This window comes from Euzebya rosea, from assembly GCF_003073135.1.
Taxonomy (GTDB): domain Bacteria; phylum Actinomycetota; class Nitriliruptoria; order Euzebyales; family Euzebyaceae; genus Euzebya; species Euzebya rosea.
The window spans coordinates 1-44,742 of the sequence record NZ_PGDQ01000027.1; the positions used below are offsets into that span (position 1 = coordinate 1).

Sequence of the window (44,742 nt, forward strand, 5' to 3'; positions counted from 1 at the left end):
ACGAACTCGTCGCCGCCCCAAGGCGCTACATGGCCGCCGTCACCCTCGAACCCCTCCTCGACCGGCCCGACGACCAACTAGCATCCATCCCCGCAGTGACCAACTGAATCACGCGCACGGGCTTCTACACCACCCGATGGGACTCCATCAACGTCCATAGCTGATCTAGCTAGGGACGGAGACAACGCCGTCCAAGGACACGCAACCGCTTGGGCCGTCGTTCCCTTGGCCCACCGGGCCCTCGTTCATGACTCTCAAGTAGGTTCGCCGCCACCCCCGCTGAGGAAACAACGCCCGGCTGGCAGGGACACTGACAGACGGCCCTGCCACCGTGGACGGTTCAAGGGTGTGGCCAAACGGCCACCCACGATAGGGAGGCCTTGTCCGGCGAGGCCTGAACAGCCTGAATCTTGGATTCTGCCGGACTGAACATCCGCGGAGCGGTGGCCGCTGTCACAATCCGGGCCCCTGTCACCTCCGTTGTAGCGCTCTTGTGGTGAACTCGGAGTCCCCACAAGTACTTGCTACCAGTCGTGGCGACGACACCTGGTTTCAGCACTGGATGTCTGGTGTCCTTAGCATCGACTACCACAATGCGTGCACCTGACGCATCGGCGACGCAGACCAGAACATCAGGAACCAGTGTCGCGGTGATTGAGGACAGCTTCAGATCTGGGTCGCCGCACAAACTGCGCGACCGGCGGTTGACTGCGAGCTGGCTCCATACCTCGATCCGCTGTCCTGCGCCTACCCAGCGCGCCACCCAGGTGTCGCCGGTCTTGTCAGCGGTGGAGCCCGATCCACTGGAGTTGAGGACGTTCACCTCGTCGGCCGGACGGCCGACAATGGCGGTGACCTGCTGGATCACGTTACACGTAACCCACGCCTCGTATAGATGCCAAAGGTTTGTCAACGGTGCAGCACCCACACCCCGCATCCCTGCTGTTACGGACGCCAGCGCGGCGGTAGCCGCGAGCAGGAGGGCACGCAGCGGTTGAGGCCAGGTTGACGGCGGCGGGTCCCGCCTCGGGTGCGCCACGCTTGCTCGGGCAGCGACCTCCAGCAATGGTGAGGTGATGAGGTGTGAAGCGGGGCCTACGACTTGTCCTGCCGTGAGCCGCCGTGCAAGCTCGGTTAGCACGACAGCGACTCGCTCGACCTTCCAGTCAGATGTCGCCCCGAAGTCACGCGCGGTCCGAACAGGGACCACGCGGTCGCCGATCTCTGCAATGGGCAGCGTATGGAGATGGGACATCGTCGCACGTAGGGCTTCCCGCCCCCCTGGTATGTCGATGGGGCGCCACGCTCTGGCCACGGCCTCCGATTGCGGCCATCCGCGGAGTAGGTGCGAGCAACCGTCCAGCACGGCCGGGAGTTCGGGCGCGTAGACGGCGGAGGGGTGACTCCGTCGACTTGGGGCTGCCCCCTGCCAAAGTGCCCGCCGCGCCAAGTGGTGGCGCAAGGTGCTCGGCGAGTCGGCTAGGGCTGCCCACATTGAGTCGATGCCGTCGCGCGTGAAAGGGGCGGGCGTCGGCAACCTGACTGGAACGGTGACTATGCGCCCGGTCATGGGATCCACTGACAGCACGGGAACATCGCCGACGGGAACGTCCGGTGGGCCCTCGTCGGTGTCCGACCCGTGGCTGGCGCCGAGGCTCAGGGTCAGCTCGGTAGGGCTGACTGAGGAGATCTGGACCTCTCCGGTGGGCACCGCGTACCAGGCCGACTGCACGCGCGGGGCAGGTGTCGGCGTTATGTCCTGTCCACGCTGGTCCAGTAGGACCACGCGTAGCGTCGAGCCTGTCAGGACAGCCTCTCCCAGAAGTCCAGTGCGTCGCCCCCAGGAAGCGCGGCATCGCCAGAGCCCCCTAATCGCACCACACGATCGCCCAGAACCGGCCCCACACCATCGGCAGCGGTCCCAGCGGTCAATAGAAGTCCGGCCGTGGAGAGCTGGCGGAGAACGCGACCCAGGTCCAATCCGGGAACGTTGGGCAGGACAAAGTGCAGCAGCGCATTCTCAGCCCCCATCCGGTACAGCTCATGGCTGACCGCCGGCGGAGATCCCCGACCGTCTTCAGCCTGGAAGAGCAGGGCGAACCAGGCTACGTAGAGAGTCATCTGCTGCAACTGCCGGCGAGGAACGCGAAGTGATGGCCCCGACGGTCCTTCTGCCGCATCAATGATCGCGGTGATCGCGTCTCCAAGCTGGGTGTGGTCCACCGCATGCTCGGCTAGCGCAGCGCAAGGGTCACCGACCAACGGTGCCCCCGCCGCGACCATGTGGCCCGTCCTAGATGCCGGGACTGCCAAGGACGCGATGGCCCCCCCAACGTCGGCGTCAGGACCAGCCTCCAACAGCATCACGGAGGCCCGAGCGGTGACCTTTGGGGCTGGGGCATGCGCGGTCGAGTCAATGTTGGTAGTGCCTAGCAGCCGTGGGTATGGCCTGAGCACAAGGGCCTTAGGGACCATCGTGGTCGACCCAGCATGAAGCTCCCAGCGGACCTGATCGTTACTGGTCCCGCTTAGGCCATGCACCAGCGGCGCGAGGTAACCCTCGATAGGCGAGAGGTTCATCTCCTCCACAAGGAGCGCGGGGCTACCACCGCCAGGACTGGCAAGCTGGCGCAGCGGCTCCAACGTTCGCGCGGAGAAGAAGGTCCCGGGGACGAGCGGGCTCTCATAGCCTGTGACGTCCTCCGGCCCGATGAGCTGGCGCCGGGCTTCAATGACACGAGTGCTGTCAGGGTGGCAGAAGAACGTCGTGAGCGCCCGGGCGAGCGTCGACTTGCCGGTCCCACTCGGGCCTGCAAAGAGCAGCAACTGGCTCGATAGGTACGCGGCGAGCGCGTCGATCACCGTCGACCGGCTCGCCGCGACCCCCTGATCAAGCAGGTGTTCATCGAAATCGTCCAGAAGCCCCTGCAGACGCACGACGGTTGGCGGCTCGGGGATCACAGGCGTTCGAGGCGACGGGATGGCACCCACAACCCCACCCTGAACAGGAGCCGGTCCGACGACGTCGTCTAGAGGTGCACCAGTCGCAGCCGCCAGCGCCCCGCCGACGTCGTGAAGCGCATCCGCCACCCTTGGGTCCAGTTCCATTAGTCGCCTGCGGGGATCGTCCGCACTACCTCGTCCACGTCGGCGTAGCTGACACGGTCGACGGCGACGATCTCGGTCCCGTCGATCAAGACGACCAACCGCAGCCGAGGCTCGGCCTGGTGATAGACCGGGTAATCACACACATACTCGTCGACCTTCCGGCGCAGGTAAGGCAGACTGACCCCTTTCATCCCGCTGTCGAAGTACACCAGCATCACCGCCGGATTGACCCAGCCGCTCTCGTACAGCATCCGGTTCGGAACGTTTTTCTGGTCGGTGATCCTTGCGATCCTGATCAGGTCTGCCTCGATCTGCAGCAGGTCGCCTACCGCCTCCCGGAGGGAGTCCTTGGTGGCCTTCTTGGTATTCTCCGCAAAGGCGGTGGTGATTAGCTTCGAAAGCTCGGCGATGTTCTCGGTCTGCACGGGCGCCTCCACCCAGATCATGGTTACGGACAGCAGCGTACGTGACGGCGGCTACGCGGCCTCCGCACTCATGAAACGGTGATGGTCTGCCACCGCGTCAAGGAATCCATCCTCGAAGCGCAGGCTGCCCCTCCGACATCGGCGCAAGAAGCCGGCGGAGGCCCGTGCGGACAACGGCGCGAGTGGTTTCTCTAGGAAGTCGAGCAAGGATGGGCGCGGCAACCAGACTGGGTCGGTGCTCACGTCTACCTGTCGGACCAGCCCACCTGGCATACGGAACGCAGCCTTAGGCCAGCTGTCGCCTGCGGGGCCTGCGTCCACATCAATGGGGTCGCCGGGCTCCAAGAGCCGCTGTCCAACCCATTCGGCCATCGGGACCGCAACCGCGTTGCCGACGAGTCGCCACCGGTGACGGGTCGCGACCACGCTCTCTGCTGGTCGAGTCCATCCGGCAGGGAAGCCCTGCAGGCGCTCTGCGTCCTCCAGATGTGGTGTTCCGACGAAGCCATCGGGACGAACGATCGCAGGCGGTGACGGCACGCCGACGCTGCTCCCGCCCTTGATTGGTGGCACGGCATCTACAGCCCATCCCAACGCCCGTGTGCCCTCGGTCCAGTAGAACCCACGGGCGGCACCGTCTCCGGGACGCTCTGGACGCGTGACGTCGTCGGCGAACAGCACGGGGCGTGGGTCATGCGTTGGGCTGGCGACCAGCACCACACGGCGTCGCCGCTGGGGCAGCCCGAACGCTTGTGCGTCCACCACGCGGTACGCCCAGGCGAACCCGAGTTCCTCAAGCGCCTGTGTGACGACGAGCATCGCCTTCCCGCGGTCCAAGTGAAGCAGGAATGGAACGTTCTCGAGCACGACCCATTCAACTGAGGACGTGGCCAGAAGCCGGAAGACGTGACCGACAAGGCTTGAGCGAGCTCCAGTGATCCCTTCCTTGCGACCGACCGAGCTGAGGTCCTGACATGGGAACCCAGCTACGACAACCGAGGTGCTTGAAGGCAGCGCTGTGAGGTCCGCGATGTTACCGACCACATCCGCGTCGAAGCGCTCACGCAACACGGACTGCGCGGCTGGTATGAGCTCGCTGAGAAGGTCGGAGCGCCAGCCTGCGCGGCGCAGGCCCTCCTCGATGCCGCCGATCCCGGCGAACAACCCAGTGACACCGGTCACCTGAGGAGCTCCACAGCTACCGAGTAGGAAAGCCTCGGAGGAACGGCGTTGGCGACGGCCAAGGCGAGGGCGCCCCTTGAGGTGATCTCCGACCAGTCAAATGAATCGGGGAAGTGCTGCAGCCTTGCAGCCTCATGAGCGGTGATCGTCCGCCGCCGAGTTGGGTGGACGTATCGCCCCATGCACATTGAGTAGAAGCCCCGTGTGATGGTCTGCGCGGGGCGGTCAAGGTGCATCCGTCCGTAGACAGACTTGTACGAGTGCGAACCTTGGTGGCACGCAGGGCGCTGCTCGTTTGGAAGGTCGTGAAGGTTGTTCCGAAAGAGGTAGTCGATGCGACGCCGGGTGGCACCAGCCGAACGCGCTTGCTGATCCAAGAGGCTATCGGGGGCCTGCCCGTCAAGATCCCCAATGGCCCAACCGACAGAGCGCGTGGGGCGCCTATGGGCTGCCACGGTCCGTGCAAGGGAGGGTCGCTCCAGCCGTGAGGCGACCACTACGAATCGCCGGCGCCGCTGGGCCACACCCAGGTCGGTGACGTCGACCACACCTTCGTCGATCTCGTAGCCGGCTTGGACAAGAGAGTCGGTGGTCCGGCGAACAACATCGCTTCTATCGCTGGTCGCTCCGGGAACGTTTTCTATGATGACGTGTGTCGGCTGAAGGACCTGGGCCGCGCGTGCCATGACCGTGTAGAGCGCATTCCGTGAATCAGCATGGCGCGTGCGGTTATTGAACGCGGAGTGCCCTTGACAAGGTGGCCCACCAACCAAAAAGTCGATGCTGCCGAGCTCAGCACGGAGTTGTCGCTCGCGGGAGGAGAGCGGCGAATCGAGCTCGCTGTCGAGCAAGGTCCTGACGTCGCCCACGAACGTGCGAGCCTCAGAGCGATTTCGCCGGAACGCGCGGGCCATCTCATCGTTGGAGTCAACGGCCAACGCAACGTGAAGCTGCCGGCCCACGGCGCGGGCTGCCTCGGCCAAGCCCTCGGAGAGACCGCCAACGCCGCAGAAGAGGTCCACTGCGTGCAAGGCAGGCGACGAACGGTCAACGGTCGGCGCCGACCTGCGCTGGAGATAGAGCCTGTCCGCCGTGTCGGGCGTCACGGGCCCATCGGGGAGCGATGCCTGGCCCGCGTGCGGCGATGCGACGAGCGACGACGTGACGGTCCCGTCGGCTCTTAGCAACCTTCGGTACAGGGAGCCTCCGGCAGCGAAGAAGCTCTCAGCTGCCGCGACTGGGGGTCGCGACAGCACCTGTGAGTCATCCTGATCAATCATTTGTGCGAGCCTATAGTCAGTGTATGACACTGGTGGAGTTCCATCCCGGGAAGTAACGCCCCATCTCTAGGCCCGCGGCCCGCCCCAGGGTCTGCGGAACGCTTCAGCTCGCTCCGCGACAAGGCGCTCAATCACCTCCTGTCGCTGGTGGGCCAGCGCCCCGATGAGGTCCATCAGCGCAGAAACGGATAGGCCGTAGGCAGCGCCGAGCTGGCGAAGCGCATCCCGGTGACACGTCTCGATACGTGCCGAGATTCGGACCCGCTGGTTGTTGGCGGCCGCTCGCTCAGCCGCGTGTTGGGTACGAGGAATCCCCGCCGCCGCTCGTCGCGCGATGACGCTCGCTCGCTTGCGATCGACCATCACGGCCTCCTCAGCGTGTCGAGCTCGGCCGCGACCGAGCGGTAGTGCTCGAGCGCGTCCCGCTGGATCGCGCTGCCCTCCGCCCACGCGAAGACCTCTCGGAGCGGGACCTCAGTGTTCAGCACCGCGACTCCTGAGGAGTCCAGGGCCTCGCGGTACGCCGTGCGCGCGATAGTTCCCGCCCGGGTCTGAGTGAGAAGCACCGCGAGGGAGACGTCGAGGTCGTGCTCGGTGGCCAGCTCGACCACCAACTCGCGGGTCGGTGCGACACGGCGCGTGTCCGGGGCTGTTGGTCGACACGGAACCACGATGCAGTCGGCTGCACGGATCGCGGATCGGACGACGCGGTGGTCGGCTGCCGCGGGCGGGCAGTCGATGACCACGACGTTCCAGCCCGCCGCCAGCGTCGGCTTCTCGCTGTGCAGCGTGCCTGAGGCTCGGCCCAAGACCGGCCACGGCAGCGGCGTCCCCGTCTCGGCGCAGTCCGATGCCCACGCGACAGCCGACCCCTGAGGATCGGCGTCGATGACGAGCACGCGCTCGCCCGCGTCGTGCCATGCCGCCGCCAAGTGCATCGGCGTTGTCGTCTTGCCCGAGCCGCCCTTCAGGTTGACGACCGCCACCACCCAGGCCAACGCACGTGCAGGCGAGCCAGTAGGCGCATGGCGTGCGTCATGCGCATCTGGCGCAAGAGGCGCCACATGCGCGTCATGCGCTTCTCGCGCGTCTGGCTCCATCCAGGTCTCCATGAGGGCCGGCGACACGGCCACGGCACCATCACCGGCGGCATGGGCGGCTCGAGCTCGCCGTTCCTCTCGTTCGACGCGGTGGGATGCTGCCACTCGCACGTCTTGCGCATGTCGCGCCACTTGGGTCGTGATGGGGCCCTTTGCTTAGATGGTTGACAACTCGTCTAGACGAGTACACGTTAATATGCCATGAGGTGCCAGCCACCCGTCATCCACAGCCGCCCAACTCAACCCGACGGCAATGAGTCTGCGTGGCGCACCCTGATCTCCAGCGACCAGCTCGCCACATCCGACCTGCACCCGCGACCGCGACGACGAAAGGGAGGGCGCAGATGAACGACATCGACCAAGGGACGGTGCTTGACCGCGAACCGGCCACGCTGCTGGGCGACGAGCTCCCGCTGACCATCACCGTGGAGGAGGCCAGCGCCCTCCTCGGTATCTCCCTCCGCTCGACCTACCGGGCCGTGAACGCCGGGCACATCCCCTCTACCCGGATCGGCCGGCGGTTCCACGTCCTGATCCCGCGGCTCCGCGAGCAGCTGGGCCTGACCGAGCCCGAACTCGTCCATGCACTCACCTGCGTCCGAGAGAATGCCGCGACGTGAGGGGCACCGTCTTCAAGCGGTGCGGCTCGTGCAACCGCCGCGTCACGCAACGCCTCTGCGAGCACTGCGAGGCCTCCACCGTCTCATGGGGCTACCGCCTGAAGGTCGCCAAGAAGCCCGGCGGGACCTGGCAGGAGCAGTGGAAGTTCGGTTTCCCCACCAAGGGCGCCGCCAACGATGCCCTCGCCAAGCAGCAGGCCGCCATCCGCGAGAACCGGCACGTCGTCCCCTCGACCATGACCGTCGAGGACTACCTCACCACCGTCGGGCTCGAGGCCACCAAGCCCCCGCGCGTCCGGCCGCAGACCTGGAACGACCGCGCCGCGAAGATCCGACTCCACGTCGCCCCGCACCTCGGCCACCTCCGCCTGCAGGAGCTCACCCCCGGCGACCTGACCGAGCTCTACAACCACCTCCTGATCGACGGGAACCAGCGCGACGGCGGGGGACTGTCGGTCACGTCGGTCCGCAGCCTGCACCGGATCCTCCGCAAGGCGTTCAACGACGCGATGCGCTGGGGCCACCTGCCCCACAACCCCACGGCCCTCGCTGACCCACCGCCCGCCGCCAACGAGCGCGCGTCCCGCCGCCGGTCGATGAAGATCTGGACGCCCGAGCAGCTGGGCACCTTCCTCGCCGCCACCGAAGGTCAGCCCCACCACGTCCTCTGGAGCCTCGCCGCCTTCACCGGCATGCGCCGCTCCGAGCTGCTCGCCCTCGCGTGGAACGAGGTGCGCCTGGACACCGGCCGCATCCACGTCCGCGCCAGCATGGTCACCGAGCCCGACGGCACCTACGTTCGCAGCCACGAGCTCAAGAGCGCCACTTCGGCCCGCACGATCGAGCTGGACCCCGACACCGTCCAGCTGCTCGTCCAGCACCGCGCCGACACCCGACCCCTCCACAACCCGCTGGACCTGGTGTTCCCCGGCACCGCCGGCGACGGCTGGCTCAGCCCGCCCGCGATCAGCATTGCGTTCCGTCGCGCCGTCCGGTCCGTCGACGTGCCGATCGTGCGGTTTCACGATTTGAGGCACACACACGCGTCGCTGCTCCTGCAATCCCGCGTCAACCCGAAGGTCGTGAGCGAGCGCCTCGGCCACTCCTCGGTCGCCTTCACGCTCGACACCTACGCCCACGTCCTGCCCGGCATGCAGGCCGACGCGGCGACCCAGCTGCGGGCCCTCGTCAGGGACGGCAGGACCACCTCGACAGCCACCCCGATGACGGAAAGGAACGCCTGATGCACGACACGTGCCAGAACAGCTGGGAGCGAACTGGGAGCGAATGGCCCCTCCGCCGCCCGCACCGGGAGGAGCCAAATGCCCTCTCACCTGCGGTTTTGTATGGAGCGGGTGAGGGGAATCGAACCCCCGTATTCAGCTTGGGAAGCTGATGTTCTGCCATTGAACTACACCCGCGAGAGACCGGGATCCTAGCCGAGGCGCGGTGGGGGTTCAATCGGGAAGGCTTGCACAGGATTGGTCTAGCCCACTAGCCTTCTAGTCGTGACTGACCGCCCGCTCCCGTTCTTCGCCGACTGCGCCATCGACGTCGACGGGCCAGTTCCGATCTACTACCAGCTGCAGGAGTGGCTGAGCGAACGCATCGCCGACGGCGACCTCGCGCCCGGCAGCCGCCTGCCCTCCGAACGCGACTTCGCCGAGCAGCTCGGGATCAGCCGCATGACGGTCCGCCAGGCCGTGGACCGCTTGGTCCGGCAGGGCCGGCTGGAGCGGCGACGCGGGAACGGGACGTTCGTCACCCCGCCGAAGGTCACGGGCACCCTCACCGATCTCCGCAGCGCCTCCTCCGAGCTCCGCGCACAGGGACGACACAGCGCCGTCACCGTCCTCGACGTGACCACCGAGAGCCCGCGCACCAGCATCCGCCGCCGCCTGAACCTCGACCCCGGAGCCGACACCGCGATCCGCCTCCGCCGCCTGCGCAAGGCCGACGGCGTCCCCCTCAGCCTCGAGACCTCCTGGCTGCCACGCCACCTCACCCAGCCGCTGCTGACCGCCGACCTCGCCACGCGATCCCTCAACGACGTCCTCCAGCAGGACTGCGGTCTGACCCTCGACCGGGCCACCGAACGCCTGACCGTGATCACCCTCGACGAGTACGAGGCCACCCACCTGCACTCCCAGCCCGGCGACCCCGCCTTCCTGCTGGAGCGCACGACAACCGACGACGCCGGTCGCCCGGTGGAGTACGTCAAGAGCGTCCTGCGCGGCGATTTGTTCGCCTTCGAGACCGTCCGCACCGGCGCCGACGTGACCGCCTCCGCCCTCGCACACCCCACGCCGACCACGAACGGATGACCATGCCACCCGCCCCCACCGACCTCGCCGCCATTCCCGGCACCACCGCCGACCGGGCCCTCGGCGCCCTCTACGGCGTCGCCCTCGGCGACGCGATGGGCATGCCCGGTGAGCTGTGGCCCCGCCGTCGGATCCTCGACCACTTCGGTTGGATCGACCGCTTCCTCCCCGGCCCCGACGGCCACTTCGTCGTCGACGGCTTCGTCGCCGGGCAGGTCACCGACGACACGCAGCAGACGATGATGCTGGCCGGCGCCATCCTGGCCGGCGGCGGACGGGCGCGGGGCGAGGTCGTGGCCGAGCACCTCGTCGCCTGGGCCGACCGCGTCGGTGCCACGGGCGGCAACTTCCTCGGCCCGAGCAGCGAACGGGCCATCGGCCTGCTCCGCTCCGGCGCACCCCTCGAGGAAGCCGGCGTCCGCGGTGACACCAACGGGGCGGCCATGCGCATCGTGCCCGTCGGCGTGCTCGTGCCCTCCGACGACCTCGACGACCTCGTCGACCAGGTCGTGGAGTGCTGCCGCCCGTCGCACTACACCGACATCGCCATCGGCGGCGCGGCCATGATCGCCGCCGCCGTCAGCACCGCGATCGACACCGGCTCGGTGCGCGACGCCGTCAGGGCGGCCGACCGGATCCTCGACCGGGCCGCCAACCACGGCAACCCCGCGCCCGGCGCGTCGCTGCGCCGCCGGCTGTCGATGGCGCTGTCCATCGTCGCCTCGGACTCCGACGACGATGCCGTCCTGCAGGAGCTCTACGACGTCATCGGCGCCGGGGTGGCGACGACCGAGGCCGTCCCCACCGCCGTCGCGATCGCGCTGATGGGCGGCGGCGACCCGGTCCGCACCGCCGTCCTGTGCGCCAACCTCGGCGGGGACACCGACACGATCGGCGCGATGGCGACCGGCATCGCCGGCGCGGCGGGCGGCTTCGACGCCATCCCCGACGAGCTCGTCGCGACCCTCGAGTCCGCCAACGACCTCTCCCCCCTCCGCGACCTCGCCCTGGGCCTGGCATCGCACCGAACCGCCACCTCGACGTCGTGACCCGACGGCCCGTCCACCAACGACGCCATCCCGCGCCACCCGCCATCCCGAGCCGAAAGAAGTCCATGCCATGAACGGCCAGACCACGACCAGCCCGACACGCCCGACCCGCCTCCACGCTGCCCTGCTGCTCGTCCTCGCCTTGGTGCTGGCCGCCTGCGGCGCCAGCGAGCCCACCGACACGACCGACACCGCCGACGCCCCGGACACGCCCGACACCGCCGACACGCAGGACACGGCCGACACTCCCGACACGCCCGACACCGATGACCCGCAGGCCACCGCGGACGACGCCGGCGACATCAGCGTCGCCATCGTGCTGAACGGCGAGCTCGGCGACGAGGCCTTCTTCGACTCCGCCGCCCGCGGTGCCGCGATGGCCGAGGAGGAGCACGGGGTCGAGGTCCGGGTCATCGAGGCGGGCCTGGACGCCGCCGGGTGGGAGCCTGCCCTCCGCTCGGCCGTCGCCTCCGGCGACCACGACCTCGTCATCACCGGCACCCAGCCGATGGCGGAGATCCTCGGCCCCATCGCCGAGGAGTTCCCCGACCAGCAGTTCGTCTTCTACGACGCCGCCCTCGACGCCCCCAACATCCACTCCATCACCTACGCCCAGCACGAGGGGTCGTTCCTCGCGGGTGCACTCGCGGCCCTCACGACCACGTCGGCCGAGATCGAGGGCACCAACCCCGACGCGACCATCGGGTTCATCGGCGGCCTCGACCTGCCGGTCATCAACGACTTCCTCAACGGCTTCACCCAGGGCGCCCAGTACGTCGACAGCTCCGTCGAGGTGCTCAGCGCCTACGCCGGCGACTTCGGTGACCCCGCCCGCGGCCTCGAGCTCGCCTCCACCCAGATCGCCCAGGGCGCCGACGTCATCTACCAGGTGGCCGGCGGCACGGGCGCCGGCGTCTTCCAGGCCGCCACCGACGCCGGCACCTACGCCATCGGCGTGGACACCAACCAGAACGGCATCGCACCGGGCACGATCCTGTCCTCGATGATGAAGAACGTCGACGTCTCCCTGGCCGCCGCGATCGGTGACTTCGCCGCCGGGGACCTGGCGTTCGGCACCACCGAGGTCTACGGCCTGGCCAACGGCGGCGTGGGCCTGGCCACCGACGAGCTCTACGAGGACCACGTCCCCGCCGACATCCGCGAGCGCATCGAGGAGATCACCCAGGAGCTGCTCGCCGGCGAGATCACCGTCGAGTCGATCCTCGGTCAGTGACCCCCACGACCGACTCGACCACACCCCCCGCGCTGCAGGTGCGGGGGGTCAGCAAGACCTATCCCGACGGCACCGTCGCCAACGATCGCGTCGACCTGATCGTCACCGCCGGGCACATCCACGCCGTCATGGGGGAGAACGGCGCAGGCAAGTCGACCCTGATGCGGGTCGTCCACGGCCTGGAGACCCCCGACGCCGGCGACATGGTCCTGCACGGCCGTCCCTTCACCCCCCGGGACGCCCGCCAGGCCATCGCCGCCGGCGTCGGGATGGTCCACCAGCACTTCCGGCTGGTCGACGAGCTGACCGTCGCCGAGAACGTCACCCTCGGCCGCGAACCACGCCGCGGGCCCTTCGTCGACCGTGACGCCGCCCGCCGACGCGTCGCGACGCTGGCCGTCGACCTGGGCACCGACATCGACCCGGACCGGCCGGTCGGCGAGCTGTCGGTCGGGCAGAAGCAACGCGTGGAGATCCTCCGCGTGCTCGACCAGGGCGCACGGCTGATCGTCCTCGACGAACCCTCCGCCGTGCTGACCCCACAGGAGGTCGACGGGCTGTTCACCGCGCTGCGCCGCCTGGCCGACGAGGGCCGCACCGTCGTGTTCATCACCCACAAGCTGCGCGAGGTGCTCGACCACGCCGACGCCGTCACCGTGATGCGCGACGGCCGGACCGTGGGCTCTCGCGCTGTCGCCGACGTCGACGAGGCCGCCCTCGCCCGGCTGATGGTGGGCCGCGACGTCGTGCTGACCGGCACGCGAACCCCTCACACCCCGGGGGAGGAGGTGCTGGCGGTGGAGGGGGTCACGGTCCACCACGACGGCCGGACGCTGCTCGACCACGTGACGCTGTCGGTGCACGCCGGCGAGGTCGTCGGCATCGCCGGCATCGACGGCAACGGCCAGGACGAGCTGGTCGACGTCGTCACCGGTCTCCGCACCCCGACGGCCGGCCGGACCCGCATCGGTGGCATCGACCTGCCGAATGACCCTGCTGCCGTGCGGCGCCTCGGCGTCGGCCACATCGCCGCCGACCGCACCGATCGCGGCACCGCCGCGGCCAGCAGCATCGCCGACAACCTGGTCGTCAGCCGGCTTGGCGACGTCGCCCGCCACGGGGTCCTCGACCGTCGGGCCGTACGCCAGCACGCCGAGGACGCCATCACCATTCACGACATCCGCGGCGGCACCCCCGACACCCCCGTCGCCAGCCTCTCCGGCGGCAACGCCCAGAAGGTCGTCATCGCCCGCGAGCTGCACGGCGACCCCCGGCTGCTCGTCGCCGCACAACCGACCCGCGGGGTCGACATCGGCGCCATCGAGCGCATCCACGACGAGCTCCGCCGCCGCCGTGACGACGGCGCGGCCATCCTGCTGGTCTCCACCGAGCTGTCGGAGCTGCGCAGCCTGGCCGACCGCCTCGTCGTCCTGCAGGGCGGTCGGGTGACCGCCCGCTACGACGACCCCGACACCGTCGACGACGAAACGCTCGGCCGCGCCATGGCCGGCGAGGTCTCCGCATGAGCGCCCAGCCGGGTGCGACGGCGCCACCCCGAACCGCCTCGACCGTCGCGGTCGCCGCCGGTGCGATGGCCCTCGGGGTCGTGCTGATCGTCCTGGTCTCCGACCAGCCCGCCGCCTCGGTCCGCGCCTTCCTCCTGGGCCCCTTCGACGGCACCTTCCAGATCGGCACCATGCTGGCGCGAGCGGTCCCCTACACCTTCACCGGCCTCGCCGTGGCCCTCGGGTTCCGCGCGGGGGTGTTCAACATCGGCGCAGAGGGACAGCTGTACCTGGGCACCCTGGCGGGCACCGCCGTCGCGCTGACCGTGTCGCTGCCCGGTCCCGCGCTGATCGTCGCGGCCCTCCTGGCCGCCGCGGTGGCCGGCGGCCTGTGGGGCTTCGTCCCCGGGATCCTGCGGGCGCGGTGGGCGACCAACGAGATCGTCACGACGCTGATGCTCAACTTCGTCGCCGTGCTGCTCGTGTCGTGGGTGGTCAGCGGCCCGCTGCTGGACCCCGGCGGCCTCGGGTTCCCCCAGACGGCGTTCCTGCCCGACAGCGCCCGGCTGCCCCGGTTCCTCCCGCCGTCAAGCGCCCACCTGGGGCTGGTCATCGGCATCCTCGTGTGCATCGCCGGACACTGGCTGCTGACTCGCACCACCCTCGGCTACGACATGCGCATCGCCGGGGACAACCCCGCCTTCCTGCGCTACGGCGGCCGGTCACCGCAGCGGGCCATCACCGCCTCGATGGCGCTCGGTGGTGCCATGGCCGGCCTCGGCGGCATCGCGGTGGTCATGGGGGAGCAGGGACGACTGATCGACGGGTTCTCCACCGGCTACGGGTTCGTGGGGATCCTGATCGCGTTGCTGGCCGGCAACCGGCCGCTGGTCATCCCGATCGCCGCGCTGTTCTACGCCTACCTGACGTCGGGAGCAGCGGTCATGGAGACCGTCACCGACGTGCCGCGCGAGGTCGTCACCATCGTGCAGGGCACGCTGTTCCTGTTCGTCACCGTCACCGTCCTGGCCCGCACACGGACCCGCCCGGCCCGGGAGGTGGAGGGGTGAGCGTGCTCGACCTCGTCCTCGACGCCGGGTTCGCCTTCGCCGTCCTCCGGGCCGCCTCGCCGATCCTGCTGGCCGCGATGGGTGGGGTCCTCACCGAACGCGCCGGCGTCCCCAACATCGGGGTGGAGGGGATGATGCTGACGGGCGCGTTCGTCGCCGTCGTCACGACGCTGGCGACCGGCAGCCCGTGGGTCGGCCTCGGCGCCGCCGTCCTGGCCGCCGCGGTCGCCGGTGCGCTGCTGGCCTGGGTGGCCGTCGACCTGCACGCCGACATCATCGTCGCCGGCTTCGCGATCAACACCCTCGTCGGCGGCAGCACCCTGTTCGCGATGAGCGAGCTGTACGGGACCCGCGGCTCGATCGTCGACTCGTCCCTCGTGACGTTGCCCCGCATCGACCTGCCCATCGTCGCATCGGTCCCGGTCCTGGGCGAGGCGGTGTCGGGCCACAACGTCCTCGTGTACGTCGGCTGGCTGTCGGTCCTCGCCGTCGCCGTGGTGCTGCGGCGTACCCGCACCGGGGTGCACCTGCGTGCCGTCGGGGCGTCACCGGAGACCGCGGCCGCCGTCGGGATCGACACCCGCCGGGTCCAGTACGGCACCCTCGTCGTCGCCGGGGCCCTCGCCGGGCTGGGCGGCGCCAACCTGTCCATCGGCTACCTCAGCTCGTTCACCCGCGACATGACCGCCGGGCGAGGGTTCATCGCGCTGGCTGCCGTCCTGTTCGCCGGCGCCCGCCCCGGCCTGACCGTCGTCGCGACGCTCGTGTTCGGCATCGCCGACGCCCTCGGCAACGTCCTGCAGCGCACCGACGTCCCGTCACAGGCCCTGTTGATGCTGCCGTACCTTGCGACGTTCCTCGCCATCACCGTGCACAGCATCCGCACCAGCCGGCGGCAGGGCAGCCCGGCCCCGACGACGACCCCGGAGGCAACCTCGTGAGCGTCCTGACCGACCGGCTGTCCGCCGCCACCCCGTGGGCACCGATCCGCCATCGCGACCTGCTGTACCTGCGGACCGACGGGACCGAGGTCCTGGTCATCGCCTGCGACTCCGACGGGGGCATCGGCCCCAAGCCCCACGACGTCGTCCCCATCGGCGGCTACTCGCTGGGTCGGACGGCTGCCCGGGTCCCGCTGCTCGAGCTGCTGGCCGCGGGCGCGGTCCCGGTCGCGGTCAGCGACACGCTGGCGGTGGAGATGGACCCGACCGGGCGCGACATCATCGCTGGCGTCGTGGACGAGATCGCCATGGTCGGGCTCGGGCCGGACGCGCTGACGGGCAGCACCGAGGACAACGTGCCGACTGTCGCAACCGGCGTCGGCGTCACCGTCATCGGCCGGGCGTCGCTGGACATGCTGCGGGTCGGCACCAGCCGGCCGGGCGACCGGCTGGCCCTGGTCGGGCGTCCCAAGTCCGCACCGGCCCACCGCTTCGACCACACCGACGCCGAGATCCTGCACCCCGGGGTCGTCCGTGACGTGCTGGTCGTGCCCGGCGTCGTCGAGGCGCTGCCGATCGGCTCGCGTGGCCCCCGGGCCGAGGCCGACGACCTGGCCGCCGGTGTCGACGCCACCTGTCGGATCCCCGAGTGGCCCGTGCCCCCGCAGGACTCCGGCGGCCCGTCCACCGCGATGATCCTCACCCACCGCACCGACATCGAGGCGATCCGGGCGGCAACCGACCGGCCGGTCTGGCCTCTCGGCGCGCTCACCTGACCGGCACGGCCGGTCTCCTGTCGGGTCGGCCGTCCCCTCGCACCGCTGGGTTACCCTGCCGTTCACCATCCGGTCACCCGAGCCCCCCGGACGAACAGGCAGCGTGTCGTGGCAGTCACCCGCAGGCAGTTCCTCTCCCTTGTCGCGAGCGTGGCCGCAGCCACCGGCCTGCCCCGGGAGGTGGTCGCCGCCGAGCTGCTGCAGGCCGATGGCGAGGCCGCGGTCGCCGCGGCCCGTCTGACGACGCTGGCGCGCACCCTCCGGCAGGGCACCCCCAACGACCTGGGCTACGCACCGGTCGCCCTCGGCGACGGCGAACCCCACCTCGTCCGTGACGAGCTGGCCACCCCCCGGGCCGACCGCGACCAGCGACGACGCAGCCTGCTCTGCTTCGTGCACCTCACCGACCAGCACATCATCGACGTGCAGTCACCCGCCCGGGTGGAGTTCACCGACCGGTTCGTCAACACCGCCTGCCCACCGCCGTTCGAGTCCGCCCACCGCCCCCAGGAGGCCGCATCGGCACGGATCGCCGATGCCATGATCCGACGGGTCCGCGAGATGGCCAGCTCACCCGTCACCGGCGCGCCGATCGCCGCCGCGGTCTGCACCGGCGACAACATCGACAACCAGCAGGCCAACGAGGCCGATGTCTTCCTGGCCGTCATGGACGGCGGCACGGTCACGCCCAACTCCGGTGACCCCGCTGTCTACGAGGGCGTCCAGGCCAGCGGTGACCTGCAGTACTGGCATCCCGACCCCGCCATCCAGGACCGCTACAAGACCACCTACGGCTTTCCCGACGCCCCCGGCTTCCTGACCGACGCCCTGGCCAGCTTCACCGCCCCCGGCATCGGCCTGCCCTGGTACTCCGCCTACGGCAACCACGACGGACTGCTGCAGGGCAACGCCCCGACCAACCCGGTCCTGGAGGGCATCGCCACCGGACCGGCCAAGGTGATGAGTCCCGGTCCGTTCAACCCGTGCCTGCTGGGCGACGGCGAGGTGCCCATCGCACCCGTCGGTGCACCGGTCGCGGCGGTCACCGCCGATCCCGAGCGGCGGATCATCGACCGGGCCGAGTACGCCCGCAAGCACCTCGAGTCACCGGGCCTGCCGGCGGGCCACGGGTTCACCCGGGCCAACGTCGACAACGGCATCGTGTACTACGCCGCCGACGTCGGGCCGCTGCGGTTCATCGTCCTCGACACCGTCAACCCCGGCGGGTTCGCCGAGGGGTCCGTCGGCGACGTGCAGCTGGCCTGGCTGGACGCCGAGCTGCAGGCCTGCGACGACGCCCAGCGGCTGGCCGTCGTGTTCAGCCACCACGGGCTGCGGTCGTTGACCAACCCGATCGTCACGCCGGATCCGGCCGACCCCCAGGGTGGTGACCTTCCGCGCCACCTCGCCGACGACGTCGAGGCGGTCTGCACCGCCCATCCGAGCCTGATCCTGTGGGTGAACGGCCACACCCACTCCAACACCGTCGGGTTCCGGGGCGAGGGGAGCGGCGCGTTCTGGGACGTCGGCACGGCCGCCCACATCGACTGGCCGGCGCAGGCCCGCGTGATCGAGGTCGTCGACAACGCCGACGGAACCCTGTCGATCTTCACCACGATGATCGACCACGACGACAGCGACCCGACGGTGGTCCTGGCCCGCGAGCTGATGGGCAACGACCCGCAGGGTGGTTTCGCGGGGACCGGGCCGGGTGAGTTCAACGACCGCAACAACGAGCTGCTGATCGCCAACCCGTTCAGCGCGACCGGTCCGGCCCCGACGCCCGGGCCGACCCCCACGACCACCCCGACGCCCACGCCGACCCCCACGAGCCAGACCGGGACGGGCGGCTCGACGACCGGCAGCAGCGGTGGCTCGACGGGCGGATCGACCGGTCAGCGGCTGCCCGCGACCGGGCCCACCTCACCCAACCTCACCATCGGCGGTGCTCTGCTGCTCGCTGGCGCGGCAGGCCTGCGGGTGGTGCGCCAACCCCGACGCTGACCCCGCCTCGGGGTGGCCCACAGCCCACCCACGCAGGACCGTGATCAGCCGGTCAGCGCGTCGACCAGCAGCACGACCCCGACCACCAGGAACAGGCCGCCGGACACGAGCCGGACCGTCCGGGGTGACAGGCGGGTCCACAGGGCCCCGCCGATCACGACGCCGATGGCGCCCGCAAGGGCCATGCCGGCGGTCGCGCCGATCCACGTCCCGACCGCCGAGCTCGCCGCCGCCAGGGCGAACGTGGCCACCATCGTCTTGTCGCCGAACTCCGCCAACGACAGCGCCGCCACGATCCCGACGAACCCCGACGAGGACGCGTCCCCCGCCTCCTCCTCCCCTTCCGCTCCTTCTTCCTCGCCGCCCCGCAGGGTCAGCACGCCGAAGGCGACGAACAGGATCGCCGCCGCGGCGGTGATCGCACGGGTCGGCAGCAGCTGGCCGACGAGGTTGCCGACCGTGACCGACACGGCCATGGTGACCGCGCTGGCCGTCAGGACAGCCAGCAGCAGGACCGACCGGCGGTACCGGGCGGACAAGGACAGGGCGAGCAGCTGGGACTTGTCCCCCAGCTCGGCGAGGAAGACGGTCGCGAAGGCGACCCCGATGGCATCGAGCAACTGCGGATCCAGATGGTGGCGGGCGGCGGGACCACCACGTTAGACCGTCGCTCGGCCGACCTCCCTGCCGGCGAAGTCGACAACATGCACCTCGGTGCCGACGAGGAGGTCCTTCACGAGGCGGCCGGGCTCGACGACGCTGCACTGCTCCAGCAGGACGGTCTCGTGAACGAACTGCTCGACCGCCCCGGCCGCGACACGCCCGGCCACACCCTCGGGAAGGCCATCGGCGAGGGCCTGCTCCAGGGCCGCAGCCCCGACCGCGTCGAGCACCTCCGCGGGGACGTCCCCGCGTGCGAGCCACCGCGGTCGGCCGACCTCGACCTGGCGGGCCAGCGGTACCACCAAGCCGGACTTCCACGGGCCGCCCTCGAGGGTCACCAGCGACGGGTCGGGTTCCGGCCACGACATCGGCGGCGGACCGAGCCGCGCCTCGGGGTCGTCGAGGTCCGCCAGGGTCGAGGGGATCTCCCCCGACGCAACACCACGGCGGACCACCACGGCGCTGGGTCGTCGTTCGAGGAGCCGGCCGGCAAGCAGCCGCAGCCGGGGGTCGGAATGGGCCACCGTGTCCTCGATCACCGCCCACACCGCGGGTGAACGCAAGTACCCCAGGGCACTCAGCCCTCCCACCCGTACGTCGCCGTCGTCGTCGGACAGCGCCTCCACGAGGGCGACGGCCGCCGGCTCGGCGAGGGGTGACCCGAGGCCCCCGAGCACATCCGCGGCGTGGCGACGAACGGTCGCGGTCGCCCCGTGGCGCAGCGCCCCGACCACCTCCGGCACCGCGTCCGCGCCGAAGTGTCCCAACGCGACGTACAGGCTGTTGCGGTCCTCGGCGGACCCCCGGCCGAGCTGGGCGACCAGCGCCGGGACGACCTCGGGATCGCCGCACTGTGCGACCGCCCACCACGCCCGCGACGCGACGGAGGCCACCGGGTCGGCGACGAGCGGCAGCAGCCGGGTCCCGTCGGCCGGGTCGCCGAGCTTGCTCAGGGTGTGCGTCGCCTGGAGTCGGGCGATCCACCGCGGGTCGTCGAGGGCGTGGCGAACCATCGGCATCGCCGTGTCCCGCATGCGCAGCACCGCCCAGGTCAGGGTCTCGCGCACCCCGAAGTCGGGCTCGACGCCGAAGCGCGCCACCAGCGGGCCCGCTGCGTCCACGACCCGTGCCTGGCCCAGCTCGAGCGCCATCCGCAGCCGGACATCGGCCTCGGCGTCGCCCAGCAACGCGATGCGTGTGCGGTCGTCGTCCACGTGAACTCCAGTTCTCCAAGCAGCCGGCCACCGTACAGCGACCACGTCGGGTCGTCACGTGAACATCTCCTAGACTCCCCGCGAGACCACAACCCACCCGAGGACCTCCCCGTGATCCTGTCCGACATCAGCATCCGAGCCGCCCTGGAGGAGGGCCGCATCGTCGTCGACCCGATCGGCCCCGACGCGGTACAGCCCTCCAGCGTCGACCTGCGCGTCGACAGCGAGTTCCGGGTGTTCAACAACCACCTGTACCCCTACATCGACGTGCGGGACGAGCAGCCCGACCTGACCGACCCCGTCGAGGCCACCGACGAGCAGCCGTTCATCCTGCACCCGGGCGAGTTCGTGCTCGGGTCGACGCTGGAGAAGGTCACCCTCCCCAAGGACCTGGTCGCCCGTATCGAGGGCAAGAGCTCGCTTGGCCGCCTCGGCCTGCTGGTGCACGCCACCGCCGGGTTCGTCGACGCCGGCTTCTCCGGCTGGCTGACCCTCGAGCTGTCCAACGTCGCCAACCTGCCGATCGCCATCTACCCGGGCATGAAGATCGGCCAGCTGGCGTTCTTCCAGCTCGACCGCGCGGCCGAGCACGCCTACGGCGACGCCGAGCTCGGGTCGAAGTACCAGGGCCAGCGCGGCCCGACAGCCAGCCGGTACTACCGCAACTTCGACGAGTAGGCCGACCTTCGTCCCTACGGGGACGGGCCGGACGCCCTGACCGCGGCCGGGCATCCCAGCGGATGCTGCGGTCGTGGACACCGCGATCCCCTCGACGACGGCCGCGCCTCCGGTGCGGTCGCTGCGACGCGAGTGGACTGGGGCGTTCGTCGTGGCCGAGCTCGTCGGGTTCCTGCCGCCGGTGCTGGCCGGCACGACGCTCGTGGCCCTCGACGCCGCGGAGCCGTTGCTGGTCCTCGGGCTGACCGCAGCGGGGCTGCTGGAGGGGCTGGCCATCGGCAGCGCCAACGCCTGGGTGCTGCATCGGCACGCCCCTGCGGTGGACGGTCGGGGGTGGATCGGCGCAACGGTCCTCGGTGCCGGCCTGGCATGGCTGGCCGGGATGGGCGGCAGCGCGCTCCTCGGTGCGCCGGGGGCACCCGTCGGCCTGCTCCTCGTGCTGATGGTGCCGGTCTGGATCGCGGGGCTGCTGGCCATGGGGTTCCTGCAGTGGCGGGTCCTGCGACGGGTCGTCCCGCGGTCGGGCCGCTGGGTCGGGGTCAGCGCCGGGGCATGGCTGGTCGGTGTGATGATCCCGGTCGTGGCGCTGTCGGTCGTGCCCAACGCCTGGCCGCCCGTGGCCCACGGGATCGTCGGTGTGCTCGCGGCGGGGGCGATGGGGCTGGTCGTCGGCCTGCTCACCGGCCGAGCCCTGGACGGCCTGCTGCGCCGGGACGCCGGTTAGGGTGACCGCCGACGGCCGGGCCCCCGCGCCCGCAGCCGCCCCGCACGACGAACGACGACGAGGGACGACGATGGCGAGCAGCATCCCGGCGATGGAGATCCACCGCGACGAGGGGGAGGGGGACGCGGTCGTGCTGCTGCACGGCTTCCCCGACACCGCGGCCACGTGGGACGGGATCGCCAACGCCCTCGTGGCCGACGGGCACCGGGTGGTCGTGCCGCACCTCCGCGGGTACACCGCCGCGTCGATCCGGCCGGACCGGCCCTACGACGCCCGCACCCTGGCCGAGGACGTGATCGGGCTGCTTGACGACCTCGGGCTGGACAGCGCCACCCTCGTCGGCCACGACTGGGGCGCGTCCATGGCCTACGGCACGGCGTCGCTGTCCCCGGACCGCGTCGACCGGTTGGTCGGCGTGGCCATCCCGCACCCCCGGACCCTCCGGCCGACCCCGGCGCTGCTGTGGAAGGCCCGGCACTTCGCCACGCTGCGGCTTCCGGGGGCGGCGCAGGTGTTCGCGCTCGGGAACCTCCGCGGGGTCGACACCCTCTACCGCCGGTGGGCACCCGGCTGGTCGGGGCCGGATCGCGACGCCTGCGTGGCCAACGTCAAGGCGGCGATGGCCGACCGGGACGTGCTCGACGCCACCCTGGCCTACTACCGGGCGCTGTCCCCGCGGCCGGACCGGGCCCTGTCGCATCGGCTGGGCATGCCGTCATTGGTGGTGGGCGGCACGCGCGACCTCGTGCCCCCGGAGGCGTTCGAGCACAGCCGGTCGGCCTTCACCGGACCGGTCGACGTGCTGATCCTGGACGGCGCCGGCCACTGGCCGCACCGCGAGCGGGAGCCCGAGTTCGTCGACGCCCTGCGCGCGTTCCTGGACCGCACCCGCCTCGACTGACCCGCCCGGGGCGTTCGGGCCGTCGCGCCGAAGCGGATCAGGCGTCGGTGCCCGCGGGGAGGTAGGGCTCGACGATGGCGTGGTCGAACGGCTGGCTCAGCACCAGGGAGGTGTTGGACGGGCCGTACTCCATCACGCCGTCCAGCAGGTGGTGCAGCTCGGTCGGGCCGCTGACCGCGACGACCATGTGGTAGCAGTCCTCGCCGGTCACCCGCCAGCAGCGCAGGACCGACGGTTGGTCGGCCGCCCACGCCTCGAGGCGGTTGCACTCCTCCTTCGTGGTCGGCCCCACGCGGACCGTGGCCATCAGCGGCCGCCCCACCTTCTCCAGGTCGATCACCGCCCGGTACCCGACGATGACGCCTGCTTCCTCCAGCCGCTTGACTCGGTCGGCGACCGCGGGCGGGCTCAGGCCGACGAGGTCGCCCAGCTCGCGATAGCTGGCGCGACCGTCCCGTTGAAGCGCAGCCAGAAGTTGGCGATTGGTTTCGTCAAGAAGGCGTTCGTCCACTCAGACCCACACATTCGATGGCTGTACGAGGTGTGCCTGCTATTCTATGGCGTTGAGGACGACTCACCGTCGTTTCGTCAGCCGATCAGCCAAGGAGGTTGCGATGTTCACCGTTGACTGCCCCACCCACGGCGGCCGGACCCTCATCTGGCCGTCCGGTATCGATGCCGTCCACAACACGCCCGACGGCATCGAGGTGCGCTTCCACTGCACCTGCGGTCACCGCGGGATGTACGTGACGGGCCGCCAGGTGCTGGACCAGTAGCACCAGTCGCCGGCGTCAGCGATCCTGACGCCAGCGGTCCAGGTCGTCGGCGACCGCCGAGCCCGCCCGGGCCCAGGCCGGCGGGCGGCCCAGGGGCGCCGCGACGGTCTCCTCCTCGACGGTGGTGCGGGACACCTCGACCTCCTCGCCGGTCCAGATGTCGACCCAGACCCCGATCGGCAGGGTGACCCGCCGGTCGGTGGCGCCCTCCTCCAGCACGGGCGCGACGAAGAGGTCCTCACCCAAGAAGAAGACCTCCGGCTGGTAGGCGACCTCGGGCTGCTCGGGGACCACCAGCACGGGATGGCGGACGAGGGGCAGCGCGCGGCTGTCGAACCCACGGTCCAGCCGCCCGCGTTCGTCGGCCAGCGCCGCGAAGAGGCCGACCAGTCCGGCGAGGTGGTCGAGGACCCCGTCGTCGGTGATCGAGGCCCCCAGGTCGGGTCGGGTTCCCGGTGCCGACCGCATCATCGAGGTGAACGCCGACAGCTCGGCGGAGCGGACGATCAGCTCCTCGGAGCGCAGCAGGTCGGGCAGGGGGCCCGGCAGCGCCACAGTGGTACTGGCGCCGATGTCGACGTGGGACCGCGTCAGGCCGCTCACGCCTCCCGCCAGCAGGCCGTCGAGTCCGCTGGCGAGCCCGTCGGTGTGGGAGAAGTCCACCAGCTGGTCGCCGGCCCGCAGCAGCCCCGCCTCTCCGGCGGTCCCCGGGCCCACGGCGGTGTGCACGGTGAGGCCGTCCTGGCCCAGCCCGGCCAGCTCCAGCGCCCGCCGGGTCGTCGCCGCCCAGCGGGTGGGGTAGGCCCGGCGCAGGTCCTCCACGGGGCCGGCGGCCGTGACGGCGTCCAGCGGTGGCCCCTCGCCGTCCAGCGCGACCAGCCCGGCAGCGCCTGACCCCAGCGCCTCCTCGGCCAGCACCCGGGCGTACCAGGACTGCGCGTCGGGGTCGAACAGGTCGACCCACCCGACCCGCACCCCGGAGACCTCCACGACGTAGGGTTCGCCCTCCTCGTCGAGCACCAGCCATCCCGCCTCGACGGCCTCCTCCCAGAGGTCGCGGGCACCGTCGTGGGCGGCGTCGGGGGACACCATCGGGCTCGCGGTCGTCAGCACACGGATGTCGTCCTCGGCGAGGTCGTCGACGAGCCCGGCCAGGTCGGGATACCGGGTCTCGTCCACGGTCGCGGCCAGCCCCGGCCCGTCGCCGAACGGGACGGGGCGCAGACCTGCCCAGTCGCTGAGCCACACCGCGGTGACGTCGACGTCGGCCTCGCGCAGCAGGGCGAGGCGTTCCCGAACCTCCGTGGCGCCGTCCGACACGCCGAGGACCAGCCCCGTCCCGACCCACTCGGGCACGCGGCGGGGCACCCCCTCGGCGGCGGCGTGGGCGGCCACGTGCGCCGCCGGGGTGGCCCCGACGGCCATGGAGACCTGCATCTCCTCGCCCCAGACGGTCATGGCCAGGCGATCGTCCTGTCGCAGGTCGGCGACGACCACGTCGGGGCCGTGGACCCACATCGATCGGGGGGCGGAGGTGACCACGTGCGGCAGCGGCGCGCCGGTGGTGTCGGCGGCCCCCGCGGCTCCGAGGACGAGGTCGACCAGCAGCGACAGCGGCTGGGCCCCGCGACCGACCCCCTGTGCCCGGGGGATCAGCGGGTAGGCGCGGCCACGCAGGTCGAAGTCGGAGAACTGTGCGCCCAGCCCGTGGACCAGCTCGCCGGGGTCCAGCTCAGAGACCAGCGACAGGCGGTCGACCTCCTCGAGCACGGCGACGTCGATGTCCAGCCCGCCGGTGCGTCTGCCGGACGTGGCCACGAAGACCTGGTACTCCAGCCGCTCGTCGCTCTCCTCGTTGCCGAGCAGGCCGGTGATCACCAAGCGGCCGGTCGTGTCGACGTCGGCCCCCTCGACGGTCTGCTCGCCGAAGACCTCCTCGATGTGCTCGGACAGCCGCAGCATGCCCCGTGGTTCCGGGGTGTCGACGGTGCCGGTCGCCGCGACGAGGAACGCCCGTCCGCGGGGTGACGCCCAGACCGCCCGGGGGGACGCGGGGTGGCTGATCGTGATGCCGTCCGCGGCGATGAGGACGGTGTGCTCGCCGACCCGGTAGGTCCCCCGGGCACGTTCGCCCACCTCGATGCGGTCGGGCAGCAGCGGCGTGACCGACGCCGTCGACGGCGGGCCGACCAGCCGGACGATCCCGACCGCCGCGACGATGGTGAGGACCACCGACACGGCCGTGACCCGCAGCAGGCGGGGCAGGTGCAGGCGATCAGCCACCGAGGGCGAGGCGGGTCAGGGACTCGGCGGCAGCCATGGCGTTCAGCGGGCCGTCGACGTAGACGATCCAGTAGGTGGTCCCCTGCAGGGCGTGGACGTAGACGCCGATCTCGCCGTCCAGCAGGTACGCCTCGTCACCGAGCCCCGGCATGGGGTCGGCGACGCCGTCGGCGTCCAGCGCCTCGGCCTGCGGGCCGACCACGTCGATCAGGGGGAACGCGGCGGCGAGCTCGGTGCGCGTGATGGTCGCAACGGTGATGTCGCTGCCGTCGACCACGGTCCAGGTGCACGAGTCGGGGGTGATGTCCTGCACCCCGGCGTCGGCCCCGAGGATGTCGCGCACGCCCTGGGTGGGCACCTCGTCGCACAGCCGGCCCCCGGAGGACTCGACCGTCTCCACGACCTCGCCGCCCGGCAGGACGAGCGCCGGGACCTCCTTGTCGTCGCTGACGGAGAGGTCGCCGCCACGTGGCCCGCTCTTGTCGTCCTGGGCGGCGTCCCCGTCCGCTGCGGCGCTGCCCTCCTCCACCGTGTCCTGCTGCAGCGGCGTGCCGTTTGCGGGGTCGTCGGCGGGGTCGTCGGCGATCGCGACCTCCCGGCCGTCGCCGCCACACGCGGTGGCGGCGACCAGCAGCAGGACCAGGAGGAGGCGCCGCACGTCAGTGGGCGGGTTCGGGCTCCGGGGCGCCTGCCGCCTCGTCCGCTCCGTCCCCCGGGTCGGCGTCGGGCAGGAAGTTCATCGCGAGCACCTGCGAGACGTCGAGCACCTGGACCGACCCCTCGGCGATCGAGCCGTCGGAGACCCGGTCGTTGGTGCCGTCGTCGAGCATGTTCTTGCAGAACGGGCACGCCACGGCGACGACGTCGGCGGTGCCGTTGGTCGACGGGCCGGCGCCCTGCAGGGTCTCGATCGCCTCGTCGATGCGGTTGAGGTTGACGCGTTCGCCGACCTCCTCCATGAAGAACTTGGCACCACCGGCACCGCAGCAGAAGCCCTGGTTCCGGGACCGCTGCATCTCGATGGTTTCCATGCCCTCCACCGACGACAGCAGCGACCGCGGCTCGTCGTAGATCTCATTGTGGCGACCCAGGTAGCAGGGGTCGTGGAAGGTGACCCGCTGGCCCTCGGAGGACCGCTGCGGCGACAGCTTCCCGTCCACGATCAGCTGGGCGAGGATCTCGGAGTGGTGGATGACCTCGAAGTGGGCGCCGAAGTCGGGGTACTCGTTCTTCAGCGTGTTCAGGCAGTGGGGGCAGGCGGTGATGATCCGCGTGCCCTTCTGCTCCGGTGAACCCAGGTCCGCGCCGGCCTCCTTGAACGTCTCGACGTTCATGTCGGCCATCATCTGGAACAGGTACTCCATGCCCAGGCGGCGGGCCGGGTCACCGGTGCACGCCTCGCCCTCACCGAGGACGGCGAAGGACACGCCGGCCGCCTGCAGCAGCTGTGCGGTGGACACGGTGGTCTTCTTGGCCCGGTCCTCGAACGCGCCGGCGCAGCCGACCCAGAACAGGTAGTCGACCTCGGCGATGGACTCGACGTCCTGGCCGAGGACGGGGATCTCCATGCCCTGTGCCCACTCCAACCGCTTCATCGCCCCGGCACCCCACGGGTCGCCGGAGTTCTCGATGTTGCGCAGCATGGCGCCGGCCTCCTGCGGGAAGCTGGACTCCATCTGGGCCTTGTAGCGGCGCAGGTCGATGATCTGGTCGACGTGCTCGATGTCGACGGGGCACTCCTCGACGCAGGCGCCGCAGGTCGTGCAGGACCAGAGGACGTCGAAGTCGATGACGGCGTCGGCCTGGCCGGGCTCGTCGCCGACCAGCATCATGCCGAGGACGTCGACGTCGGCGTGCTTCTCGTTCTCGCGGCCGCCGTCGAGCAGGTACGGACCGGTCTCCCACAGGTGGTCGCGCAGGTCCATGATCAGCAGCTTGGGCGACAGCGGCTTGGCGGTGTTCCACGCCGGGCACTGCGACTGGCAACGGCCGCACTCGGTGCAGGAGTAGTAGTCGAGGAAGCGCTTGAAGCCGAACTGCTCGATCTGGCCGACACCGAGGATGTCGTCCTCACCCATGTTCTCCACGTCGATGCGCTCGGCCTCGAGCTTGCCCAGGGCCTTGGGGGTGCGGCTGAACGCGACCTGGGGGGCGATGGCCAGCACGTGGAGGTGCTTGGAGTACAGCGTGAAGACGAGGAACCCGCCGAACACGGCGATGTGGACGAGCAGGGCGACGAGGCCGATGACCTCGAGGGTCTCGTGGGGGAGGGACTCCAGGCGACCACCGACGAAGGAGGACACGAACGCGCCGTCGGGGTAGGGCAGCGTGCCCTCGGCGGCGCGGACGCCACGGAGGATCAGCACGGAGTACAGCAGGCCGAACTCGAAGAACAGCGTGTACCAGCCCTGGTCCAGGTTGGAGCCAGCGAAGCGGGACTCCCGGCCGTCCCGCGAGGGGGCCTGGGAGAAGCGGATGAGGGCGAAGCCGACGACCGCCACGAGGACGAGCAGGCCGACGAAGTCCTGCATGAAGCCGAGCAGCTCGGTCCACCAGTGACCCGGCCCGAAGAACGGGATGTGGAACTCGGCGTCGAAGACCTCGCCGAGGGCCTCCAGGGTGAGGGTCTGGTGGACGATGAACGCCCAGAAGATGAAGGCGTGGAGCACACCGGGGGTGGTCCACTTGAGGAGCTTCTGCTGCGCCAGGATGTGCTGGACCTGGTAGCGGAGGACGTGGCCGAACGTGGGCCGGCCGTCACCCTCACCGGGGATCCTGCTGGGCATGGGCTGGGCGAGGCCGACGAGGTCCACCAGGTACTTGACCCGGCGGCCGGCGACGGCGAACGCCGCTGCGAACAGCGCCAGCCCCACGACGAGGCGGATGATGCCGATTGTGTCCATTGGCTCCTGAGCCTTCCTTGCTCGGTCCGAGCGGCCCGCCGTGACGGACCGTGCCCTCGCATGTGTCCGCCGCATGATAGGGAATGCGCTGGGCCGGCCACGATTCCGTGTGACACCGGCTGGTGGCTCGTGTCACGCGAGCGACCGTCACGCCCGCTGGGAGGTCAGGGACATGGACACCGATGTGCTCGTCGTCGGGGCAGGGCTGTCGGGGCTCTCGGCCGCCGACGCGTTGGCTGCGGTCGGCCGGGACGTGGTCGTGTGGGAGGCGCGGGACCGGGTGGGTGGTCGGACGCTGACCGAGGACGTCGACGGGGCCGCCGTCGACCTCGGTGCCCAGTGGCTGGGGCCGACGCAGTGGCGGATGCACGGGCTGGTCCAGCGCTTCGGGTTGGCCACGTTCCCGACGCACACGACCGGCCGGTCGGTGCTGGTCGACGGCGACCGGCGGCGGACCTACCGCGGCACGGTCCCGCTGCTGGGGCCGCTGCAGCTCGGCCGGATGGCGCTGGGCCTGACGACGTTCCGCCGACTGGCACGGCAGGCGGATCGTGCCGATCATCGCCCCGGCGCGACGCAGGCCCCGATCGCGCCGATGGGCGCCCCGGACGGCCGAGCGGATCGTGCCGATCATCGCCCCGGCGCGACGCAGGCCCCGATCGCGCCGATGGGCGCCGTCGACGACCGCACCCTCGCGACGGTCCTCGACGGGCCGCTGGGCGACGGGACCGCCCGAGCCGTGGTCGACGCGGCCATCCGCGTGATCTTCGGGGCCGACCCCGGCGAGCTGTCGGCGGACTGGGTGGCCGCCTACGCCGCCGCAGCCGGTGGGGACCTGCTGGACCTCGCCGCCGTCGACGGTGGGGCACAGCAGACCCGCTTGGTCAGCGGCACCCAGGCCATCTCGACGCGGCTGGCCGAGGGGCTCGACGTCCGGCTCGGGCGCGAGGTCGTCGAGGTTCGGCACGACGACGACGGGGTCACGGTCCGCGCCGCGTCCGGCGAGACGATCAGGGCCGCCCACCTGGTCATGGCCGTCCCGACCCCGCTCGTGGACACCATCACCTTCGACCCGCCCCTGCCGCCGGCCCGCCTGGCCGTGCAGCGCCGCATGCCGATGGGGGCCACCGCCAAGGTCGTGGCCACCCACGACGAGCCGTTCTGGCGGGCCGACGGGCTGACCGGTGAGGCGGTCCTGACCGACGGGCCGGTGCAGGTGGTCTTCGACAACACCTCCGCCGACGGGTCGGTCCCCGCATTGCTGGCCTTCGTCACCGGGTCCCCTGCCCACGTCGCCGCCCGTGGCACGGAGGAGGAGCTGCACGACGCCGCCGTCGAGGCGATGGTCCGGGCGTTCGGTCCTCGCGCGGCCGCACCCACCCGTATCGTGTCAAAGCAGTGGGTCCACGAGCGGTTCACCGGCGGCTGTCCGGTCGCCAACCTGGCCCCGGGTGCGGCGATGCACGCGGCGGCGCTGACCCGACCCGTCGGGCGCATCCGCTGGGCGGGGACCGAGACGGCGACGGAGTGGACCGGCTACATGGAGGGGGCGGTCGCCGCCGGCCGCCGCGCCGCTCGGGACATCGTGGCCGGTCGGTGACCGGCGGGTTCCCCGTCCCCCCCCCCGGGTCGAGGGGGAACCCCCGGCCGCCACCGTGACGCCACCCCCCATGGATTGCGCTACGGTGACGGCCGTCGACTGCGTCGTACCTCGGTCTGGATCCGAGATGCAGAACGTATCGACGTCCCTATCTTGGGTGGCGGCACGTTCCGAGTCGACCGTGCTGGCCAGTCACTTCAGAAGGTGGTGCTAGCACCACCATCGACCCGGGGCGGGGTTCGTTTGATCAGGGTTGCAGTAGCCGAGGACGACTATCTCGTCCGCAACGGGATCGAGACGGTCCTGAGCCGCAGCACGCGGATCGAGGTGTGCGGCACCGCCGGCGCGCCCGAGGAGCTGCTGACCCTGCTGGAGCATGTCGCCGTCGACGTGGTCGTCCTCGACATTCGCATGCCCCCGACCCACACCACGGAGGGCATCACGCTTGCCCGCACCCTGCGGGAGCACCGGCCCGAGCTGGGCATCGTGATGCTCAGCCAGCACCACGACCCGGAGTACGCCCTGGAGCTGCTCGGCGACGGCAGCGAGGGCAAGGCCTACCTGCTGAAGGAACGCCTCGGCGACGCCGACGAGCTGGTCAAGGCGGTGGAGGAGGTCCACGAGGGTGGCTCGATCCTGGACCCCAAGATCGTCGACGCGCTGCTGACCGCGAAGTCCCGCCGGTCCCACGGCCGGCTGGCCGGGCTGACCCCCCGCGAGATGGAGGTGCTGGCCCTCATGGCCACCGGCAAGGGCAACTCAGCCATCGCCGACGCACTCGTCGTCGGTGAACGCGCGGTCGAGAAGCACTCCAACGCCATCTTCCAGAAGCTGGGCCTGCGCGACGCCGACGACCTCAACCGGCGTGTCGCGGCGGTGCTGTTCTTCCTGCAGCGCTCCCACGACTGACTCGGGTCCGAGCGGCACGACCACGGCGACCGCCGTCCCGACGCCGGGCTGTGACCTGATCCCGGCCAGCCCGCCGAGGGCCGCGGCCCGGTCACGGAGGTTCTGCACGCCCGACCCGCGTGTGCGCACCGCGGGGTCGAAGCCGACGCCGTCGTCGCAGACCAACAGCGTCAGCAGCGCGCCGGCTACCTCGACGTTGACCCGCACCTCTTCTGCCTCGGCGTGCTTGACGCAGTTCGTGATGGCCTCGGCGACCATGAAGTACACGCCGCCCTCCACCGGCTCGGCGAAGCGCGGCAGCGGGTCGGGCGTCAGCGCCAGGTCGATCGGCAGCGGGGAGGTGGCGGCCAGGGAGTACAGCGCACCGGTCAGCCCGCGGTCGGCCAGGATCGAGGGGTAGATGGCCTGACCGGTCTCGCGGAGCTGCTCGATGACCGCCTCCACGGACCGCCCGATCTCGGCCAGCTCCTCGGAAGTGACATCGCCGTCCAGCAACCGGACGCGCAAGCGCAGCATGACCAGCTGCTGCTGCACGCCGTCGTGCAGGTCACGGGCCAGCCGTCGCCGCTCGACGTCCCGGACGGTCGCGATGCGCTGCGAGGCGCCCTGCAGCTCCTCGGACTGCCGGGAGATGATGCCGACCTGCTCCTGCAGGGTGGCGCGCATGTTCTCCAGCGTGGTCGCCAGCTCGCCGATCTCGTCACGGCCACCGGTGGGGAACCGCTTGCCGGCATCGCCGCGCCGCACCGCCTCGGCGGTCTCCGCCAGCCTGGTCAACGGGCGGGTGAGCCGGCGCAAGTAGGCGTAGCCGACGACCAGCGCGACCACGAGCACGACGAGGAAGGTGGCCACGCCAGCAGAGGTCAGGCTTCGCTCGAGGTCCTCCAGCAGCCGGGGCGTCACGACGGCCACCCAGGTGTCCTCCCCGACGCGGGCGAACCCCACCAGCGACGTGCCCTCGGGCCGCATGATCTCGATCGCGTCGACCATCCCCTCCTGACCGGCGGCCGCAAGCGCGTCCCGGACCAGCGACCCCTCGGCGATCGTGGCCCCGGCCACCTCCCCGTCGTGCAGCAGGACGACGTCGCGGCCGATCAGGCGACGCAGGGCGAACGCGCGGGCGTCGTCGATGGCGACGACCATGGTCAACCACAACCCGTCGGCCACCCGGACCGACAGGACCTCCAGGACCTGTCCCTCCCGCCCCGTGACGTATCGGGGCACGGCGGCGCTGCCCTGCGTCAGGGGCCCGATCGCCCCGTCGGCGGGCGCAGCACCCGCTTCCGCGAGGACCGTCCCCTCCTCGGAGGCGAACAGCACCCCGTCCACGCCGAGGTTGCGCTGCACCTGCCCGGCCATGCGTTGGAGGTCGATCGGACCGGTCGACCGGGACACCCCGTCGACCTGCAGGCTCTGCGCGTTGAAGCGCAACGAGGTCATCAGCCGACCCCGGTCGTCGGCCAACGACCGGGCCGCGACGTCGAGGTCGTTGGCCAGCAGCTGCTCGCTCTCCGCTCGGACACGGCTGGACGTGATCTGGCGGTCCACCAGCATCGACACGAGCGATGCCGCGGCGAGCGTCAGGCCCAGGGCCAGCAGCACCCTCGTACGCAGGGACCGGGGCCGTCCGGAGGCCGCCATCAGCGCCATCTCGGCGGGCACGTCACTGCACCTGTGCCTGCTCGGCGAGCTGCTGTGCGAGGCCCAGCGCCTCGGCCGCCGACATGCGTCCCGACAGGACGTCGTCGACGGCGTCGGCGAACGCATCCTGCGCCTCGGGGAAGGCGATCAGCAGCTGGGGCGTCGCGGTGGCGAGCTGGGCGGCGACCGTCTCCAGCACGGCCGGGTCCAGCCCCGCCTGTTCGAGGAGCGCCGGCTGCGTGGGCAACCGTCCCTCGGTGCGGGCCAGGTCCAGGGCGGCGTCATCGGCGGTCAGGGCGAGGATGAAGTCCACGGCCTCCTGGCGATGGGTCGACCCCACGCCGACCAGCAGGCTGGACCCGCCCATCGCCGACCCGCCGATCGGGTCACCGATGTCGCTGGGCATGGGGGCGGTCACGAAGGCGCGGCCGGGATAGACGGTGTCGAGGGTGGTCGTGTCCCACGTGCCGGAGGTCAGCAGCGACGTCCGGCCGAGCCCGAACAGCTGCACCTGATCGTCGGCCACGTTCCGGGTGGTCGGTCCGTGGGCCAGCCCGTCGTGGATCAGTCCCGCCAGGAAGTCCAGGGCCCGGACGTTCTCCTCCCGTGCCAGGGTGAACCGCGCCGTGCCGTCACGGTCGACCTCGACGATCTCGCCGCCGAACGCCCGGATCCAGCCGTAGGTCTGCCACGCGCTGGCCCCGATCGACAGCGCTCGTTCCCCATCGGTGGAGGCCGCCTCGGCGAAGGCACGGACCTCCTCCGGTGTGCGGGGAACCCCGGCCCGATCCACGACCTCGGCGTCGAGCACCATGAACATCGCGTTGATGTCCAGCGGCACGCCGTAGACGGTGTCGCCCCACGTGACGTCCTGCATCGCGCCGGGGAAGAAGTCGTCGGGGTCCAGCCGCTCGGCCCACAGGTCGTCCAGGGGTTCGGCCTGTCCGCGTGCGGCGGCGGCGAAGGCGTGGCTGTGCACGACGTCGATGGGGTCACCGCTGGCCACGGACGCGGCGAGCTCACCGTCGATCTGGCTGAACGGGCGGCCGACGAGGCTGACGGTCACGTTCGGGTGGTTCGCCTCGAACCGGCGGACCACGTCCAGGACCGGCCGGGTGTCGGCCCAGTCGTCGGCCATCAGGACCTGCAGGACGATCGGCTCGATGGGGTCCTCGCCACCGCAGGCGGCGGTCAGCAGCGTGGCGGCGACCAGCACGGCGGCCACCCCGGCGAGGGGCGGCATCCGGCTCGTGCTGCGGCCACGCATGCCGACAGTCTCGCATCCACAGCCGGCGCCCGGGAGGAGTGTCACACGCGCTGCCGTCGCCACAGCAGCCACGCCACACCGGACGCGACGAGGGCGATCAGCAGCAGCAGGCTGGACGCGGCGGCCACGTCGGGACGAACGGCATGGCGGACCTGCGGCCACACGACGGTGGGCAGCGTGCGCACCCGGCCGCCGGCGAGGAACAGGCTCATGACGAGCTCGTTGAGGCTGGCCACGAACGCCAGCAAGCCGCCGACGGCAATGGCCGGGCCGAGCAGCGGCACGGTGACCTCCCAGCCGGCGCGCCAGGCGGATGCGCCGAGCGACCGTGCAGCCTCCACCAGGCGTGAGTCCAGCCGGTCGTGGGCGGCCACCAGGACCAGCAGCGCCAACGGCAGGCCCCACATCGTGTGGGCGGCCACGATGCTGAGCAGGCTGCCGCGCAACCCGGCCGCCTCGAACGCCACGAGGCTCTGCATGCCGAGGACGACGGTGGGGACGGTGGCGGGGATCACGACCAGGCCGCTGAGCCTCCGCAGACGTGGGACCCGGGCCATGGCGACGATCAGCGGCAGGGCGAGCGCGACGGAGGCCACGGCCACCAGCACGCCGACCACCAGCGAGGTCGTCAGGCCCTGCCGGTAGAGGCCGTCGCCCAGCACGACCCGGTACCACTCCAGCGTCACGCCGGTCGTCGGGGTGGGCACCCCGATCGAGCGGCCCGGGTTGAACGACACCAGCAGGCTGATCACGAACGGCGCCAGCACGAACGCCAGCACGGCCACGGCGAACAGGTGGAAGGCCACCACCCCGGCGCGCCGCCCCACCCGCGCCATCATCGTGGCACCCCCCGACCGGTCGGCCCGACGGGGTCGACCGCTGACCGCGACGCAGCGGTCACGACGTCGTCGCCCGGCGGAGGAGGAGCTGGGGCAGGCCGAGGACCAGGCCGAAGGCGGCCACGCCGAGCACGGCCCAGCCGGCGGCCTCGACCCAGGCGAGGTCGACCAGCGCGCGGTCGTACACCTCCACGGCGACCGTCCAGTAGGGCGGGTTGCCCATCACGAGCGGGCCGACGAACGCGCCGACACCCCAGACGGCCGACACGATGGCCGCACCCACGACGGCCGGCCATGCCGGTCGCAGGACCGTTTCGACCCAGGCCCGGACCGGCCCCGCGCCGAGCGAACGGGCTGCCTCCATCTGCGCCGGGTCGGCCGCGTGGAACGCCGCGACCAGCAGCAGGACCGGATAGGGGAGGATGACCAGGACCTCGGTGAACACCACCGCGAAGAGGTTGCCGAACATCTGCAGGGGCCGATCGATGATGCCGGTGCCGACCAGCACGTCGTTGATGACCCCCTGCCGTCCGAGGACCAGCAGCACCCCGTACAGCAGCACCAGCAGGTTGACCAGCTTGGGCAGGGCGATGGCGCCGATCAGCGCCGCCCGGAGCCGGGGGCCGCGGGTGTGCACGTAGGCAGCGAACGGCACGGCGATCAGCATGCACACGGCCGTGATGACGACCGCGGTGCGGACGGTGACGCCCAGCACGCTGCGGAACAGCGACGTGGACGCGACCGTGCGGAGGCTGTCGAGGGAGAGGACCGACAGGTCGACGAACGACCCGGTGCCAGGCGGGGGGTCACCGGCCAGGGCCACCCGGACCACGCCGAGGAACGGTCCGACGAACACCGCGAGGACGAACGCCACCGCGGGCACCGCGAGCCAGCCGGGGTGATGCAGCCAGGCCAGCCGCCTACCCACGGGTCGACCCGTCCGCCGGCAGCAGGCGGACCGCGTCGACCAGCACCCGCACCGCCACCCGGTCGCCGACCGCCAGCACCGGCAGCCCGTCGGGCTGGGCGGTCCGGACCGTCAACCGCGTGCCGTCCACGTCGATCCGGTGGGTCGTGGAGCCTCCGGCGTAGGCCACCGCCACGACCGTGCCCGGCCCGTCGGGGTCGGCCAGTACGTCGAGGGCCTCCGGCCGCACGCAGGCCAGCACGCCGCCGTCGGGCACACCGCTGTCGGGCACACCACCGCTCGGTCCAGTCGGTACTCCACCGCGGACGGCAACCGGGGTCGGCAGGCCCGTCACCACCACACCCCCGTCGACGACCCGGGCAGGCAGCAGGTTCATGTCGCCGAGGAACGTCGCCACGACGGTGCTCACCGGGCTGCGCCACACCTCGGCGGGGGTGCCGACCTGCACCAGACGGCCGTCGCTGAGCACGCCGATGCGGTCGGCGAAGGACAACGCCTCCTCCTGGTCGTGGGTGACCAGCACGGTGGTGATCCCGACGGCGTCGGTGATGGTGACCAGCTCGTCGCGCAGGCTCTCGCGCAGTCGGCGGTCGAGGTTGGCCAGCGGTTCGTCGAGCAGCAGCAGGGAGGGATTGGGCGCCAGGGCACGGGCCAGCGCCACCCGCTGGCGCTGGCCGCCCGACAGCTGGTCGGGCCGGCGGTCGGCCTCGCGGGTCAGGCCGACGAGCTTTAGCAGCTCGGCCACCCGGGCCCGACGGGTCTCGCGGTCGACCTTCCGCATGCGGAGGCCGAACGCGATGTTCTGGGAGACCGTCCGGTGGGGGAACAACGCGTAGTCCTGGAAGACCACGCCGACGCTGCGGCGCTCCGGCGGCAGGCCTACCACGTCCTGTCCGGCCAGCACGACCCGTCCCTCGTCGGGTCGTTCGAACCCGGCGACCAGCCGGAGGATGGTGGTCTTGCCCGACCCGGACGGCCCCAGCAGCGCGAACCGTTCGCCGTCGGCCACGGCGAGGTCGACCCCGTCGACCGCCCGCACGTCGCCGTACCGGCGGTGCAGACCGCGGAGCTCCAGCGCGTCGGACATCCTCACGAGCGTAGTTCGCGGCGCCGCCCGCTGCGGCTTGCGGTGAAGTCCGCTCAGCGGTCGATGCCCCCGACCAGCTGGGTGGTCAGGACCAGCCGGCGGCTGAGCATCCGCAGCAGGCCGACCGCCACACGGGGGTGGCGGTCGAGCAGCTCGGCCAGCACGGCGGTCGGCAGCAGCCACGTGCGCACGTCGGTCCCGGCGGTGCACATCGAGGTCGCCGGGCCGTCCGTCAGGGCCGACAGCTCGCCGACGGACTCGCCGGGGCCGAAGGCGAACAGGGGGATCTGGCCGTCACGCCTGGTCTGGCTGACCACGACCCGCCCCTCGACGATCAGGTGGATGCCGTCGGACCGTGCACCCTCCTCCACCAGGATCGACCCAGCTGGGTAACGCCGGGCCTGCAGGCGGTCCGCCACGCGCAGCAGGTCGTCGGTGGCGACCTCGGTGAACAGTGCGGTGGACCGCAGGAACAGCACGCGGTCGATCAGGTCGTCCATGGCTCCGTCTCTCTCCGGGTCTCGTTCCGTCCCCGCCATCCGGGACGCACACGTGCGCACCCACGGATCCGGGTGCACGGCCAGCAGGGCACGGGCCTCCTCGGCGGTGGCGGCGCCCACCGTCCTCGGCCGGAGGGTGCGGCCGACCCGTTCCCCGAGCGCCACGGCGCGGTCGCGGTGGTCGCGGAGGGCGGCGGACAGCTCCGGCACGGCAGCCACCTCGGGCACCGCAACGCACCGCTCCGCGTCGTCGACGCCTGCCTGCCATCGCTCCACCAGCGCGGCCATCGGCCCCCGGGGAAGCTGTCCCGGGGGGACCGTCCGGTCCTCCACCACCGTCTCCAGGACTGCCAGCTGGCGGGGACCGCGACGGTCGAGCCACCGCGTCAGGTCCGCCCGCCGATGGCGCGGCGACTCCGACTGGACCACCGCGACGAACTCGGCGGCCAGGTCGTCACGATCCGCGTCGAGCAGGGCGTCGAGGATCCTGCCCGGGTCGTAGCCGGCGAAGGCCAGCTCGCGCAGGGCCAGCTCGCCGACGACGGGGTTGGTGCACGCCATGTCGACCAGGTGGTCGCGGGTGGCGTCGGGCATGGCGACCGCCGCCGCCCACTCCTGCTCCTCGCCCCGGTCCGTCCAGTCGGCGAGGCCGTCGGCGATCTCCCGGGGGTTGAGGCTGAGCACGTCGACCAGGTCGGCGTGCACGGCGGCGTAGGCGTCGATCATCCCGGCGACGGCGGCACGCCGCAGGTCGGTGCGAGCGTGGATCAGCAGGGTGGCGTGCGCCCACGCCCGGTCGCGGGCGTCCATCAGCAGCCGCTGTCCGAGCGCGGCGGTGACGCGGCTGACCAGCTTGTTGCCGAGCTTCAGCACCGAGGCGAACTGTCCGAGCACCGTGTCCTGGATGACGGGGATGGCGTCCCAGGCGATCTGGTTGATGACCAGGAAGTCGAGGTGCCGCACGTCGGGCACCCCCGTGCGTGACACCGACGTCCAGCGGTCCGACAGGCCGTCGAGGTCGCCGGCGGCGCGGCACGACCCGAGGGTGACGAACGCCAGGTCGTAGTGGATGTGGGCGTTCATGCCGAGGAACATCGCCTGCAGGACGTTGGCGTCCCCCGACCGGGCATCACCGAACGCCCGCGACCACGCTCGGCACTGGGTCGGGTCGCCCTGTGCCCACCGGCGCGACTGCAGCAGGTAGGCGTCGATGAACCGACACGACATGTCGGCGGCGAAGGCGACGTCGCTGAACCTCCCCTCGTCGAAGCCCTTGCGGACCTGCCGCGAGAAGGCCAGGTACGTCAGGTGGAACACGCCGCGACGGTCGCGGCTGGCGACCAGGCGTTCCTGCTCCTCCGCGAGCGCGTCGATCCGGGCGTCGAACCCCCGCAGCGTGTACCCCTCGGGTGGAGGGTCCTGCTGGCAGAAGCCGTTGAGGGCGTCGGCCACGCCGGGAGGCGTGGTCGCCACGCCCCCGAACGGGTTGTCCACCTTCGCTCCTCCTTCGTGTCCGGCGTCGACCGCCAGACCCTACGCCGAGAGCGGTTGGGAGCTAGCGCAGCACCTCGTTGTCCCACACCTCGGCGATCCGGTCGGCGTTGGCCGCGTAGACGTCGTAGGGGTAGTACTTCAACGCCTCGAACTGCGCTTCTGTCGACGGGAAGGCGGCCGCCCACAGCTCGTCGGTGGCGGCGTACTCCTCGGCGATGTCCTGCACCGCGCAGGCGTACTCGCCGGACTCCGCCAGGGTCTGCTGGTACTCGCGGCTGCAGATGTGGTCCAGCGCCGCCAGGGACAGGTCGAGGTTGCGGACGCCCTGCGGCACCCCGAAGAACAGCTGCACGTACGCCTCGGTGCCCGTCGGCACGGTCCCGGTGACGGGGGCACCGTCCCGGATGGGTGCGAGCAGGCCGTTGCCGTGGATGTTGCCCGCGGCGACCTCGCCGTTGACCAGCGCGTCCACGCCTGCGGACGTCGACGGCCAGTAGAAGCCGACCTTGTCGCCGTTGGCTGCGGCGAAGGACAGCACCCCCTCGAGGTCGCCCTCCAGCAGGTCACGGCCCTGGCCGGGATCCATGCCCTCGGCCTCGGCCATCATCTCCGCGAAGGTGTACAGCGACATGTAGGACAGGCTGTAGAGCATGAAGCCCTGCTCGGGCGTCCGGGTGAGCAGCTCGTTCCAGGTCGTGAACGGCTCGGCGAGCTCGGTGTTGGTGGCAAGGGTCATCGCCGAGGAGATGAAGGGGATCCCGTAGCCCTGGTCGTAGACCGTGGTGTCGAGCAGGCTCGGATGGAAGTTCGCGGCGGCGTTGGGCACCCTGCCGGTGTCGAACTGCTGGAACAACCCCTGCTCGATCGCCGGCAGGCCCTGCGTCGGGTCGGTCAGGACCACGTCGAAGGGCGGGGCGTCGTCGGGCGCGGCCTCCAGGCGGGCGATCCCTTCGGTCCACGCCGAGTCGATCGTCACCGTCGCCCCCGTCAGGGCCTCGAACTGCGGGACGAAGTTGGCGCGGTACAGGTCCTCGGTCAGCCCCGAGTAGACCAGCAGGGTGATCTCCTCACCCGCGAAGTCCCCACCGCCGGCGGGCGACTCCGCGGCGGTCGCCCCGGTGGTCGCCGTGGGGGTGGTTGCCGTGGCGACCGGGTCGTCGTCGCCCGCGCAGGCACCGAGGAGGGGGATGGCACCGGCCGCACCGGCCAGCATGCTGCCGTGCCGCAGCACGTCTCGTCGGGACAGTCGGGATCGCATCGGGGCTCCAGTCAGGGAGAGGTCGTCGTGTCGTTGTTCGGCACTGCCGGCCTCGCGGTTGGGCACTGCATGCACCGTCGACGCGAACCGCACCACGCCGCCGAGCCGTTAGCATCCCACAACGTGAGCGACGTTCGGGTGTGGCGGGATCAAGGGCGGCATCGCCTGCTCGCAGGCCGGCGGATATTCACCGTCGACCGACCTGCGGTGGAGGGGGAGGACGGACCGCCGTTGCTGCTGGTCCACGGCTTCCCCACGTGCGGGGCCGACTGGCGCCACGTGATGCCGCTGCTCGACCGACGCCGTCGGGTCCTGGCCCTCGACCTGCTGGGCTACGGGTTGTCGGAGAAGCCCGACATCGCCTACCCGCTGGACCTGCAGGCCGACATCGTGGAGGCCTTCGTCGACGACGCTGGCCTGTCGGGCACGCCGATCGTCCTGGTCACCCACGACATGGGTGACTCCGTCGGCGGCGAGCTGCTGGCCCGGATCATCGAGGGCCGGTCGTCGGTCGTGGTGGACCGCCGGGTCCTGGCCAACGGCTCGATCTTCATCGAGGACGCCGACCTGCGGGTCGGCCAGAAGCTGCTGCTGGCGGTGGGTGACCGGGCAGTGTCGCTGCCGGCCGTGCGGGCCATGTTCCGCCGAGGGCTGCCGGAGGTGTTCGGCCCGACGACCCAGCCGACGGCTGAGGAGATGGAGCTGCAGTGGGCCCTGCTGTCCCACGACGGCGGCCAGCGGCTGTACCCCCGGTTGATCCGCTACCTGCCGGAACGACGACGGCGGCAGGACCGGTGGACCGGGGCGATCGTGGACCATCCGAGCCCCCTCACCGTGGTGTGGGGCGCGCTGGACCCGGTCGCGGGGCTGGGGATGGCCGTGCGGCTGCAGCAGCGCCGGTCCGACCTGGACCTGGTCGTGCTGGACGACGTGGGGCACTTCCCGATGATCGAGGCGCCGGAGGCGTTCGCCGGCGCGGTCCTGGCCGCGCTGGCCTGACGGATCCCGGGATCCGGACCCGGCCCCGGCCCCGGCCGGGGGCGGTCAGGCCTGGTCGTCGACGACGACGAACCGGACCTCGCCCAGGACGTCGGCCTGGCCCGCACGGGTGAACTGCAGCACGTGCTCGCCGACCGGCCAGCCACCCTCCAGCGGCACCTGGCGGCTGAACCGGCTGGTGTGGTCGCCGGCGACGAGGTCGACCTGCTCGGTGCCGAAGGGCCCCCCGTCGACGGTCCAGTTGGCGATCAGGGCGTCGCCGTCCTCGGCGCCCGTGTAGGACACCACGAAGGAGATCGGGTCGAACGGGGTGGCCTCGGGGACCGCCACGTCGGGATCGGGGTCGGCGCCGAGGCCGACCGCCACGCCGGTCTCGACCAGCGCGACGCCATCTGTGGCCGGGGCGTCGGGTTCGTCGGGTTCGGTGGCTGGTGTCTCCGTGACCGGCGCAGCCGCGTCGGTCTCCGTCGCGGCCGGGGTGGCCTCGGGGTCACCCGTTTCGGTCTGCGTGGGTTCGGAGGCCACCACGTCCGGTTCGCTCGGGTCGACGAGCGGGTCGTCGTCGGTGGTGGCGTCGTCCTCGACGGTCGGCACCTCGAGGGTGGGTTCGTCGGTCCGGTCGCCACCGGGCAGCGCATCGTCCCCGCGGCTGAACAGCAGGAAGCCGACCGCGGCGATGAAGGCCACGCCGACGATCACCCAGACGAGGCTGCTCGACGTCCGCGGTGCACCGAGGGGCATCTGGACGTCGCCGACCTGGCTGGACAGGTCGACCTCCTCGGCGTCCGCGTGGTCCATCGGCGCCGAGGGCTCGACGTCTGCAGGTGGCGACTCGACGTCGGTCAGCACGACGGGGATGCTCGCGAACGGGTCGCCGTCGTCGCTGCGCTCCCCCCGGTCGCCGACGTCGTCGGACGCGGCCCCGTCCGAGGCGGGGGACACCGGCTCGATGGACGATGCCTGGTCACGCCCCCGGCGCACGACCTCGAGGACCTCCTCGGGGACCTCGATCCGCGACACGTTGACCAGCTCGTCCCGGCCCTGGAGGATCAGCCGGCGCAGCTCGCCGAGCGCCGGGTTCTGCCGGGCCGCGGCGACGTCCGCCGGGTTGCCGACCGCCAGTCCACCGAGCCGCTCGGGCTCGACGACGTTGACCTGGTCCTGGGCGCCGAGCGCCTCCAGCCGGCCGTGGGCCAGCTCGGTTCGTGCCTCGCGGGAGTCGATCATGGCCAGCCCGGCCGCGGAGTCCAGCGCCAGGCCCATGCCGTCGTGCAGCAGCGCCAGCTCCGACGCCGGACACATCGTCGGCTGCTCGATCGCGGCCGCCCGAACCCGGCGGAGGAGGATCTCCACGCGCAGGGCGTCATCGGCCCCGGGCACCTCGGGACGGGCGACCGCCGCGAGGACGGCGGCTCTCGCCCGTGCGTCGTCCCCGGTCAGCCACCACGCGTAGGTGTAGGCGAGCTCCGCCTCGTGGTCCTGGATGATCATGATCGACCGCAGCGTACCGACTTCGTGCCCAGAACCGCAGCGGCGCCCACCGCCGGCTCGGCGGGTTCACGAACCGATGGTCACCAGCACGCCGGTCTCGTCGGCGTCGGGGATCGTCACGGGGGTGCTGCCGGCACGTCGTTGCCCGTCCGGCCCGCGCAGGACGAACGACCGCACCTCTCCGACGTCCTGGCTGGCGTTGTCGACCACCCGCAGGGCCCAGGTCGCCCCGGGACCGGGTGGGTAGTGGGCGGCGCAGGCGGACAGGTCCGCGGTCACCACCAGGTCGTCGCTGGCGTCCTCGGGGTCGGGCGTGGCCACGTCGACCCGGCACAGCGCCGTGCCGTCGGCGTCGAGCACGCCGACCTGGACCAGCAGGTCCCCGACGTAGGTGTGGGCGATGTCGATGTCGACCTCGACGCCGGAGGCGGTCGCGGGGGCGGCGGGAGCCCCCTCCTCCTCCGCCATGGGCTGGCTGTCGGAGCCGAGGTCCGCGCCGACGGTCGCCACGATGCCCTGGGGGTCGGCGTCGGGGATGGCCAGCGGCAGCCCGCCGGCGGCGTAGCGGGTGCCGTTGTGGAGCACGGCGAACTGGAAGAGGGTGCCGACGTCGAGGTCGAAGGCGTCGACGACCCGCAGGACCCAGACGTCGTCGGGTCCGGGCGGCAGGTGCGCGGCGCAGTCGGTGTCGGTCACGTCGTAGCGACCGGTGATGTTGTCCGCGCCGTCGACCCCGTCGGGGCTCTTCAGCTGCAGGGTGCACTGCAGCTCCCCGCTGGCGTCCACCACGCCGAGGTCCACCTGCAGGTCACCACGGAACGCGTGGACGATCTTCAGGGCGACCTGGGCGTTGGTCCGGTCGAGGTCCATCAGGTCGTCGGGCCGCATGACCTGCACGCCGCTGGACCCCTCGGCGGTCAGGCCGTGTGCGGCGAAGGCGTCCAGGATGATGGTGGCGTTGCGTCCGTCGTTGAACGTCGCGTCGCTCGCCGCGAAGGCCGCTGCGGCGTCGTTGAGGTCCAGCGCCGGGGTGAGGAAGGGCAGGCTGCCCAGCAACGTGCCGTACACCTCGTCGCGCACGGCGTCGCACGGATCGGCCTGTCGGTCCTGGCAGTCGCTGGGGACGAGGCCCGTGTCGCGGGCGAGGACGGCCTCGAAGACGTCCCAGACCGCGCCGGTGTAGATCTCGGCGTCGCGGTGGACCTCGGCGACCAGGTCGCGCGGGTAGGCCTTGTCCGTGTCGATGCGGCGGATGCAGCTGCCCCGCTCGGCCCAGTGGAACAGGCAGCCGATGTCGCCGTTGCGGAACTCCAGGGTGGTGAAGACGCTGACCAGGTCCGAGAACCCCTCGTGGAAGGCCCCGCCCTCGTCGCTGACGATGTTGGGAACCGCCGCCTGCAGCAGCGCATGCCCGTACTCGTGGATGATGCCCTGGGCGTCCTCGGCCTCGGTGACACCGTCAGCTCCGCCGCCCATGTGGATGGTGTCGTCGGTGAACAGGTAGAAGGCGTTGTCCTGGAACTCGTCGTCGATCGGCACGAACTCGACCGGGTCGTCGGCGTGGTAGTCGTAGCCCAGCCCCTGCACGAGCTGCTGGGTGTAGTCGATCCAGTAGTAGGTCATGCCCGCCTCGAAGGTGGGGTCCTGCCCACCGCGACCGCCCTCGCCGAAGACGTTGTCGGGGTCCCGGTAGGTCGCCGCGACGTCCGGATCGATCGCGGCGTAGCGGCCGACGAGGTTCCCGTCGCCGGGGTTGTCGAGGTTGGCCAGCGGGACGCCGACGAGGGTCTGGTTGGCCTGCCCGGGACTGATCGTCGTGGTGCCGCTGGCGTAGAACGGGTCCACGACGAAGATGCAGGCGCTGGGCGGGGCGGGTGCGTTGCAGCCCCCGCCCTGGGCCACCTCGACGGCCCTCGGGGTGGCGGTGTGCCCGGCGTGGGCGTCGGTGTGCCCGGCGTGGGCGTCGGTG

37 protein-coding genes, 1 tRNA gene and 1 pseudogene are annotated in these 44,742 nt (G+C 71.4%); 17 read left to right on the plus strand and 22 right to left on the minus strand.

The window, feature by feature from the left end; all coding sequences use genetic code 11:
- Positions 1 to 340 precede the first annotated feature (340 nt).
- The 6 genes from CUC05_RS25020 to CUC05_RS23280 all read right to left on the minus strand — a co-directional run bounded on the left by CUC05_RS25020 (position 341) and on the right by CUC05_RS23280 (position 6,981).
- Positions 341 to 868, minus strand: coding sequence for a hypothetical protein (locus CUC05_RS25020; RefSeq protein ID WP_157965931.1), 528 nt, complete (start codon positions 866 to 868; stop codon positions 341 to 343).
- A 935-nt stretch (positions 869 to 1,803) separates the two neighbouring features.
- Positions 1,804 to 3,090 carry a hypothetical protein gene (locus CUC05_RS23260; RefSeq protein ID WP_157965932.1) on the minus strand — a complete coding sequence of 429 codons (1,287 nt, stop codon included), beginning with the start codon at positions 3,088 to 3,090 and terminating at the stop codon, positions 1,804 to 1,806.
- A 17-nt stretch (positions 3,091 to 3,107) separates the two neighbouring features.
- Positions 3,108 to 3,554 carry a hypothetical protein gene (locus CUC05_RS23265; RefSeq protein ID WP_108668545.1) on the minus strand — a complete coding sequence of 149 codons (447 nt, stop codon included), beginning with the start codon at positions 3,552 to 3,554 and terminating at the stop codon, positions 3,108 to 3,110.
- A 30-nt stretch (positions 3,555 to 3,584) separates the two neighbouring features.
- Positions 3,585 to 4,715, minus strand: coding sequence for a DNA cytosine methyltransferase (locus CUC05_RS23270; RefSeq protein WP_108668546.1), 1,131 nt, complete (start codon positions 4,713 to 4,715; stop codon positions 3,585 to 3,587).
- Positions 4,712 to 5,995 carry a DNA cytosine methyltransferase gene (locus CUC05_RS23275; RefSeq protein WP_108668547.1) on the minus strand — a complete coding sequence of 428 codons (1,284 nt, stop codon included), beginning with the start codon at positions 5,993 to 5,995 and terminating at the stop codon, positions 4,712 to 4,714. Before CUC05_RS23275 ends, CUC05_RS23270 begins: the two co-directional genes overlap by 4 nt.
- A 362-nt stretch (positions 5,996 to 6,357) precedes the next feature.
- Positions 6,358 to 6,981 carry a ParA family protein gene (locus CUC05_RS23280; RefSeq protein WP_157965933.1) on the minus strand — a complete coding sequence of 208 codons (624 nt, stop codon included), beginning with the start codon at positions 6,979 to 6,981 and terminating at the stop codon, positions 6,358 to 6,360.
- 458 nt (positions 6,982 to 7,439) lie between these two features.
- Between CUC05_RS23280 and CUC05_RS23285 the strand changes: the two genes are divergently transcribed.
- Together CUC05_RS23285 and CUC05_RS23290 are read left to right on the plus strand one after the other, a co-directional pair.
- Complete coding sequence (locus CUC05_RS23285; protein ID WP_108668549.1) at positions 7,440 to 7,715, plus strand: excisionase family DNA-binding protein; 276 nt, start codon at positions 7,440 to 7,442, stop codon at positions 7,713 to 7,715.
- Positions 7,712 to 8,959 carry a tyrosine-type recombinase/integrase gene (locus CUC05_RS23290; protein ID WP_108668550.1) on the plus strand — a complete coding sequence of 416 codons (1,248 nt, stop codon included), beginning with the start codon at positions 7,712 to 7,714 and terminating at the stop codon, positions 8,957 to 8,959. Before CUC05_RS23285 ends, CUC05_RS23290 begins: the two co-directional genes overlap by 4 nt.
- 103 nt (positions 8,960 to 9,062) lie before the next feature.
- On the opposite strand, the gene CUC05_RS23295 is transcribed toward CUC05_RS23290, so the two are convergent.
- Positions 9,063 to 9,136, minus strand: a tRNA-Gly gene (locus tag CUC05_RS23295).
- A gap of 87 nt (positions 9,137 to 9,223) precedes the next feature.
- Here CUC05_RS23295 and CUC05_RS23300 point away from each other — a divergent pair.
- From CUC05_RS23300 to CUC05_RS23335, 8 genes are all read left to right on the plus strand, one after another.
- Positions 9,224 to 10,039 (plus strand): GntR family transcriptional regulator, encoded by an 816-nt coding sequence (locus CUC05_RS23300; RefSeq protein WP_108668551.1) that lies wholly within the window; start codon positions 9,224 to 9,226, stop codon positions 10,037 to 10,039.
- Positions 10,036 to 11,088, plus strand: a complete 1,053-nt coding sequence (locus CUC05_RS23305; RefSeq protein ID WP_108668552.1) for an ADP-ribosylglycohydrolase family protein — start codon at positions 10,036 to 10,038, stop codon at positions 11,086 to 11,088. Before CUC05_RS23300 ends, CUC05_RS23305 begins: the two co-directional genes overlap by 4 nt.
- A gap of 70 nt (positions 11,089 to 11,158) precedes the next feature.
- Complete coding sequence (locus CUC05_RS23310) at positions 11,159 to 12,322, plus strand: BMP family lipoprotein (RefSeq protein WP_108668553.1); 1,164 nt, start codon at positions 11,159 to 11,161, stop codon at positions 12,320 to 12,322.
- Positions 12,319 to 13,848 carry an ABC transporter ATP-binding protein gene (locus CUC05_RS23315; protein ID WP_108668554.1) on the plus strand — a complete coding sequence of 510 codons (1,530 nt, stop codon included), beginning with the start codon at positions 12,319 to 12,321 and terminating at the stop codon, positions 13,846 to 13,848. Before CUC05_RS23310 ends, CUC05_RS23315 begins: the two co-directional genes overlap by 4 nt.
- Positions 13,845 to 14,897 (plus strand): ABC transporter permease, encoded by a 1,053-nt coding sequence (locus tag CUC05_RS23320; RefSeq protein WP_108668555.1) that lies wholly within the window; start codon positions 13,845 to 13,847, stop codon positions 14,895 to 14,897. The genes CUC05_RS23315 and CUC05_RS23320 overlap by 4 nt, the downstream gene beginning before the upstream one ends.
- Positions 14,894 to 15,838 (plus strand): ABC transporter permease, encoded by a 945-nt coding sequence (locus tag CUC05_RS23325; protein WP_157965934.1) that lies wholly within the window; start codon positions 14,894 to 14,896, stop codon positions 15,836 to 15,838. The genes CUC05_RS23320 and CUC05_RS23325 overlap by 4 nt, the downstream gene beginning before the upstream one ends.
- The gene (locus CUC05_RS23330; protein WP_108668557.1) at positions 15,835 to 16,614 is read left to right on the plus strand and encodes an AIR synthase related protein; all 780 of its coding nucleotides are present in this window, start codon (positions 15,835 to 15,837) and stop codon (positions 16,612 to 16,614) included. The genes CUC05_RS23325 and CUC05_RS23330 overlap by 4 nt, the downstream gene beginning before the upstream one ends.
- A 108-nt stretch (positions 16,615 to 16,722) precedes the next feature.
- Positions 16,723 to 18,618: a TIGR03767 family metallophosphoesterase gene (locus tag CUC05_RS23335; RefSeq protein ID WP_108668558.1), complete on the plus strand. Its 1,896-nt coding sequence runs from the start codon at positions 16,723 to 16,725 to the stop codon at positions 18,616 to 18,618.
- Between the two features lie 44 nt (positions 18,619 to 18,662).
- On the opposite strand, the gene CUC05_RS23340 is transcribed toward CUC05_RS23335, so the two are convergent.
- Positions 18,663 to 19,238 (minus strand): TMEM165/GDT1 family protein, encoded by a 576-nt coding sequence (locus CUC05_RS23340; RefSeq protein ID WP_108668559.1) that lies wholly within the window; start codon positions 19,236 to 19,238, stop codon positions 18,663 to 18,665.
- Between the two features lie 39 nt (positions 19,239 to 19,277).
- Entirely contained in the window at positions 19,278 to 20,495 is a 1,218-nt protein-coding gene (locus CUC05_RS23345; RefSeq protein ID WP_108668560.1) for a HEAT repeat domain-containing protein, read from the minus strand.
- 111 nt (positions 20,496 to 20,606) lie between these two features.
- Between CUC05_RS23345 and dcd the strand changes: the two genes are divergently transcribed.
- From dcd to CUC05_RS23360, 3 genes are all read left to right on the plus strand, one after another.
- Entirely contained in the window at positions 20,607 to 21,173 is a 567-nt protein-coding gene (gene dcd, locus CUC05_RS23350) for a dCTP deaminase (RefSeq protein ID WP_108668561.1), read from the plus strand.
- A gap of 73 nt (positions 21,174 to 21,246) precedes the next feature.
- A complete protein-coding gene (locus CUC05_RS23355) occupies positions 21,247 to 21,897 on the plus strand; it encodes a DUF1129 domain-containing protein (protein ID WP_108668562.1) in 651 nt (216 codons plus the stop codon).
- Between the two features lie 70 nt (positions 21,898 to 21,967).
- Positions 21,968 to 22,798 carry an alpha/beta fold hydrolase gene (locus CUC05_RS23360; protein WP_157965935.1) on the plus strand — a complete coding sequence of 277 codons (831 nt, stop codon included), beginning with the start codon at positions 21,968 to 21,970 and terminating at the stop codon, positions 22,796 to 22,798.
- A 37-nt stretch (positions 22,799 to 22,835) separates the two neighbouring features.
- Here CUC05_RS23360 and CUC05_RS23365 read toward each other — a convergent pair whose 3' ends face one another.
- On the minus strand, positions 22,836 to 23,309 hold the full coding sequence (locus CUC05_RS23365; protein ID WP_108668564.1) for an Lrp/AsnC family transcriptional regulator: 474 nt from the start codon (positions 23,307 to 23,309) through the stop codon (positions 22,836 to 22,838).
- Between the two features lie 103 nt (positions 23,310 to 23,412).
- Between CUC05_RS23365 and CUC05_RS25025 the strand changes: the two genes are divergently transcribed.
- A complete protein-coding gene (locus tag CUC05_RS25025; RefSeq protein WP_157965936.1) occupies positions 23,413 to 23,574 on the plus strand; it encodes a hypothetical protein in 162 nt (53 codons plus the stop codon).
- A gap of 15 nt (positions 23,575 to 23,589) precedes the next feature.
- Here the strand turns inward: CUC05_RS25025 and CUC05_RS26000 are convergent, their stop codons facing one another.
- Genes CUC05_RS26000 through CUC05_RS23380 form a run of 3 tightly spaced genes read right to left on the minus strand, consistent with a single transcriptional unit; the run spans position 23,590 to position 28,760 of the window.
- Entirely contained in the window at positions 23,590 to 25,857 is a 2,268-nt protein-coding gene (locus tag CUC05_RS26000; protein ID WP_108668565.1) for a TIM-barrel domain-containing protein, read from the minus strand.
- Entirely contained in the window at positions 25,850 to 26,515 is a 666-nt protein-coding gene (locus CUC05_RS23375) for a hypothetical protein (RefSeq protein ID WP_108668566.1), read from the minus strand. Before CUC05_RS23375 ends, CUC05_RS26000 begins: the two co-directional genes overlap by 8 nt.
- Before the next feature lies 1 nt (position 26,516).
- Complete coding sequence (locus CUC05_RS23380; protein ID WP_108668567.1) at positions 26,517 to 28,760, minus strand: (Fe-S)-binding protein; 2,244 nt, start codon at positions 28,758 to 28,760, stop codon at positions 26,517 to 26,519.
- Positions 28,761 to 28,833: 73 nt separating this feature from the next.
- Here CUC05_RS23380 and CUC05_RS23385 point away from each other — a divergent pair, with 73 nt between their 5' ends.
- Positions 28,834 to 30,360: an FAD-dependent oxidoreductase gene (locus CUC05_RS23385; RefSeq protein ID WP_108668568.1), complete on the plus strand. Its 1,527-nt coding sequence runs from the start codon at positions 28,834 to 28,836 to the stop codon at positions 30,358 to 30,360.
- Positions 30,361 to 30,603: 243 nt separating this feature from the next.
- Positions 30,604 to 31,269, plus strand: a complete 666-nt coding sequence (locus CUC05_RS25790; protein WP_108668569.1) for a response regulator transcription factor — start codon at positions 30,604 to 30,606, stop codon at positions 31,267 to 31,269.
- A 21-nt stretch (positions 31,270 to 31,290) separates the two neighbouring features.
- Here the strand turns inward: CUC05_RS25790 and CUC05_RS26050 are convergent.
- The 7 genes and pseudogenes from CUC05_RS26050 to CUC05_RS23425 all read right to left on the minus strand — a co-directional run.
- Positions 31,291 to 33,036, minus strand: a pseudogene (locus tag CUC05_RS26050) (sensor histidine kinase); the annotation flags it as partial.
- On the minus strand, positions 32,933 to 34,177 hold the full coding sequence (locus tag CUC05_RS23400) for an extracellular solute-binding protein (protein ID WP_108668571.1): 1,245 nt from the start codon (positions 34,175 to 34,177) through the stop codon (positions 32,933 to 32,935). The gene CUC05_RS23400 and the pseudogene CUC05_RS26050, both read right to left, overlap by 104 nt.
- A gap of 41 nt (positions 34,178 to 34,218) precedes the next feature.
- Positions 34,219 to 35,016, minus strand: a complete 798-nt coding sequence (locus CUC05_RS23405; RefSeq protein WP_108668572.1) for an ABC transporter permease — start codon at positions 35,014 to 35,016, stop codon at positions 34,219 to 34,221.
- A gap of 58 nt (positions 35,017 to 35,074) precedes the next feature.
- On the minus strand, positions 35,075 to 35,944 hold the full coding sequence (locus CUC05_RS23410; protein ID WP_108668573.1) for an ABC transporter permease: 870 nt from the start codon (positions 35,942 to 35,944) through the stop codon (positions 35,075 to 35,077).
- Positions 35,937 to 37,031: an ABC transporter ATP-binding protein gene (locus CUC05_RS23415; protein ID WP_108668574.1), complete on the minus strand. Its 1,095-nt coding sequence runs from the start codon at positions 37,029 to 37,031 to the stop codon at positions 35,937 to 35,939. Before CUC05_RS23415 ends, CUC05_RS23410 begins: the two co-directional genes overlap by 8 nt.
- A 53-nt stretch (positions 37,032 to 37,084) precedes the next feature.
- A complete protein-coding gene (locus CUC05_RS23420; protein WP_108668575.1) occupies positions 37,085 to 39,025 on the minus strand; it encodes a DUF5995 family protein in 1,941 nt (646 codons plus the stop codon).
- 61 nt (positions 39,026 to 39,086) lie between these two features.
- Positions 39,087 to 40,283: an ABC transporter substrate-binding protein gene (locus tag CUC05_RS23425; RefSeq protein ID WP_157965939.1), complete on the minus strand. Its 1,197-nt coding sequence runs from the start codon at positions 40,281 to 40,283 to the stop codon at positions 39,087 to 39,089.
- A 123-nt stretch (positions 40,284 to 40,406) separates the two neighbouring features.
- Between CUC05_RS23425 and CUC05_RS23430 the strand changes: the two genes are divergently transcribed.
- Positions 40,407 to 41,282 carry an alpha/beta fold hydrolase gene (locus CUC05_RS23430; RefSeq protein ID WP_157965940.1) on the plus strand — a complete coding sequence of 292 codons (876 nt, stop codon included), beginning with the start codon at positions 40,407 to 40,409 and terminating at the stop codon, positions 41,280 to 41,282.
- A 45-nt stretch (positions 41,283 to 41,327) separates the two neighbouring features.
- Here CUC05_RS23430 and CUC05_RS23435 read toward each other — a convergent pair whose 3' ends face one another.
- A complete protein-coding gene (locus CUC05_RS23435) occupies positions 41,328 to 42,773 on the minus strand; it encodes a RodZ family helix-turn-helix domain-containing protein (protein WP_108668578.1) in 1,446 nt (481 codons plus the stop codon).
- A gap of 66 nt (positions 42,774 to 42,839) precedes the next feature.
- A partial coding sequence (locus CUC05_RS23440) for a hypothetical protein (protein WP_108668579.1) occupies positions 42,840 to 44,742 on the minus strand: 1,903 nt, incomplete at its 5' end.

Excerpts from the sequence above, each read along its gene's own strand:
- CUC05_RS23265 (WP_108668545.1), bottom strand. The coding sequence starts at position 3,554 with ATGATCTGGGTGGAGGCGCCCGTGCAGACCGAGAACATCGCCGAGCTT.
- CUC05_RS23275 (WP_108668547.1), bottom strand. The coding sequence starts at position 5,995 with ATGATTGATCAGGATGACTCACAGGTGCTGTCGCGACCCCCAGTCGCG.
- CUC05_RS23285 (WP_108668549.1), top strand. The coding sequence starts at position 7,440 with ATGAACGACATCGACCAAGGGACGGTGCTTGACCGCGAACCGGCCACG.
- CUC05_RS23305 (WP_108668552.1), top strand. The coding sequence starts at position 10,036 with ATGACCATGCCACCCGCCCCCACCGACCTCGCCGCCATTCCCGGCACC.
- CUC05_RS23310 (WP_108668553.1), top strand. The coding sequence starts at position 11,159 with ATGAACGGCCAGACCACGACCAGCCCGACACGCCCGACCCGCCTCCAC.
- CUC05_RS23320 (WP_108668555.1), top strand. The coding sequence starts at position 13,845 with ATGAGCGCCCAGCCGGGTGCGACGGCGCCACCCCGAACCGCCTCGACC.
- CUC05_RS23360 (WP_157965935.1), top strand. The coding sequence starts at position 21,968 with ATGGCGAGCAGCATCCCGGCGATGGAGATCCACCGCGACGAGGGGGAG.
- CUC05_RS25025 (WP_157965936.1), top strand. The coding sequence starts at position 23,413 with ATGTTCACCGTTGACTGCCCCACCCACGGCGGCCGGACCCTCATCTGG.
- CUC05_RS23380 (WP_108668567.1), bottom strand. The coding sequence starts at position 28,760 with ATGGACACAATCGGCATCATCCGCCTCGTCGTGGGGCTGGCGCTGTTC.
- CUC05_RS23385 (WP_108668568.1), top strand. The coding sequence starts at position 28,834 with ATGATAGGGAATGCGCTGGGCCGGCCACGATTCCGTGTGACACCGGCT.
- CUC05_RS23400 (WP_108668571.1), bottom strand. The coding sequence starts at position 34,177 with ATGCGTGGCCGCAGCACGAGCCGGATGCCGCCCCTCGCCGGGGTGGCC.
- CUC05_RS23405 (WP_108668572.1), bottom strand. The coding sequence starts at position 35,016 with ATGATGGCGCGGGTGGGGCGGCGCGCCGGGGTGGTGGCCTTCCACCTG.
- CUC05_RS23415 (WP_108668574.1), bottom strand. The coding sequence starts at position 37,031 with ATGTCCGACGCGCTGGAGCTCCGCGGTCTGCACCGCCGGTACGGCGAC.
- CUC05_RS23425 (WP_157965939.1), bottom strand. The coding sequence starts at position 40,283 with ATGCGATCCCGACTGTCCCGACGAGACGTGCTGCGGCACGGCAGCATG.
- CUC05_RS23435 (WP_108668578.1), bottom strand. The coding sequence starts at position 42,773 with ATGATCATCCAGGACCACGAGGCGGAGCTCGCCTACACCTACGCGTGG.